Origin of the sequence: Kitasatospora sp. NPDC056076, from assembly GCF_042266305.1 — a bacterium.
GTDB lineage: Bacteria > Actinomycetota > Actinomycetes > Streptomycetales > Streptomycetaceae > Kitasatospora.
On record NZ_JBHJWG010000027.1, the window covers coordinates 55,770 to 109,736 of the forward strand.

At 74.0% G+C, this 53,967-nt stretch carries 55 protein-coding genes (1 of these 55 cut by a window edge); 25 read left to right on the plus strand and 30 right to left on the minus strand.

What is annotated here, in order from left to right:
* From ACFC1T_RS22480 to ACFC1T_RS22495, 4 genes are all read right to left on the minus strand, one after another.
* Positions 1–75, minus strand: the beginning of a protein-coding gene (locus ACFC1T_RS22480; RefSeq protein WP_375891202.1) for a DUF6191 domain-containing protein. Its footprint begins 234 nt before the window's first position; the window shows 75 of its 309 coding nt (coding positions 1–75); its start codon is at positions 73–75; its stop codon lies off the left edge, out of view.
* Positions 76–181: 106 nt separating this feature from the next.
* Complete coding sequence (locus tag ACFC1T_RS22485) at positions 182–754, minus strand: dihydrofolate reductase family protein (RefSeq protein ID WP_375891204.1); 573 nt, start codon at positions 752–754, stop codon at positions 182–184.
* Positions 755–863: 109 nt separating this feature from the next.
* The gene (locus ACFC1T_RS22490; RefSeq protein ID WP_375891206.1) at positions 864–1,610 is read right to left on the minus strand and encodes an SRPBCC domain-containing protein; all 747 of its coding nucleotides are present in this window, start codon (positions 1,608–1,610) and stop codon (positions 864–866) included.
* Positions 1,607–2,284 (minus strand): helix-turn-helix domain-containing protein, encoded by a 678-nt coding sequence (locus ACFC1T_RS22495; RefSeq protein ID WP_375891208.1) that lies wholly within the window; start codon positions 2,282–2,284, stop codon positions 1,607–1,609. Before ACFC1T_RS22495 ends, ACFC1T_RS22490 begins: the two co-directional genes overlap by 4 nt.
* 312 nt (positions 2,285–2,596) lie before the next feature.
* Between ACFC1T_RS22495 and ACFC1T_RS22500 the strand changes: the two genes are divergently transcribed.
* From ACFC1T_RS22500 to ACFC1T_RS22510, 3 genes are all read left to right on the plus strand, one after another.
* Positions 2,597–3,292: a hypothetical protein gene (locus ACFC1T_RS22500; RefSeq protein ID WP_375891210.1), complete on the plus strand. Its 696-nt coding sequence runs from the start codon at positions 2,597–2,599 to the stop codon at positions 3,290–3,292.
* Position 3,293: 1 nt separating this feature from the next.
* On the plus strand, positions 3,294–5,099 hold the full coding sequence (locus ACFC1T_RS22505) for a hypothetical protein (RefSeq protein WP_375891212.1): 1,806 nt from the start codon (positions 3,294–3,296) through the stop codon (positions 5,097–5,099).
* A 68-nt stretch (positions 5,100–5,167) separates the two neighbouring features.
* Entirely contained in the window at positions 5,168–8,449 is a 3,282-nt protein-coding gene (locus ACFC1T_RS22510; RefSeq protein ID WP_375891213.1) for an error-prone DNA polymerase, read from the plus strand.
* A 187-nt stretch (positions 8,450–8,636) separates the two neighbouring features.
* Here the strand turns inward: ACFC1T_RS22510 and ACFC1T_RS22515 are convergent, their stop codons facing one another.
* The gene (locus ACFC1T_RS22515; protein ID WP_375891215.1) at positions 8,637–9,488 is read right to left on the minus strand and encodes a TIGR03084 family metal-binding protein; all 852 of its coding nucleotides are present in this window, start codon (positions 9,486–9,488) and stop codon (positions 8,637–8,639) included.
* A 148-nt stretch (positions 9,489–9,636) separates the two neighbouring features.
* On the opposite strand from ACFC1T_RS22515, the gene ACFC1T_RS22520 reads away from it, so the two are divergent.
* Complete coding sequence (locus ACFC1T_RS22520) at positions 9,637–10,476, plus strand: LuxR C-terminal-related transcriptional regulator (protein WP_375891217.1); 840 nt, start codon at positions 9,637–9,639, stop codon at positions 10,474–10,476.
* On the opposite strand, the gene ACFC1T_RS22525 is transcribed toward ACFC1T_RS22520, so the two are convergent.
* The 3 genes from ACFC1T_RS22525 to ACFC1T_RS22535 are packed head-to-tail and all read right to left on the minus strand — an operon-like array spanning position 10,469 to position 13,219.
* Entirely contained in the window at positions 10,469–12,004 is a 1,536-nt protein-coding gene (locus tag ACFC1T_RS22525) for an AMP-binding protein (protein ID WP_375891219.1), read from the minus strand. The two genes, ACFC1T_RS22520 and ACFC1T_RS22525, sit on opposite strands and share 8 nt — an antisense overlap.
* 51 nt (positions 12,005–12,055) lie before the next feature.
* Positions 12,056–12,421: a MerR family transcriptional regulator gene (locus ACFC1T_RS22530; protein WP_375891221.1), complete on the minus strand. Its 366-nt coding sequence runs from the start codon at positions 12,419–12,421 to the stop codon at positions 12,056–12,058.
* A 30-nt stretch (positions 12,422–12,451) separates the two neighbouring features.
* Positions 12,452–13,219 carry an SDR family NAD(P)-dependent oxidoreductase gene (locus ACFC1T_RS22535; RefSeq protein ID WP_375891223.1) on the minus strand — a complete coding sequence of 256 codons (768 nt, stop codon included), beginning with the start codon at positions 13,217–13,219 and terminating at the stop codon, positions 12,452–12,454.
* A 115-nt stretch (positions 13,220–13,334) separates the two neighbouring features.
* On the opposite strand from ACFC1T_RS22535, the gene ACFC1T_RS22540 reads away from it, so the two are divergent.
* The 3 genes from ACFC1T_RS22540 (at position 13,335) to ACFC1T_RS22550 (ending at position 15,100) form a co-directional block, all read left to right on the plus strand.
* On the plus strand, positions 13,335–13,910 hold the full coding sequence (locus ACFC1T_RS22540; protein ID WP_375891225.1) for a GNAT family N-acetyltransferase: 576 nt from the start codon (positions 13,335–13,337) through the stop codon (positions 13,908–13,910).
* A gap of 4 nt (positions 13,911–13,914) precedes the next feature.
* Positions 13,915–14,301: a VOC family protein gene (locus ACFC1T_RS22545; protein ID WP_375891226.1), complete on the plus strand. Its 387-nt coding sequence runs from the start codon at positions 13,915–13,917 to the stop codon at positions 14,299–14,301.
* 148 nt (positions 14,302–14,449) lie between these two features.
* Complete coding sequence (locus ACFC1T_RS22550; RefSeq protein ID WP_375891228.1) at positions 14,450–15,100, plus strand: NAD(P)-dependent oxidoreductase; 651 nt, start codon at positions 14,450–14,452, stop codon at positions 15,098–15,100.
* An 18-nt stretch (positions 15,101–15,118) separates the two neighbouring features.
* Here ACFC1T_RS22550 and ACFC1T_RS22555 read toward each other — a convergent pair whose 3' ends face one another.
* Positions 15,119–15,901: a dioxygenase gene (locus ACFC1T_RS22555; RefSeq protein ID WP_375891230.1), complete on the minus strand. Its 783-nt coding sequence runs from the start codon at positions 15,899–15,901 to the stop codon at positions 15,119–15,121.
* Positions 15,902–16,014: 113 nt separating this feature from the next.
* On the opposite strand from ACFC1T_RS22555, the gene ACFC1T_RS22560 reads away from it, so the two are divergent.
* Positions 16,015–16,482 carry a MarR family transcriptional regulator gene (locus tag ACFC1T_RS22560; RefSeq protein ID WP_360237449.1) on the plus strand — a complete coding sequence of 156 codons (468 nt, stop codon included), beginning with the start codon at positions 16,015–16,017 and terminating at the stop codon, positions 16,480–16,482.
* On the opposite strand, the gene ACFC1T_RS22565 is transcribed toward ACFC1T_RS22560, so the two are convergent.
* From ACFC1T_RS22565 to ACFC1T_RS22575, 3 genes are all read right to left on the minus strand, one after another.
* Positions 16,483–17,724 (minus strand): RNA polymerase sigma factor, encoded by a 1,242-nt coding sequence (locus ACFC1T_RS22565; RefSeq protein ID WP_375891232.1) that lies wholly within the window; start codon positions 17,722–17,724, stop codon positions 16,483–16,485. It abuts the gene before it with no gap.
* A 78-nt stretch (positions 17,725–17,802) separates the two neighbouring features.
* Positions 17,803–18,174, minus strand: coding sequence for a YciI family protein (locus tag ACFC1T_RS22570; protein WP_375891234.1), 372 nt, complete (start codon positions 18,172–18,174; stop codon positions 17,803–17,805).
* Positions 18,175–18,340: 166 nt separating this feature from the next.
* On the minus strand, positions 18,341–19,840 hold the full coding sequence (locus tag ACFC1T_RS22575) for a PucR family transcriptional regulator (RefSeq protein ID WP_375891235.1): 1,500 nt from the start codon (positions 19,838–19,840) through the stop codon (positions 18,341–18,343).
* A 413-nt stretch (positions 19,841–20,253) separates the two neighbouring features.
* On the opposite strand from ACFC1T_RS22575, the gene ACFC1T_RS22580 reads away from it, so the two are divergent.
* The 3 genes from ACFC1T_RS22580 to ACFC1T_RS22590 all read left to right on the plus strand — a co-directional run bounded on the left by ACFC1T_RS22580 (position 20,254) and on the right by ACFC1T_RS22590 (position 22,627).
* On the plus strand, positions 20,254–20,739 hold the full coding sequence (locus tag ACFC1T_RS22580) for a molybdopterin-dependent oxidoreductase (protein ID WP_375891237.1): 486 nt from the start codon (positions 20,254–20,256) through the stop codon (positions 20,737–20,739).
* Positions 20,740–20,839: 100 nt separating this feature from the next.
* Positions 20,840–21,358: a GNAT family N-acetyltransferase gene (locus ACFC1T_RS22585; protein ID WP_375891239.1), complete on the plus strand. Its 519-nt coding sequence runs from the start codon at positions 20,840–20,842 to the stop codon at positions 21,356–21,358.
* Between the two features lie 231 nt (positions 21,359–21,589).
* Positions 21,590–22,627 (plus strand): sphingomyelin phosphodiesterase, encoded by a 1,038-nt coding sequence (locus ACFC1T_RS22590; RefSeq protein WP_375891241.1) that lies wholly within the window; start codon positions 21,590–21,592, stop codon positions 22,625–22,627.
* An 8-nt stretch (positions 22,628–22,635) separates the two neighbouring features.
* On the opposite strand, the gene ACFC1T_RS22595 is transcribed toward ACFC1T_RS22590, so the two are convergent.
* Positions 22,636–23,670 (minus strand): LacI family DNA-binding transcriptional regulator, encoded by a 1,035-nt coding sequence (locus ACFC1T_RS22595; RefSeq protein WP_375891243.1) that lies wholly within the window; start codon positions 23,668–23,670, stop codon positions 22,636–22,638.
* Positions 23,671–23,829: 159 nt separating this feature from the next.
* Between ACFC1T_RS22595 and ACFC1T_RS22600 the strand changes: the two genes are divergently transcribed.
* Positions 23,830–24,783 carry a DUF4436 family protein gene (locus tag ACFC1T_RS22600; RefSeq protein WP_375891245.1) on the plus strand — a complete coding sequence of 318 codons (954 nt, stop codon included), beginning with the start codon at positions 23,830–23,832 and terminating at the stop codon, positions 24,781–24,783.
* An 18-nt stretch (positions 24,784–24,801) separates the two neighbouring features.
* Here ACFC1T_RS22600 and ACFC1T_RS22605 read toward each other — a convergent pair whose 3' ends face one another.
* A complete protein-coding gene (locus ACFC1T_RS22605) occupies positions 24,802–25,674 on the minus strand; it encodes a MurR/RpiR family transcriptional regulator (RefSeq protein ID WP_375891247.1) in 873 nt (290 codons plus the stop codon).
* A 74-nt stretch (positions 25,675–25,748) separates the two neighbouring features.
* Here ACFC1T_RS22605 and ACFC1T_RS22610 point away from each other — a divergent pair, with 74 nt between their 5' ends.
* A complete protein-coding gene (locus tag ACFC1T_RS22610; RefSeq protein ID WP_375891249.1) occupies positions 25,749–26,606 on the plus strand; it encodes an EamA family transporter in 858 nt (285 codons plus the stop codon).
* Positions 26,607–26,695: 89 nt separating this feature from the next.
* Here the strand turns inward: ACFC1T_RS22610 and ACFC1T_RS22615 are convergent, their stop codons facing one another.
* The 5 genes from ACFC1T_RS22615 to ACFC1T_RS22635 all read right to left on the minus strand — a co-directional run bounded on the left by ACFC1T_RS22615 (position 26,696) and on the right by ACFC1T_RS22635 (position 31,708).
* Positions 26,696–27,451 (minus strand): GNAT family N-acetyltransferase, encoded by a 756-nt coding sequence (locus ACFC1T_RS22615; protein WP_375891251.1) that lies wholly within the window; start codon positions 27,449–27,451, stop codon positions 26,696–26,698.
* 146 nt (positions 27,452–27,597) lie between these two features.
* On the minus strand, positions 27,598–28,692 hold the full coding sequence (locus tag ACFC1T_RS22620; protein ID WP_375891253.1) for a WD40/YVTN/BNR-like repeat-containing protein: 1,095 nt from the start codon (positions 28,690–28,692) through the stop codon (positions 27,598–27,600).
* A gap of 169 nt (positions 28,693–28,861) precedes the next feature.
* Positions 28,862–30,307 (minus strand): dihydrolipoyl dehydrogenase family protein, encoded by a 1,446-nt coding sequence (locus ACFC1T_RS22625; protein ID WP_375891255.1) that lies wholly within the window; start codon positions 30,305–30,307, stop codon positions 28,862–28,864.
* A 109-nt stretch (positions 30,308–30,416) separates the two neighbouring features.
* On the minus strand, positions 30,417–31,151 hold the full coding sequence (locus ACFC1T_RS22630) for an alpha/beta fold hydrolase (protein ID WP_375891257.1): 735 nt from the start codon (positions 31,149–31,151) through the stop codon (positions 30,417–30,419).
* Positions 31,152–31,318: 167 nt separating this feature from the next.
* On the minus strand, positions 31,319–31,708 hold the full coding sequence (locus ACFC1T_RS22635; protein ID WP_375891259.1) for a thioredoxin family protein: 390 nt from the start codon (positions 31,706–31,708) through the stop codon (positions 31,319–31,321).
* Positions 31,709–31,869: 161 nt separating this feature from the next.
* On the opposite strand from ACFC1T_RS22635, the gene ACFC1T_RS22640 reads away from it, so the two are divergent.
* From ACFC1T_RS22640 to ACFC1T_RS22650, 3 genes are read left to right on the plus strand one after another with little or no spacing between them, the layout of a single operon-like run.
* Positions 31,870–32,481, plus strand: coding sequence for a hypothetical protein (locus tag ACFC1T_RS22640; RefSeq protein ID WP_375891261.1), 612 nt, complete (start codon positions 31,870–31,872; stop codon positions 32,479–32,481).
* A gap of 47 nt (positions 32,482–32,528) precedes the next feature.
* Complete coding sequence (locus ACFC1T_RS22645; RefSeq protein WP_375891263.1) at positions 32,529–33,089, plus strand: sigma-70 family RNA polymerase sigma factor; 561 nt, start codon at positions 32,529–32,531, stop codon at positions 33,087–33,089.
* A complete protein-coding gene (locus tag ACFC1T_RS22650; protein WP_375891265.1) occupies positions 33,086–33,826 on the plus strand; it encodes a zf-HC2 domain-containing protein in 741 nt (246 codons plus the stop codon). Before ACFC1T_RS22645 ends, ACFC1T_RS22650 begins: the two co-directional genes overlap by 4 nt.
* Positions 33,827–33,909: 83 nt before the next feature.
* Here the strand turns inward: ACFC1T_RS22650 and ACFC1T_RS22655 are convergent, their stop codons facing one another.
* From ACFC1T_RS22655 to ACFC1T_RS22665, 3 genes are all read right to left on the minus strand, one after another.
* A complete protein-coding gene (locus tag ACFC1T_RS22655; RefSeq protein ID WP_375891267.1) occupies positions 33,910–34,614 on the minus strand; it encodes a hypothetical protein in 705 nt (234 codons plus the stop codon).
* Positions 34,615–34,751: 137 nt separating this feature from the next.
* The gene (locus ACFC1T_RS22660; protein ID WP_375891268.1) at positions 34,752–35,321 is read right to left on the minus strand and encodes a DUF1990 family protein; all 570 of its coding nucleotides are present in this window, start codon (positions 35,319–35,321) and stop codon (positions 34,752–34,754) included.
* Positions 35,318–36,160, minus strand: coding sequence for a YndJ family protein (locus tag ACFC1T_RS22665; RefSeq protein WP_375891270.1), 843 nt, complete (start codon positions 36,158–36,160; stop codon positions 35,318–35,320). Before ACFC1T_RS22665 ends, ACFC1T_RS22660 begins: the two co-directional genes overlap by 4 nt.
* A gap of 157 nt (positions 36,161–36,317) precedes the next feature.
* Between ACFC1T_RS22665 and ACFC1T_RS22670 the strand changes: the two genes are divergently transcribed.
* Together ACFC1T_RS22670 and ACFC1T_RS22675 are read left to right on the plus strand one after the other, a co-directional pair.
* Complete coding sequence (locus ACFC1T_RS22670) at positions 36,318–36,587, plus strand: DUF1876 domain-containing protein (protein ID WP_375891271.1); 270 nt, start codon at positions 36,318–36,320, stop codon at positions 36,585–36,587.
* Positions 36,584–36,793 carry a hypothetical protein gene (locus tag ACFC1T_RS22675; RefSeq protein WP_375891273.1) on the plus strand — a complete coding sequence of 70 codons (210 nt, stop codon included), beginning with the start codon at positions 36,584–36,586 and terminating at the stop codon, positions 36,791–36,793. Before ACFC1T_RS22670 ends, ACFC1T_RS22675 begins: the two co-directional genes overlap by 4 nt.
* Before the next feature lie 154 nt (positions 36,794–36,947).
* On the opposite strand, the gene ACFC1T_RS22680 is transcribed toward ACFC1T_RS22675, so the two are convergent.
* From ACFC1T_RS22680 to ACFC1T_RS22695, 4 genes are all read right to left on the minus strand, one after another.
* Positions 36,948–37,388 (minus strand): PPOX class F420-dependent oxidoreductase, encoded by a 441-nt coding sequence (locus tag ACFC1T_RS22680; protein WP_375891275.1) that lies wholly within the window; start codon positions 37,386–37,388, stop codon positions 36,948–36,950.
* Positions 37,389–37,417: 29 nt separating this feature from the next.
* A complete protein-coding gene (locus ACFC1T_RS22685; protein ID WP_375891277.1) occupies positions 37,418–39,064 on the minus strand; it encodes a cytochrome bc complex cytochrome b subunit in 1,647 nt (548 codons plus the stop codon).
* Positions 39,065–39,354: 290 nt separating this feature from the next.
* On the minus strand, positions 39,355–40,896 hold the full coding sequence (locus tag ACFC1T_RS22690) for an MFS transporter (protein ID WP_375891279.1): 1,542 nt from the start codon (positions 40,894–40,896) through the stop codon (positions 39,355–39,357).
* Between the two features lie 184 nt (positions 40,897–41,080).
* Complete coding sequence (locus tag ACFC1T_RS22695; protein WP_375891281.1) at positions 41,081–41,761, minus strand: TetR/AcrR family transcriptional regulator; 681 nt, start codon at positions 41,759–41,761, stop codon at positions 41,081–41,083.
* Between the two features lie 290 nt (positions 41,762–42,051).
* Between ACFC1T_RS22695 and ACFC1T_RS22700 the strand changes: the two genes are divergently transcribed.
* Both ACFC1T_RS22700 and ACFC1T_RS22705 read left to right on the plus strand, forming a co-directional pair.
* On the plus strand, positions 42,052–42,519 hold the full coding sequence (locus tag ACFC1T_RS22700) for a Uma2 family endonuclease (RefSeq protein WP_375891283.1): 468 nt from the start codon (positions 42,052–42,054) through the stop codon (positions 42,517–42,519).
* Positions 42,520–42,658: 139 nt separating this feature from the next.
* Positions 42,659–43,447 carry a VOC family protein gene (locus tag ACFC1T_RS22705; protein WP_375891285.1) on the plus strand — a complete coding sequence of 263 codons (789 nt, stop codon included), beginning with the start codon at positions 42,659–42,661 and terminating at the stop codon, positions 43,445–43,447.
* 6 nt (positions 43,448–43,453) lie between these two features.
* Here ACFC1T_RS22705 and ACFC1T_RS22710 read toward each other — a convergent pair whose 3' ends face one another.
* Positions 43,454–44,017, minus strand: coding sequence for a hemerythrin domain-containing protein (locus tag ACFC1T_RS22710; protein ID WP_375891287.1), 564 nt, complete (start codon positions 44,015–44,017; stop codon positions 43,454–43,456).
* Positions 44,018–44,139: 122 nt separating this feature from the next.
* Positions 44,140–44,736: a TIGR03086 family metal-binding protein gene (locus ACFC1T_RS22715; RefSeq protein WP_375891288.1), complete on the minus strand. Its 597-nt coding sequence runs from the start codon at positions 44,734–44,736 to the stop codon at positions 44,140–44,142.
* 192 nt (positions 44,737–44,928) lie between these two features.
* Between ACFC1T_RS22715 and ACFC1T_RS22720 the strand changes: the two genes are divergently transcribed.
* Positions 44,929–45,510 carry a DoxX family protein gene (locus tag ACFC1T_RS22720; protein ID WP_375891290.1) on the plus strand — a complete coding sequence of 194 codons (582 nt, stop codon included), beginning with the start codon at positions 44,929–44,931 and terminating at the stop codon, positions 45,508–45,510.
* Between the two features lie 121 nt (positions 45,511–45,631).
* Here ACFC1T_RS22720 and ACFC1T_RS22725 read toward each other — a convergent pair whose 3' ends face one another.
* Positions 45,632–46,498 (minus strand): PP2C family protein-serine/threonine phosphatase, encoded by an 867-nt coding sequence (locus tag ACFC1T_RS22725; RefSeq protein ID WP_375891292.1) that lies wholly within the window; start codon positions 46,496–46,498, stop codon positions 45,632–45,634.
* A 145-nt stretch (positions 46,499–46,643) separates the two neighbouring features.
* Here ACFC1T_RS22725 and ACFC1T_RS22730 point away from each other — a divergent pair, with 145 nt between their 5' ends.
* The 4 genes from ACFC1T_RS22730 (at position 46,644) to ACFC1T_RS22745 (ending at position 50,502) form a co-directional block, all read left to right on the plus strand.
* A complete protein-coding gene (locus ACFC1T_RS22730) occupies positions 46,644–47,741 on the plus strand; it encodes an LLM class flavin-dependent oxidoreductase (RefSeq protein WP_375891294.1) in 1,098 nt (365 codons plus the stop codon).
* Entirely contained in the window at positions 47,738–48,367 is a 630-nt protein-coding gene (locus ACFC1T_RS22735) for an FMN reductase (protein ID WP_375891296.1), read from the plus strand. The genes ACFC1T_RS22730 and ACFC1T_RS22735 overlap by 4 nt, the downstream gene beginning before the upstream one ends.
* Before the next feature lie 230 nt (positions 48,368–48,597).
* Entirely contained in the window at positions 48,598–49,626 is a 1,029-nt protein-coding gene (locus tag ACFC1T_RS22740) for a Dyp-type peroxidase (protein WP_375891298.1), read from the plus strand.
* 78 nt (positions 49,627–49,704) lie between these two features.
* Positions 49,705–50,502, plus strand: a complete 798-nt coding sequence (locus ACFC1T_RS22745; RefSeq protein ID WP_375891300.1) for a family 1 encapsulin nanocompartment shell protein — start codon at positions 49,705–49,707, stop codon at positions 50,500–50,502.
* 168 nt (positions 50,503–50,670) lie between these two features.
* On the opposite strand, the gene ACFC1T_RS22750 is transcribed toward ACFC1T_RS22745, so the two are convergent.
* Positions 50,671–53,706, minus strand: coding sequence for a BTAD domain-containing putative transcriptional regulator (locus tag ACFC1T_RS22750; protein ID WP_375891302.1), 3,036 nt, complete (start codon positions 53,704–53,706; stop codon positions 50,671–50,673).
* Positions 53,707–53,967: the final 261 nt, after the last annotated feature.

The window sequence follows — 53,967 nt, forward strand, 5'->3', positions numbered from 1 at the left end:
CAACTGGTCGACCAGGGCCAGCACGGTGAGCAGCACCACCAGCCCGGGCAGGGTGACGAAGACGAGGAGTCCCATGGGTCGAGTATCCGTGTCCCCGGCGGTCCGCAACAGGCCCGGGCGCCGGGAACGCATGCCGGGAACGCACGCCGGGAACGCCGGGAACGCGCGGCGGGAACGCCGGTCAGCGTACGACGTCGAAGATCTGCTTCTGCAGGCCGTTGCCGTAGACCTGGTGCTCGACCAGCTCCAGCTTCTGGGCGTCCTTGTCCGTGGCGCTGAACAGGCGCTTGCCCGCGCCGAGCAGCAGTGGGTAGACGAGCAGGTGGTAGCGGTCGATCAGGCCGGCGTCCGAGAGGCTGTGGTTGAGGGCGGCGCTGCCGTGCAGGATGATCGGCCCGCCCTCGGTCTCCTTGAGGGCCGCGACCTGGTCGACCGAGCGCAGGATGGTGGTCTCGCCCCAGTTCGACACCAGGTCGTCCTCGGTGAGGGTGGTGGAGACGACGTACTTCGGCAGCGTCTTGTAGCGGGCGAACTCCGGCATGTCCGGCCACACCGGGCTGAACGCCTGGTAGCTGACCCGGCCCAGCAGCATCGCGGTGGCCTCCTCCTGCTCCTGTCCCTTGATCTCGTAGGCCTCGGGGACGAACTCGACGTCCTTGAAGGTCCATCCGGAGTTCCGGTAGCCGGGTTCGCCGCCGGGGGCCTCGACGACGCCGTCGAGCGAGACGAAGGCGGTGCTGATCAGGGTGCGCATGGGTGGTTCCTCGGTTCTCGTGGCTCTGCGGTTCTTGTGGGACTGCGGCTCTCGGGACTGCGGTTCTCGTGGCTCTGCGCACGTCGGACGGGCGATGCGTGCGCGTCGGTCAGGCGAGGAGCCCGGCCAGCCATCGCTGCCAGGCGGCTTCGGCCCCGTCCGTCGCGGGCCCGAAGAGGTGGTGGAACATCAGCACCGTCCCCGCGCCGTGGTGGAAGGTGTAGAGCCCGTCGGCGGTGCGGAGTTCGAAGCGTTCGTCGTCCGCCCAGACCACCTCCCCGTCCAGTGCGGGCGGTTCGGCCGGTTCGGCCGGTTCGGCGTGGGCCCGGGCACCCACGGTGACCGGGAGCGGCAGTGACAGGGCGTCGGCGAGCAGGCCGCGGACCTCCGGGTCCGGGCGTCCGCCTCCGGGCGCCGCGGCGAAGACCGGGGTGCCGGTGCGGCCGGGGAAGTGGGTGAGGTACTCGCGGAGCGTGTGCAGGTGGAACGGCCAGCCGCGGCGCAGCGCGTCGTACTCGTCCTGCCAGTCGTCGCCGAGCAGGCCGCTGTGGACGACGCGGAGCACGGTGCTGCCGCCGTCCCGGCCCTCGATCAGGTACTCGAAGGCCATGAACCGGCCGTCCTCGGCGGTGGCGGTGCGGGTGGCCAGGCGCTTGCCGGGCTCGTGGGCGGTGACCACCGCCTCCGTGCGGTGGCCGCCGATCTCCATGCCGGCGGTTCCGCCCTCGCGCGGATCGAGTTCGTTGCGGCCCATGAACCAGGAGTCGAGGCCCGGTCCGGTGGCGATGGCCTCCCAGACCTGTTCCGGGCTCGCCGGGAGGGTCGTCTCCAGTTCGATCTCGAAGGGGTGGGTCATGTCCGGTTCTCCTGGTCGGCCTCGGGCCGCGGTCGGGTGTCCGTGGGCTGCGGTCGGGTGTCCGCGGGTTGCGGTCGGTCGTCCTCGGGTTGCGGTGCCGAGGGGATCTGGTGGAGTCCGACGACCACCCGGTGGCTGCGGCCCCCGGGGGCGGACTCGTCGTGGTAGCGGCTGACCAGGGTGGCCACGGCCAGGGACAGTTCCTCGGCGAAGGCCGTCCGGTCGGCGGCGGAGGCGAACCGCACCTGGGCGTCGATGCCGAAGGAGGCGACCCGGCGCCCGGCGCGGGAGGCGCCGGTGAGCAGGGCCCCGACCTCCTGCACCAGCCGGGAGCCCAGGGCGAGCAGCCAGCGGGCGGAGAGCTGGTCGGGGGAGCGGGAGGGGTCGGGGCTCACGGCGGCCAGGACGCTGGGGGAGATCACGTAGGAGGCGGCGGTGGCGCGGTACACCCGTTCGGTGACGTTGCCCTTGCGTCGTTCCTCGGCGAGTTCGACGAGTCCGTGCCGTTCCAGTTCTTTCAGGTGGTAGTTGACCTTCTGCCGGGGCAGTTCCAGCCGGATGGCCAGCATGGCGGCCGAGCCGGGCTCGGCGAGGGCGGCGAGGATCCGGGACCGGATCGGGTCCAGGGAGGCCTCGGCCGCGGCGGGTTCTTCGATCACAGCGACGTCCAGCACCCCTCCAGCATCCGACCGACAAAAAAATTTGTCAAGGAAAAAAGGGTTGTCGGTCACCTGAAAGAGCCAAGGGGGCTCCGGCATTCGGCGCATCCGACACGGAGCGTGACGAATGGGGGTGGTGGGGTGGACTTGAATCTTTGCGAACGGATGTTCGATCCTGGGGCTGTGCCCGTTTTCGAACCTTCTTTCGAATCCACCGTCGAACAGCAGCCCGCACGCCCCGTGCTGCGGCCGGTGGCGCTCCCGGCTGCCGTGCCCGCGTCCGAGAGCGTGCGGACGGACGGGTTGACGGACGGGTTGACGGACGGGTTGACGGCTGGGCAGACGGCCGGGCGCGGACTGGTGCCCGTGGTGCCCGCCCTGCGCGAGGTACTGCCGGACGGCGGACTGCGGCGCGGGACGGCGGTGTCGGTGGCGGGCGGGGACGCCGGACTGCTGCTCGCGCTGGCCGCCGGGGTCCGGGAGACCGGGGGCGGCTGGGCGGCCGCGGTCGGGCTGCCGGAGCTGGGCCTCGCCGCCGCCGAGGGGTACGGCCTGGACCTGCGCCGCCTGCTGGTCGCCGACGACCCGGGGCGGCACTGGCCCGAGGTGGTGTCGGTGCTGGCCGGCGCGGTCGAACTGATCATGCTGCGCCCGGACGGGCCGGTGCCCCCGAAGCTGGCCGCCCGTCTGGCCGCCGTGCTGCGGCGCACCGGCTGCGTGCTGCTGGTGGCCGGGCCGTGGCCGGGGGCGGTGCTGCGGCTGGGGGTGCGGTCCGGGCGCTGGTTCGGGCTGGGGGACGGCCACGGGCAGCTCGCCGGGCGTCAGGTGGAGGTGGTGGCCGAGGGGCGCGGTTCGGCGGTGCGCGGCCGGACGGCCCGGCTCTGGCTGCCGGACGAGCACGGCGCGGTGCGCCCGGTCCGGGAGCAGCCGCAGCCCCTCGCCGTTCCCCCGGGCCCCGCGGCCGTCCCCGCCGTCGTCCCTGCCGTTTCCGTGGCGGCTCCGCTCGTGGCGGCGGTGGTGTGACATGCCGACGACGCCCGACGGCGACCGGACCCCCAGGGTCCTGGTGGTCTGGTGCCCGGACTGGCCGGTGGTGGCCGTCACCGGTGACGACCCGGTGGCCGTGACCGAGGCCGGCCGGATCCTCGCCTGCTCCGCGGGCGCCCGGGCTGCCGGGGTGCGGCAGGGGCAGCGGCTCAAGCTGGCCCAGCGGCTCTGCCCGGAACTGGAGCTGCGCGACCGCGACCCGGAGGCGGAGACCCGCCGCTTCGAGCCGGTGGTCGCGGCGGTGGAGGCGTTCACGCCCCGGGTGGAGGTGATCCGCCCGGGTCTGTGCGCCATTCCGGTGAAGGGCCCGGGCCGCTACTTCGGCGGCGAGGAGGCGCTCGCGGCCCTGGTCGGCGCGGCGGTGGCGGACGCCCTCGGGCGACCGCCCGTCCCGGACGCCGTCCCCGGCGCGGTGGCAGTGCCCACCGCGCCCGCCACCCCAGGCCCGCCCGCCATACCTGTCACCGGACCCACCGCCGGACCCACCGCCGGACCCACCGCCGTACCCACCGCCGTACCCACCGCCGCACCTGTCACCGGACCCACCGCCGTACCCACCGCCGAACCCACCGCCCCCCACGCCCGGATCGGCGTGGCCGACGGCCTGTTCGCCGCCGTGCTCGCTGCCCGCGCCGGGGTGCTGGTGCCCGCCGGTCGTACGGCGGAGTTCCTCGCCCCCTACCCGGTGGCCACGCTGGGTGACGAGACGCTGGCCGAGCTGCTGGGGCGGCTCGGCCTGCCCACCGTCGGGGCCTTCGCCGCGCTGCCGCCCGAGGCGGTCGCGGACCGCTTCGGCCCGACCGGGACGGTCGCGCACCGGCTGGCCCGCGGCCTGCAGCCGCGCCCGCTGGTGCCGCGCGGCGAGGAGCCGGACCTCGCCGTCGAGCAGCGCTTCGACCCGCCGGAGCCGTCGACCGAGCCGCTGGTGTTCGTCGCCCGCACGCTGGCCGAGCAGCTGCACCGGCGGCTGGCCGGAGCCGGGCTGACCTGCCGCCGGGTGGCGGTCGAGGTGGCCTGCGCGGACGGCCGGACGGTCTCCCGACTGTGGCGGCACGAGGGCCGGCTGTCGGCGACGGCCCTGGCCGAACGGGTCCGCTGGCAGCTCCAGGCCTGGCAGGGCATGGGCACCTTCACCAGCGGCCCCGGCAGTATCGGCAACACCGACGGCCAGGGCAGCCCCGACGGCCCCGGCAGCCCCGGGGGCGAGGAGGGCTTCGCCCTGCTCCGCCTCGCCCCCGACGGCCTCTCCCCGGACCAGGGCCGCCAGCTCGCCCTGTGGGGTCAGGCCGTCGCGGACGACCGGGTGGAGCGCGCGGTGGCCCGGGTGCAGGCGGTGCTCGGGCACGCCGGGTTGCGCCGGATCGAGCCGTCGGGCGGGCGTGGTCCGGGCGAGCAGCAGGTCCGGGTGCCGTGGGGCGAGCCGTACGAGGCGGCGGCCGCGGCGGACGCGCCCTGGCCGGGGCGGCTGGCGGAGCGGTCGGCGGACCTCTGGCCGGCCGTGGTGCTGCGCGAGCCGGCGCCGGTCCGGGTGCTGGACGAGGCCGGCCGACCGGTCACGGTGGACGGCCGGGCGGGGGTGTCGGGCCGCCCGGCCCTGGTCGTGGCCCGGGGCCGGGAGGAGCGGGTGGCGGCCTGGACCGGGCCCTGGCCGGCGGTCGAGTACTGGTGGGACCAGTCGCTCGCCCGCCGCCGGGCGCGGTTCCAGGTGGTGGTGGACGGCGGCCGGGCGCTGCTGCTCACCGTGGAGGGGGGTGCGTGGTACCTGGAGGCCGGCTACGACTAGCGGCCCGAAGGCCCGCGGCAAGGGGGCAGGGGGGCAGGACCAGAACGAGAACGACGAAGGCAACCCCGATGGGCTTCACCAGTCACCCCACCGTCCCCTGGAGCGAACTGCACCGCCGGCTGGCCGGCGCCGCGCCGGACCGCACGGTCGTCCCGCTGCGCCGCCCCACCGAGGAAGCCCCCACCTCGGAGACCCCCACCGAAGAGACCCCCACCGAGGAAGCTCCCACCGAACCCCCCACCGAGGAACCCCCTGCCGAACCCTGGGCCGAACTGCACGTCCACTCCGCCTTCAGCTTCCTGGACGGCGCCAGCGACCCGGAGGACCTGGTCGCCGAGGCGGCCCGGCTGGGCGTGGAGACCCTGGCGATCACCGACCACGACGGCCTGTACGGAGCGGTCCGGCTCGCCGAGGCGGCCCGGGGGACGGGCGTGGCCACCGTCTTCGGCGCCGAACTGACGATCCGTCACGACGCGAGGGGTGCGGGTGCCGAGGACGTCGAGCACCTGCTCGTCCTGGCCCGCGACCCGGCCGGCTACCGCCGTCTCTCCGCCGCGATCGCCGCCGCCCAGCTGGCCGGCGGTGCCAAGGGCCGTCCGGCGTACGACTTCGCCGCGCTCGCCGAGGCGCACGACGGCCACTGGGCGGTGCTCACCGGCTGCCGCCTCGGCCGGGTCCCGGCGGCCCTCGCGACCGGCGGGGCGGAGCAGCGACTGCGCACCCTCACCGAGGCGTTCGGCCGCGAGAACGTGTACGTCGAGCTGATCGACCAGTGGCTGCCCGGCGACGACCGGCGCAACGACGCCCTCGCCGCGCTCGCCGGAGAACTGCGACTGCCCGTCGTCGCCTCCACCAACGCCCACCATGCCGGCCCCGCCCAGGGCCGGCTCGCCCAGAGCCTGGCGGCCCTGCACGGGCGCCGCACCCTCCAGGAGGCGGCCGGCTGGACGAGGGCCTCCGGCACCGCGCACCTGCGCTCGGGCCGGGAGATGGCGGCCCGGCTGGCCCGCTTCCCCGGCGTGCGGCGGGCCACCGCCGAACTCGGCCGGGCCTGCGCCTTCGACTTCGCCAAGCTGGACCCGGAGCTGCCCGGCTACCCCGTCCCCGAGGGGGAGACCGAGATCGGCCACCTGCGCGCCCTGGTCGCGGCCGGCGGCCCGGCCCGCTTCGGTCCCGGCAACGCCGCCGCCCGCCGCCAGCTCGCCAAGGAGCTGGACGTGATCGAGGACCTCGACCTGGCCGGCTACTTCCTGATCGTCCACGACATCGTGGACTTCTGCCGGAGCCAGGACATCTGGTGCCAGGGCCGCGGTTCGGCCGCCAACTCGGCGGTCTGCTACGCCCTCGGGATCACCGCCGTCGACCCGGTCCACTACAAGCTGCTGTTCGAGCGCTTCCTGTCCACCGCCCGGGACGGCCCGCCCGACATCGACCTGGACATCGAGAACCGCCGCCGCGAGGAGGTCATCCAGTACGTCTACCGCCGCTACGGGCGCGAGCACGCCGCCCAGGTCGCCAACGTGATCACCTACCGCCCCCGGCTGGCGATCCGCGACGCCGCCCGGGTGCTCGGCTACCCGCAGGGGCAGGTGGACGCCTTCAGCCGGCAGACCGACTTCCGTTCCGCCCCCGGCGCGGACGCCGTCATCCCCGCCGACGTGCTCTCGCTCGCCGCCCAACTCCACGGCCTGCCGCGCCACCTGGGCATCCACTCGGGCGGCATGGTGCTCACCAGGGAGCCGATCGGGGAGATCTGCCCGACCGAGTGGGCCCGGATGCCCGGGCGCTCCGTCCTCCAGTGGGACAAGGAGTCCACCGCGGGCGCCGGGCTGGTGAAGATCGACCTGCTCGGCCTCGGCATGCTCGCCGCGCTGCACGACGCCTGCGACCTGATCGCGCTCCACCACGGCCTGCGCTACGACCTGGCCGGCATCCCGGGCGACGACGAGGGCGTGTACGCGATGCTGCGCCGCGCCGACACCGTGGGCGTCTTCCAGGTCGAGTCCCGGGCGCAGATGGCCACCCTGCCCCGGCTCAAGCCGGACCACTTCTACGACCTGGTGGTCGAGGTCGCGCTGATCCGCCCCGGCCCGATCCAGGGCGGCTCCGTCCACCCGTACCTGCGCCGCCGCGCCGGGGCGGAGCCGCCCGGCTGCCCGCACCCGCTGATGGAGAACGCCCTCGGCAAGACCCTCGGGGTGCCGCTGTTCCAGGAGCAGATGATGCAACTCGCCATCGACTGCGCCGGGTTCACGCCCGCCGAGGCCGACCGGCTGCGCCAGGCGATGGGCGCCAAGCGCTCGTACGAGCGGGTCGCCCGGCTGCGCGACCGGCTGCTCACCGGGATGGCCGAGCGCGGCATCCCGGCCGAGGTCGCCGAGGACGTCTACGGCAAGATCGAGGCCTTCTCCAACTACGGCTTCCCGGAGTCGCACGCGATCAGCTTCGCCTACCTGGTGTACGCCAGCGCCTGGCTCAAGCACCACTTCCCGGCGGCCTTCACCTGCGCCCTGCTGGCCAACCAGCCGATGGGCTTCTACTCGCCGCTCAGCCTGGTCGCGGACGTCCGCCGGCACGGCGTACGGGTGCGCGGGGTGGACGTCAACGCCAGCGGGCCGCGCCCCACCCTGGAGCCGTACCGGGGCCCGACCCCCGCGCCGCCGCTGACCGCCGGCCGGCCCCAACCGGCCATCCGGCTCGGCCTGGAGACGGTGCGCGGCATCGGCACCCCGCAGGCCGAGCTGATCGCGGCCGGGCAGCCGTACGCCGACCTGGAGGACTTCGCCCGCCGCACCGGTCTGCCCGCGCCCGCCCTGGAGGCGCTGGCGACGGCCGGGGCCTTCGACTGCTTCGGCCTGACGAGACGTCAGGCACTGTGGGCAGCAGGCGCGTTCGCGGGGATCTCGGCCGAACTGCTCCCCGGCACCACGCCCGGCACCGAGGCGCCGGAACTGCCCGGGATGAGCCCGGTCGAGGAGACCATCGCCGACCTGTGGGCCACCGGCACCTCCGCCACCAGCCACCCGCTCCAGCACCTGCGTGCCCACCTGGACCGCGGTGGCGCGCTCAGCGCCGCCCAACTCCCGGACGTGCCACCGGGAACGGCCGTGGTGGTCGGCGGCCTGGTCACCCACCGCCAGCGCCCGCCGACGGCCGGCGGGGTGCTCTTCCTCAGCCTGGAGGACGAGACCGGCCTGATCAACGTGATCTGCAACCGCCCGGTCTGGGAGTCCCAGCGCCGCACCGCCCTGGACCGGGCCGGCCTCCTGGTGCACGGCCACATCGAACGCGACCGCGGCGCCACCAACCTGATCGCCACCCGCCTCACCCCACTCCGGATCGGCCTCTGAGGCCCCGGTCCGCCCGGTCGTGCTCAGCCCGGTCGCGCTCAGTCCGGGTAACGCACCAGCCCGCTCAGCTCCAGCTCGAAGTCGAACGGCTCGGGAACGCGCATGCTGTCCCCGAACTTCCGGTCGTGCCGCACGTGGTAGCGGTCGCGGTCCGGTGCAGTCTGTGCGCGGACCCGCTCCGGGCCGGTCAGGCTCCGGCGCCGGGCTGCCGGCCCTTGCCGGGAGGGCCGGCGAAGGTCTGGGCGATCGGCAGCCAGATGGTGGCGATCGGGCCGGTGGCGGTCAGGGCGAGGTCGTCGCGGTGGCGGCGCTGGGTGACCAGGAGGCAGAAGTCCAGGGCCGGGCCGGTCACCACGTCCATCGCGTCGGTCGGGCCGAAGGCCCAGGAACCCCCGTCGGGTGCGGTCAGTTCGAGGCGCACCGGGCGCTGCGGCGCGGGCAGGCCGTGTGCCGCGAAGGCGAAGCCGAGGGTGCGCAGGCCCAGGTGGGCGATGTGCCGCAGCCGGTCGGTGGGTTCCCGGGTCGTGCCCAGCGCGTCCGCCACGTCCTGGCCGTGCGCCCAGGTCTCCATCAGTCGGGCGGTGGCCATCGAGGCGGGCTTCATCGGCGGGCCGAACCAGGGCAGCCGGACGTCGGCGGGGGCGGCGGCGAGGGCGGCCTGTACCTGCGACCGCCCGGCCCGCCAGCGGGCGAGCAGGGCGGCGGGTTCGGCGGCCGCACCCTCCCGGGCGCCGTCCTCGACCGGGTCGGCGCCGGCGGCCAGCAGCTGGGTGAAGCGGCCGCCGAGCGAGGCGGTGAAGCTCTCCGGGTCGCGGGTGGCCAGTGCCGTCCAGTCGTCGGTCCAGGCCAGGTGGGCGATCTGGTGCGCGACCGTCCAGCCCTCGGCCGGGGTGGGCGCGGCCCAGTCCGCGGCCGACAGTCCGGCTACCAGCCCGTCCAGGACGGCGCTCTCGGCCCGCAGGTCGGCCAGCAGGCCGTGCAGGACGTGGCCCGGGGCGCCCGGCGTGCCCGGGGTGTCGGGGGTGTCGGGGTCGGTCATCGGCTCTTCCCTCCGCTCGGCGCGGTTGCTACTCGTCGGTAGCCCGCGGCCGCACCCTACGCCCCGACCGGCGCCGACGCCCGCCACTCCACGGAACACGCACGTCAGGACTCTCGCCTCCGGTCGCACCGCGTGTGACAATTCCGCGATGACCAGGGCTGCGGACCCCCTCACTGCCGTGCCGTTCGGCGCCCCCGAGCGCCCGGACCACCCCGAGCGCCCCCACCACTCCCACCACTCCCACCACCCCGCCGACTCCGACGACTCCGACGACCCCGAACTCGCTGCCCGCGCCGCCGAGCTGGTGCGCCGCGCGGTGCTCGGAGACCTCGCCCGCCGGGTGGTGGCCGAGTGCGGCGCCGACGTCGGGCTGGTCGGCGTGCCCGAGCCGCTGCCCGGCCGCCGCCCCGGCAGCGAGGGCATGGTGCTGCGCCACTGGGCCGGCACCCGGGCGGACCTGCTGCACGACGTGCCCGTCCCGGCCGGCCTCGGCCTCGGCGGCCGGGCGCTCGCCGAGCGCGCGCCCACCTGGGTGCCCGACTACCGTGCGGCCACGACCATTTCGCACCAGTACGACGCGGCCGTGGCCGCCGACGACCTGTACGCGATGCTCACCGTCCCGCTGCTGGACGGCGACACCGTGCACGGCGTGGTGTACGCCGCGCTGCGCACCGTCGTCCCGTTCGGGGACGTCCGGATCTCCGCCGTCGGCCGGCTGGCGGCGACGGCCGCCCGGGCGCTCGCCGGGGCGGCGGCCTGGAGCCGCACGAAGCCCGAACCGGTGCCGCCCGCACGGCCGTTGACCCGGCGCGAGCACGAGGTGCTGCGCTGGGCGGCGACCGGCCGGACCAATCCGGAGATCGCCGCCCACCTGGGCCTGACCTGCAACACCGTGACCGGCTACCTCAAGTCCGCGATGCACAAGCTCGGTGTCCGCAACCGGACCGAACTCGCCCTGGCGGCCAGAGCGACCGGACTCGTCAGTTGACCTGGCGCTCCCGCCCGCTCCAGTACGGCTCGCGCAGCCGGAACTTCTGCAGCTTCCCGGTGGCCGTGCGCGGCAGTTCGGCGCGGAACTCCACCGAGGTGGGCGACTTGTAGCCGGCCAGCCGCTGCTTGCAGTGCGCGATCAACTCCGCCTCGGTGACGGCCGCCCGGTCCTCCCGGAGCACCACCAGGGCCTTGACCGTCTCGCCCCACTTCTCGTGCGGCACCCCGATCACCGCGACCTCGGCCACCGCCGGGTGGCCGTACAGGCAGTCCTCCACCTCGATCGAGGAGACGTTCTCCCCGCCGCTGATGATGACGTCCTTCTTCCGGTCCGAGATGGACAGTTGGCCGTCGGTGAGGGTGCCGCCGTCGCCGGTGTGGAACCACTCGCCCCGCAGTGCCTCGGCGCTCGCCTCCGGCTGCTGCCAGTACCCGTCCAGCACGGTGTTGGAGCGCACCAGCACCTCGCCCTGGGCGTCGACCCGCAGCTGGGTGCCGAGCGCGGGCGCGCCGGCCTGCACCAGCTTCTCGGCCCGTTCGGCGGCCGGCAGGGCGTCCCACTCGGCGCGCGAGCGGTTGACGGTGACGATCGGCGCGGTCTCGGTCAGGCCGTAGAGCTGCATGAACTCCCAGCCCAGCTGCTCCTCGACCTGCTGCACCACGGAGGTCGGCGGCGGGGCGCCGGCCACGATCATCCGCACCCTGTCCCGGCCGGGCACGGGGCCGTCCCAGTCGGCGGCCGCGTCCAGCACCATCTGCACCACGGCGGGCGCGCCGGACAGGAAGGTCACCCCGTGCCGCTCGACCCGGCGCAGGATCTCGGCGCCGTCCACCTTGCGCAGCACGATGTGCCGGGCGCCGAGTCCGGTGAGCGAGAACGGCAGGCCCCAGCCGTTGGCGTGGAACATCGGCAGGGTGTGCAGGTACACGTCCCGGTCGTTCGCGCCGTAGTGCAGGCCCATCAGCGTCGCGTTCAGCCAGACGTTGCGGTGGGTGAGCTGAACCCCCTTGGGGCGGGCGGTGGTTCCGCTGGTGTAGTTGATGGTCGCGGTGTCGTTCTCGGAGATCGCGTACCGGCGGGGCGCGTGGTCGAAGTCGTACAGCAGCGCGTCGCTGTCCGCGCCGAGCACGAACTTGTGCTTGGCCACCACCCCGTGCAGCGCGTCGGCGAGTTCGGGGTCGACCAGCAGCACGGAGGCACCGCTCTGTTCGACGATGTACGCGACCTCCTCGGCCCGCAGCCGGAAGTTGACCGGTACCAGCACCCGGCCGTACCCGCTCACCCCGAAGAAGGCGGTGAGCAGCCGGGCCGAGTTGTGCGAGACGATCGCGACCCGCTCGCCCGGACCGACGCCGAGCCGGTCCAGCCCGGCGGCCTGGGCCCGGGCGAGCCCGGCGATCCGCCGGTAGCTCAGCTCGCCCCAGGATTCGGCCGGTTGCACCGGCTCGTCGACGATGCCGACCCGGTCGCCGTAGACCAGCTCGGCCCGGTCGAGGAAGTCCAGCACGGAGAGTGGAATCTGCATGCGCCCACTGTCCTATCCCGCGCGCCCGCTGCACACCCCCGATCGGGGGTGTCACCCGTTCGAACGCAGCCGCTCGGCCGTCGTCAGCGCCGCCAGCAGCCGGTCCCGGGCCTCGGTCTGGGCGGCGATCCGGCGTTCGAGCGCCGCCAGCCGCTCCCGGACGACCCCCAGTACCCGCTCGGACGGCGGCCGGGCGAGGACGTCCCCGTCCAGGCAGGTGAGCATCGGCCGGAGGTCCTCCATGGTGAGCCCGGCGGCGACCAGGGCGCGGATGTTGCGGACCCGCGGGACGGCCGAATCCCGGTACTCCCGGTAGCCGTTGGCCGCCCGCTCGGAGTCGATCAGCCCGGCCTGCTCGTAGTGCCGCAGGGCCCGGGCCGTACTGCCCGTCCGCCGCGCCAGTTCACCGATCCGCACCGCCGCCCCGCCCGTCCGTCCGTCGGTTCCTCAGGCCACCAGCGCGCCCCCGTCCACGGACAACACTACGCCGGTCACGAACGAGGCCTGCGGCGAGGCGAGTTGGGTGATCGCCCAGGCCACCTCGGCGGGCCGCCCGATCCGGCCCAGCGGGGTGAGCCCCAACTGCCACTCCAGGATCGCCGCCGACAGCTCGGGGCTGAAACCGGAGTGCTCGCCGATCGGGGTGTCGATCGCCCCGGGCGCCACCGCGACCACCCGGATGCCGCGCGGCGCCAGCTCGACCGCCCAGCTGCGGGTGATCGTCTCCAGCGCCGCCTTGCCGGCCGCGTACACCGAGTTGGTCGGCCAGCCGCGCTGTCCGACGGCGGTGCTGACGTTGACCACCACGCCCCGGCTCTCGGCCAGTGCGGGCAGCGCGGCCTGCCCGAGCAGCACCGGGGCGACCAGGTTGGTGGCCAGCAGCGTCTCGATCCCGGCCCGGTGGAAGTCGCCGAGGCGCTGGGTGTTCTGCACGATGCCGGCGTTGTTCACCAGTACGTCGAGCCGCCCGTACCGCTCCAGGGCCGTTCCGACGATCCGCTCCGGGGCGTCCGGGCCGGTGACGTCCGCGACCAGCGGCTCGATCAGCCCCGGGTGCGCGGCCGCCGTCTCCGCCAGCGGCCCGGGGCGCCGCCCGACCGCCACCACCCGGGCGCCCTCGGCCGCGAAGGCCCGCGCGGTCTCCCGCCCGATCCCCGTCCCGGCCCCGGTGACCACCACGACCCGACCCGTCCCCGCTTCGTTCTGTTCGCTCATGGGAGCACTCTCCGACCCTGCCGCCAGCGTCAAGGTCAAGCCGCAACCGTCGAGCGGTGGCCGGCCGTCCGTCAGGGAGATCGTGCAGCGGTTCCGAACCCAGGGGGAGAGCACCATGAACCACCACCGACCCGACCCGGCCCTGACCACCTTCCCGACGGCGGACGGCCTGCTGCTGCGCCCCTTCGAGGACGCCGACGCCCCGGCCCTGATCGAGGCCTACCGGGACGGGACGCTGCGCCGCTACACCCGGACCTACCCGGACGGCCCGGAGCGTGCCGCGCACTGGCTGGCCGTGCAGTACGAGGGCCGGGCGAACGGCACCCGGTACGCCTTCGCCGTCCTCGAAGCCGGCGAGCTGGTCGGCAACGTGGTGCTCAAGCGCGGTACCCCGGGCGGCGAGCGGGCCGAGGTCGGCTACTGGACGGCGGCCGCGGCACGCGGCCGGGGCGTCGCCCCGCGCGCGGTGGAGGCGCTCACCGTCTGGGCCTTCGAGGCCTTCGCCGCGGACGGCCTGGTCCGGATCGAGCTGCTGCACGAGGGCGACAACGACGCCTCCTGCCGGGTCGCGGAGAAGAGCGGCTACGCGTTCGCGGAGGTCGTCCCGGCCTTCCCGCCGTCGTACCCGCTGGACGGGCACCGGCACTGCCGGAAAAGGCTGGACACGACCGAACGGCACCGGCCAGAGTGAGCCCATGGCTTCTCTGGTACGTCATGTGACGATCGACTGCGCGGACCCGTTCGCCCTCGCGGACTTCTGGGCGAAGGTGCTGGACGGCACCCTCGCCGAGGACGACAACCCGGGTGACCCGGAGGCGGTGGTGATCTCCGCCGGTGCCGATCTGCTGTTCATCCGGGTGCCCGAGGGCAAGACGGTGAAGAACCGGGTCCACCTGGACCTCCAGCCGCAGGACCGCAGCCGTGACGAGGAGGTCGAGCGCCTGCTCGCCCTGGGCGCCACGGTGGTGTCGGACCAGCGCCGCCCGGACGGCACCGGCTGGGTCACCATGGCCGACCCGGAGGGCAACGAGCTGTGCGTCGAGCGCAGCCAGGCCGAGCGCACCGCCACCGGCGCGTCCTGAACCACCGGCGCGCCCGCAGTACGGCCGCCCGCCGAGGTCCGTTCCACCGGGGCCTGCGCGGGCGGCCGTTCGCGCTTCCGTCCGATAATCGAGCTGTCTGAGGCCAGTGAGAAGCGAGGCCACCCTCCGAGCACCGGGCAGGTACCCCATGGCCAAAATCGCCGTGATCGGCGCCAATGGCGGCATCGGCAGCGCCGTCGTCGCGGAGGCGGCGGCCCGCGGGCACGAGGTCACCGCCGTGGTCCGCGAGCCGGAGCGCTACCGGGGCGCGTCGGCCCGGGTGGAGCGCGGCGACGTACTGGACCCGGCCGACGTGGCCCGGGTGGCGGCCGGCCGGGACGTCCTGGTGAGCGCCGTCGGCGGCGGCGACGGCCCGGGCCACCTGGCGCTGATCGAGCCCGCCGCCCGTTCGCTGGTCGAGGGCCTGCGGGCGGTCGCCGACGGCGCCGCGCCCCGCCTGATCGCGGTCGGCGGCGCGGGCAGCCTGGAGACCGCCCCGGGCGTGCGGGTCTGGGACACCCCGGGCCTGCCGGAGCCGATCCTGCAGATCATGCACGCCCACGGCGAGGCGCTGGACTACTACCGGACCGTCTCCGACGTCCGCTGGACGGTACTCAGCCCGGCCGCGGAGATCGGCCCGGGGGAGCGGACCGGCCGTTACCGGACCGGCCTGGAGCAACTGCTCACGGACGCCGGGGGCCACAGCCGGATCTCGGTGCCGGACTACGCGGTCGCCCTGGTGGACGAGATCGAGCAGCCCGAGCACATCGGCGAGCGCTTCACCTGCTGCTCGCTGTAGCGCGCCGGGCTCACCCGTTCAGCCCAGCTGGATCGACCGCTTGGCCAGCCCCATCCAGAACCCGTCGATCACGCTGCGCTGGCTGCCGAGGTCGGCCTCGCCGGCGCCGAGGGTCACGAACAGCGGCGCGAAGTGCTCGGTGCGCGGGTGGGCGAGCCGCCCGGCCGGGGCCTTGTGCTCGAAGTCGAGCAGCGCGTCCAGGTCCTGGGCGTCCAGGGCGCGCCTGCCCCAGTCGTCGAACTCGGCCATCACCGAGCTGGTCCGGCCGTCGCTGTTGAGCGCCCGCAGGTTGTGGGTGAAGAAGCCGCTGCCGATGATCAGCACGCCCTCGTCGCGCAGCGGTGCGAGCCGGCGGCCGATCTCCAGCAGGCGCTGCGGGTCCAGGGTGGGGAGGGAGATCTGCAGCACCGGGACGTCGGCCTCCGGGAACATCTCCACCAGCGGGACGTACGCGCCGTGGTCGAGCCCGCGGTCGGGGATGTCCTGGACGGGCGTGCCGGGGGCGCGCAGCAGCTTGCGCACGCGCTCGGCCAGCTCGGGGGCGCCGGGGGCGGCGTACCGGACGGCGTAGTAGTGCTCGGGGAAGCCCCAGAAGTCGTAGACCAGCGGGACGGTGGTGACGGCGCCGACGGCCAGCGGGGCCTCCTCCCAGTGGGCGGAGACCATCAGGACGGCCTTGGGCCGGGGCAGGTCGGCGGACCAGGCGGCCAGCTGGCCCGGCCAGATCGGGTCGTCGGCGAGCGGCGGCGCGCCGTGCGAGAGGTACAGGGCGGGCATGCGCTCGGGGGCCGCGGTGCTCAAGGTGTCCTCCTCAAGGGGAACGAGTGGGTAGTTCAAATTTGAACCTCTACTCCGGGACGGTACACCTTCGTTCGAATTTGAACAACAGGAGTAGGCTTCACCCCATGTCCTCACTGAACGAACCCCGCTGGCTCGACCAGGACGAGATGGCCGCCTGGCGGGGCTTCGTCGTCGCGAGCAACCTGCTCAACCGGCGGCTGGAGCGCCAGCTCAAGGACGACTCCGGCCTCTCGCACCAGCAGTACGAGATCCTGGTGCACCTGTCCGCCGCCCCCGGCGACTCGCTGCGGATGACCGAACTCGCCGACAAGCTGGTCACCTCCAAGAGCGGCCTGACCTACCAGGTCACCCAACTGGAGCGGATGGGCCTGGTCGGCCGCCGCTCCTGCCCCAGCGACGTGCGCGGCGTCATCGCCGAACTCACCGACCAGGGGCGGGAGACGCTCCGCCAGGCCGCCCCCGGCCACGTCGCCCTGGTGCGCGAGCTGCTGATCGACGTGCTCACCCGCGAGCAGCTCGCCGTCCTCGCCGAAGGCCTCGGCGCGGTCAGCGCCCGCCTGCGCCAGGACGACACCCCCTAGCTAGGGCCTGTCGCCCAGTGCGGCCGCCTGCTCCCGCAGCAGCTCCCGCTCCCGCTCGTTGCGGGTCAGCTCCGCCGCCCGCTCGAACTCCGCCCGGGCCTGGGCCGTCCGCCCCAGCCGGGCCAGCAGGTCGCCCCGCACGCTCGGCAGCAGGTGGTAGTCGCGCAGCGCCGGCTCCGCCGCCAGGGCGTCCACCAGCTCCAGGGCGGCGGCCGGGCCCCGGGCCATCGAGACGGCCACCGCCCGGTTCAGCGCCACCACCGGTGAGGGCGTCAGCACCAGCAGCCGCTCGTACAGCGCGGCGATCGTCGCCCAGTCGGTGTCCTCGTACCGCCGCGCCCTGGCATGGCAGGCGGCGATCGCGGCCTGCACCGAGTACGGCCCGCTGCCCGCCCGCCCGAACGCCTCGAAGCCGCGCCGGATCAGCAGCCCGTCCCAGCGCGCCCGGTTCTGCTCGGCCAGCAGCACCGGCCGCCCGTCGGGGCCGGTGCGGGCGGCCGTCCGGGAGGCCTGGAACTCCAGCAGCGCGGCCAGCCCGTGCGCCTCCGGCTCCCCGGGCACCAGCGCGGCCAGCACCCGGGCCAGCCGCAGGGCGTCCTCGCACAGCTGCGGGCGCAGCAGGTCGTCCCCGGCGGTGGCCGAGTAGCCCTCGTTGAAGACCAGGTAGACGACCTCCAGCACCGAGGACAGCCGCTGCGCCCGGTCCTCGCCGTACGGCACCTCGAACGGCACGCCCGCCTTCGCCAGCGTCCGCTTCGCCCGGACGATCCGCTGGGCCACCGTCGCCTCCGGCACCAGGAAGGCGCGGGCGATCTCCGGGGTGGTCAGCCCGCCCAGCAGCCGCAGGGTGAGCGCGATCCGCGCCTGCGCCGACAGCACCGGGTGGCAGGCGGTGAAGATCAGCCGCAGCAGGTCGTCGTCGATGTCGTCCGGGCCGGACGGCTCCGGTGGCTCCGGCGCGTCCTCCAGCGACCGCCCCACCTCGGCGAGTTTGCGGGCGTAGACCTCCCGGCGGCGCACCAGGTCGACCGCCCGCCGCTTGGCGGTGGCCGTCAGCCAGGCGCCCGGGTTGTCCGGCACGCCGTCGCGAGGCCACTGCTCCAGCGCGGCCACCAGCGCGTCCTGTGCCAACTCCTCGGCCAGGCCGACGTCCCGGACGATCCGCGCGGCCGCGGCGATGATCCGCGCGGACTCGATCCGGTACGCCGCCTCGACGACCGCCGTCGCCTCCCTCTCCGTCACGGCCACCCATCAGAGCAGCCGGCGGAGCGGGAGGCAACGTGCGCCACGGTCGCTACGGCCCTTACTGCCCTACCGCCCTTACTGCGGGGGCCGCGGCGCCTCGTCGAGCTGCCGGACCTCCGCCTCAACCTGCCAGTGCGCCGGGTGAGTCTGCAGGAAGCGCCTGGTCCACTCCAGCGCCTCCGCCTTGTCCTTGCACTGCATGATCGCGTAGCCGCCGATGACCTCCTTGGTCTCGGTGAACGGCCCGTCGGTGTAGCCGACCTTCCCGTCGGCCCAGGTCACCCGGGTGCCCTGGGCGGTCGGGGTCAGCCCGGCGGTGTCCAGCATCACCCCGGCCCTGGTGATCTCCTCGAACAGGGCCCCCATCCGCTGCTCGAACCCCGGGTCGGGCTCCCAGTCGCCCCGGGCGCTCTCGTCGATCCGGATCAGTGACATGAAGCGCGGCATGGTGACTCCTCGGTCCTGCGGGCGGGGCCGGTCCCCGCCGCTCACCCCTGCGTCGATCGGGCCGGCGCCGGATCGACATCGGCCGGGAAGAATCTTTTTCCTACCTGTCGTCCGTCCAGGCCCTGCTCGCCGACCGGGCGGTCACCGGGCGGCGGTCACCGGGCGGTCACCGGACGGCCGCCGCCGGCGCGCACAGCAGTGCCGCCCGCAGGTCGGTCCGGTCGCGGAGGCGGGCCAGGTTGCGGCCGGTCAGCTCCTCGATCCGGCGGATCCGGTAGTGGACGGTGTTGACGTGGATGTGGAGCTGCTCGGCCGTCCGCGCCCAGGAGCCGTCATGGTCGAGGAACACCGCCAGGGTGCCGAGCAGCGAGACGCCGTTCTCGGCGTCGTGGGCGGTCAGCGGGGCCAGCAGCCGGGCGTGGAAGGCGGCCGTCACCTCGGGCGGGATGCCGCGCAACAGCCCGTCCAGGGAGTCCAGTTCGGCGGTGCTGCCGACCGGGCCGGGGGCGCCCGCCAGCACGTACCGGGCCTGCACCAGGGCCGCCCGCAGCGCCTGGGGGGTGGCCGGGGCGGCCGGGCCGACGCCGATCCGCAGGGTGCGCCGGCCGGTCAGCCGGGCCTGGAGGGCGGGCCGGGCCCGGCGCAGCCGTTCGGCGACCCGCTCGGCGGGTGCGGCCACCAGTGCGGCGGTGAGCCCGGTGCGGTCGGTGCCGGCCGCGTACGGGGCGTCCAGGGGGTGCAGGGCCTCGGCCAGCGCGTGCGCCGCCCAGTCGACCGGCGCCTCGTCGCCGGCCCGGCCGGGCTCGATCCGCGCGGTGACCGCCACCAGCGGGCCGGTCTCGGCCAGCCCGCAGGCGGCGAGCGGTTCGGTGAGTCCGGCGTCGTCGGCCAACGCGTCCAGCAGCCGTCCGGCGGCCCGCCGCCGGGTGCCGGCCGCGGCCCGGGCGCGGGCGGCGAGCGGGGCGAGCAGGTCGGCGAGGCCCTGGAGCGCCGGTTCCACGGCGGGGGTGTGCGGGTGGGCCCGCAGCCGCCAGCCGTCGAACGGGGAGCCGTCCTGCGGGCCGACCGGCAGCCCGGGTCCGCCGCGACCGGCGGCCGGTGCGGGCTGGGGCGGGCCGGCCACCGGGCGGCCGCCGGCGGTGGTGATCGAGCACTCGGGCAGCCCGAGCCGGCCGACCGCGCGGGCCAGCACCTGGCCGGGCGCGGCCTCGGTGCGGACCAGGTCGAGCAGTTCGCTGCGGACGGTCTCCGGGATCGCCGCGGTGTCCTGCGCCCCCGCCCGCAGGTCGCCCCAGAGCCGCAGGTAGACCCGGTCGGTGACGGCCCGGAAGCTCACCCCGGCGGGCACCGCGAGCAGCGGGATGGCGTGGGTGCGGCAGGCCTCGGCCAGGCCGTCCGGGATGCTGCCGTGGGTGCCCTCGCCGGCCAGCAGGGCGGCCACCCCGGCGCTGCGCAGCGCGGTGGCGAAGCGCAGCGCGCCGGAGGCGTCGGCGGGCTGCCACCAGACCAGGCCGGTGAGCACGAGTTCGCCGGGCTGGAGGTAGCGGGCCGGGTCCTGGAGGTCGGTGGAGCTGACGCCGGTGACCGGGCGGTCGAGCAGGTCGGGGGTGCCCCAGGCCAGCCGGATGGACAGGTCGTCGAGGTGCAGCAGGTCGCCGACGATCATCTTTCGCTCGCTCTCGCCAGGGGTGTCGCTCTGGTGCGCCGCGTCGCTTCCTCTCGCAGATGAGAGGAATGTCGACGCATGTGCATCGTAAATGCCAGTTGAACAACCGCGAATCTTCTTGTCGGATCATCCAGCCGAGGGCCCCGTGACCGGTGTGCGGAACCAGTGGTCCGCCCGATTGCCGGGTTGCTTGAATCGGTGTGCGGGGCGCGCCGGTCCTTCTCCTCCGGCGGGCGCCGCGGCCTCCGGCGTGCACCGCGACCGGTCTCGCACTTGCGAGCTGAACCGTCGCCCGGTCATCTCAGCTGCCGCTGAATGAGGGCATTCAGCGCCGCAACCGCGAATGTCGGAGCTGCCCCTCGGGTAGTCCTCCTCCCGGGCCGCAGTGGCGCGGCCCGGGAGGAAGGAGCGCCATGATCCGGACCGGCCCAGGCGTGACCCCGGCACCACCCACCGTCCGGCTGCACGGCCACCTCGACGAGCCGGCCGAGCTGACCGTCGAGCAGCTGCGCACCCTTCCCGCGCACCGGGTCGAGGTCAGCTTCGACTGCCTGACCGAGGGCGAGCAGCGGCACGGCTACGAGGGCCCGGCCCTGCTGGACGTCCTGCTCGCCGCCCGGCCCCGGATCGACTTCTCCGGCCGCAAGCAGCGGCTGCGCTTCCTGCTCAACGTGGTCGGTGCGGACGGCCACCGGGCGGTGGTCTCCTGGGCCGAGATCGACCCGGACTTCGGCGGCCGCCGGATCCTGCTCGCCACCAGCATGGACGGCGCCCCGCTGGACGCGGACGGCCCGCAGCTGGTCGTCCCGGACGACCACTGCGGCGCCCGCTACGTCAGTGCCGTCACCGCCGTCTGGCTGGGCCCGCTCGGCGACCAGGAGCGGCCCGCCGCGGGCTGACCGCCCGGCTCGCGGCCCCGGCCCGCCCCGTGCCGCGGCGCCGGGCGAGGCCCTGGAAAACCGCTGGCCAGGGGCGGCTTTCCGTGCCAACATGCCCCATATGGGGACGATTCTGCACGGCACCCTGGTCACCCTCCGCCCGGCCACCGCCGACGACATCCCGGCACTGGTGGCGATCCGCAGCACGCCCGAGGTGTTCGCCCGCTGGCGGGGCGGTGACGACCTGGTCGACGAGGTCGCCCGGGACTTGGACGCCCCCGAGACCGAGACCTTCGCGATCGACGTGGGCGGCCGGGTGGTCGGCGCCGTGCAGTGGTACGCCGAGAACGACGACGAGTACCGGCACGCCGGGATGGACATCTTCCTCGACCCCTCGGTGCACGGTCTGGGCCTGGGGACGGACGCCGTGCGCACCCTGGCCCGGCACCTGGTGCACGACCACCACTACCACCGGCTGGTGATCGACCCGGCCGCGGACAACCTGGCCGCCATCCGCTGCTACACCAAGGTGGGCTTCCGCCCGGTCGGCACCATGCGCCAGTACGAGCGCGGCTCGGACGGCACCTGGCACGACAACCTGCTGATGGACCTGCTCGCGGACGAACTGTCGGACGGCTGACGGCCGTTCACCGGCCGGCCGGCGGCGGGTACCAGGGTGTACAGACATCTTGTCAGCCGACGGCCCTGAGCTGTACAGACATCTCAGCGCCACAGGAGCGATCGCAACTGATCGCCTGGCGTTCTTCCCGACGTACCGAGCAGTAGCTAGCGTTCCCCCGCCAATCACCGGCGGCCGGTCACCCCGGCCCGCCCGGATCCCACCGGTTGACGGACCCCCAGGAGAACGCCCATGCTCTCGCGCCGCACGGCCACCGCCCTCACCTCGGCGGCCGCCGCCGCACTGCTGCTCGGCGGCACCGCCCCGAGCGCCTCCGCCACCACCGCGGCGAGCCCCACCGCGCTGTCCGTCCTCGCCTTCAACGTCGACCTCGGCACCGCGATCGTCGACAGTACCCAGAACGAGCAGGCCGCCCGCCGCACCCCGGTGATCGAGCAGATCGTCCGGCAGCACAACGCCGACGTGGTCGTCCTGGACGAGCAGTTCAACAACAGCTCGACCGCCGACATCAACGCCAAGCTCGCCGACCTCTACCCGTACCGCACCCCGGTGGTCGGCGGGACCTGCTCGGGCGGCGGCTGGACGGGCGTCAGCGGCAACTGCTCCAGCTCGTGGTTCGTCATCAACGGCGGCACGATGATCCTCTCCAAGTACCCGATCACCGCCCAGTACGCCCACGTGTTCAGCAACTCCACCTACGGCACCTGGGACTACCACGCCAACAAGGGCGCGGCGCTGGTGCAGGTGAAGAAGAACGGCAGCACCGCGTGGGTGGTCGGCACCCACCTCCAGGCGGACGAGGCCGACACCTCCACCGACACCACCCAGTCCACCCGGCTCGGCCAGCTCGCCGAGATCCGCGCCTGGGTCGACGGCATCGTGGGCAGCGGCGCGCCGGTGCTGATCGGCGGCGACCTCAACGTCGAGTACTTCCACGGCCAGGCCCGCGGCGACTACGCCAACGCCCAGAACGCGGTCAACGGCGTGCTCGGCACCCCGGCCACCGTCCCGAACCAGACCCGCACCACCATGGACTGCCCGGTCTCCTCCTGGTGCCAGTACATGGCGGGCGTGGAGACCTTCCCGACCGACTACCGGGACGACCTGGACTACCTCGGCTACCTCAACGCCCCGGGCCGCCCGGTGCCGAGCTCGATGTCCGACGTGAAGGTCGACTTCGACCCCCAGGCCGGCTGGGTGCCGGGGCAGCCGGACACCAACGCGCCCAGCGACCACTACCCGGTCGAGGCCACCTTCCAGCTCAACTGACCTGTGGTCTAGGGCTGTTGCCCGGCATCGCCGGCCGGGCAGCCGCAGGAGCGCCGCACCACCAGCCGGGCCGGGAAGGTCCGGGCCCCGGCGGCGCGGCGCTCCGGGCCGCCGAGCACCAGGTCCACCGCGGCCCGGGCCATCTCGTCCTGCGCGGTGGTGACGGTGGTCAGCGCCGGTCCGGCGATCACCGCCTCCGCGATGTCGTCGAACCCGGCCACCGCGAGCTCCTCGGGCACCCGGATGCCCAGGTCGTCGGCGGCCCGCAGCAGGCCGATCGCCTGGTCGTCCGTCGCGCAGAAGACGGCGGACGGCCGGTCGGGCCGGCTCAGCAGGGTGAGCGCCTCGGCGTGCGCCCGGACCCGGTCGAAGGGCGCCGGGGTGAGCCGGCCGTCGGTGGACAGCCCGGCCTCGGCCAGCGCCTCGGCCCAGCCGGCCGTCCGCCCGGTGACCGGGTCGAGCGGGCTGAGCGCCAGGGTGCCGCCGAAGCAGTGCACCTCGGCGTGGCCGTGGTCGAGCAGGTGGCGGACCACCTCGCGGGCGCCGCCCTCGTCGTCGGCCACCACGGCCACGCCGTCGACGCTCTCGGTGCGGTGGTGCAGCAGCACGACCGGGGTGCCGTCGGCCGAGTCGAAGCCGCTCAGCCCGGGGGCGGCCGGGTCCTGGGTGACCAGGATCAGCCCGTCCACCTGCATCCCCAGGAAGGCCCGGATGTAGTGCGCCTCGCGCTCGTCCGCGTAGTCGGAGTTGCCGATCAGTAGCAGCCGGCCGTGCTCGGTGGCGGCCTGCTCCACGGCGTGGGCGAGCCCGGCGAAGAAGGGCTGCCGGGCGTCCGGCACGACCATGCCGAGCAGGTCGGTCCGGCGGCGGGCCATCGCCTGGGCGACCCGGTTGGGCCGGTAGCCGAGCTCCTCCACCGCCGCGAGCACCCGCGCCCGGGTGGCCGGTGCCACCGGACGCGGTCCGTCGTTGATCACATAACTCACGACCGCCGTGGACGTCCCCGCCACCCGCGCCACATCGTCCCGTGTCACCCTCGCCATGACGGATGAGCCTACACAGCGGCTCCGACCAGCGTGTTTTCCGCGTCCGCGGGGAGGCCCCGGGCGGCCCGCCCCGGTTGCGGAGCAGGTGGTAGCGTGCCGACGCTGGCGGGACGGGCGGCAGCAGGTGCCGCCGCCGCCGACCGTGGGAGCAGGTCGATGAGCACGCCGCCGCACCGCAGGGCCGTCCGGCCCCTGCGTCCGACCGCCCGGCCCAAGGTCCGCATCGACGCCCGGGTGCGCGCCACGAGCGCCACCCGGCCGAAGGTCCGCCCCTGGCGGGCGTACGCCGTGCTGGTGGCGATCGTGCTGTTCGTGGCCGCCGGCCTGGTGCTCTACTCCGACGAGCGCTCCACCCGCGGTCGGGCCCAGGAGGTGGGCGTCGACCACCCGTCGGACTTCCTGGAGGTCGACGTGGTGCTCCAGCGGGTCGACGCGGCCGCCCAGACCGTCGCCGCCAAGATCCTGGTGGTGCCGCACGGCGCCCTGGGGACGTCCGGCATCCAGCAGATCCCGGCGCAGGACGTGGCGCTGGAGACCACCTCGCTGGAGCAGACCGTGCTCAAGTACCCGGCCGGCCAGCCGATCCCCTCCAGCCCGGTGTCGTTCAGCCTCGCCGAGGGGCGGGTCACCGACTACCCCTTCGACGGCTACCGCGCACAGGTCGGCTTCCGGGCCACCGTCGGGGGGCGGCCGGTCCCGGTGACGATCGGGATCCAGGAGGCCGACCCGTTCTTCGCCTTCACCCAGGGGGAGAAGGAGACCGACGGCCTCGGCATCGCCGTCACCGAGCAGATCAGCCGCTCGCGCAGCACCTACATCCTGGCCTGGTTCATGATGGCGGCGATGTGGGCGCTGGCGCTGTCCGTCCTGGTGGCGGCCTGGCTGATCGTCCGGCAGCGGCGCGGGATCGTCTGGCCGGCCCTGAGCTGGATGGCGGCCACCCTGTTCGCGCTGGTCGGCATGCGCAACGCCGCGCCCGGCAGCCCGCCGATCGGCTCGCTGCTGGACTACGCGGCGTTCTTCTGGGCGGAGCTGCTGGTCGCGGTGGGCCTGACCATGGTCGTGGTGCGCGGCGCCCGGATCGAGGGCGCCCACCGGCCCAGCACGTAGCCGTCCTGATCGCCGGGGTCAGTACACGTAGTCCGCGCAGACGTCGGCGGCGAGCCGCAGGGCCTGCTCCGCGCGGGGCCCGCGCAGCGCCAGCAGGGTCTGGGCGAGCGCGTCCACGGCGGCCAGGTGGGCCAGCCGGCTGGCGGTGGTCTCCAGGCCGAAGACCAGGTCCTGCCCGCCCGCGACCAGGACGCAGGTCGCCGTCTCGGTGAGCGGCGAGCGGGCGTAGCTGGTGAGCGCCAGCACCTCGGCCCCGGACGCCCGGGCGGCCCGGGCGGCGGCCACCACGCTGTGGGTGGCGCCGGTGTGGCTGACGGCCAGGCAGACGGCGCCCGGCGGCAGCCCGGCGGCGACCAGCTGGGCGGTCATCGAGTCGGCCGGGGCGTCCACCACCAGGCCGAGCGCCCGCAGCCGGTAGGCGATGTCCAGAGCGACGGCGCCGGACAGCCCGGTGCCGACCAGCAGCACCCGGGGGGCGTCGTCCAGCAGTTCGGCGGCGGCCCGCAGGTCGTCCGGGCCGAGCGTGGCGGTGATGCCCTCCAGGGCGGCCCGGGCGGCGCGCAGGGTGTCGGCGAGGGCCCGGGCGGCCGGGTCGTCGGCGTCCGCGGCCGGTTCCGCGGCGGGGGCGGCCGGGGCGTGCAGGGCCGCGGCGATCTTCAACTCCTGGAAGCCGCGGAAGCCGAGCCGCTGGCAGGCCCGGACCACCGAGGAGGGTGCCGTCCCGGCCAGCGCCGCCACGTCGCTGACGCTCAGGTGCACCAGTTCGGCGCCCCGGTCCAGCACCACCCGGGCGACCCGCGCCTCGGTGCCGCGCAGCTCGCCGAGCCTGGCCCGGATCTGCGCGGCCAGCTGGGATTCCAGGGGCGTGAAAAATTCGGAACGTTCTTCCATGGCTCTAGGGTAGCGTGGAATCCAGTTCCAGCGCCGCCGGAAATCCGGCAGGCTGACGGGAGGGGAGCTTCGCCATGTCAGAAATCGGATCGGCCGTGCCGCTGGCCGTGCTCACGGCCGCCGTGCTGCACGCGGTGTGGAACGGGCTGGCGCACCGGATCCCGGACAAGATGGTCGGCTTCGCGCTGATCAACCTGACGTACACCGCCTGCGCGGTGGTGCTGGTGGCGGTCAACCCGCTGCCGGCGGCCGCCGCCTGGCCGTACCTGCTGGCCTCCACGGTGGTCCAGACGGTCTCGACGGTCCTGCTGCTGCGGGCCTACCAGCTGGGCGACTTCGGGCAGATGTACCCGATCGCCCGCGGTTCGGCGCCGCTGCTGGTCGCCCTGCTGTCGGTCACGGTGCTCGGCCAGCACCTGGGCGCGGGCGAGCTGGCGGGCGTGGTGGTGATCTCCTGCGGGCTGATCGGGCTGGCCTTCGCCCAGGGCATACCCGGGCGGGCGCAGCTGCCCGCTCTCACGGCCGCCGCCGGCACCGGGGCGATGATCGCCGGGTACACGGTGCTGGACGGCAGCGGCGTCCGGCACGCCGGCACCGTCGGCGGGTACGTGGCCTGGCTGTTCCTGCTCCAGGGGCCGGCGCTCGTCGCAGTGGTCTGGGCCCGGCGCGGCCGCACCCTGCTCACCGGGATGCGCGGGGTGCTGCCGGTCGGGGTCCTCGGCGGGGTGCTCTCGCTGACGGCGTACGGCCTGGTGGTCTGGGCGCAGTCCCGGGGCAACCTGGCGACGATCGCGGCGCTGCGCGAGACCAGCATCGTGATCGCCGCGCTCATCGCCACCGTGGTGTTCCGCGAGCGCCTCGGGCGGCTGCGGCTGACCGCCGCGTTCACCGTCCTCGGCGGGATCGCCGTCCTGGAGCTTGCCCGGCCCTGAGCCCTGGCGCCCGCGGCTCAGGGGTCAGGACTCAGCGCTCAGGACTCAGCGCTCAGGGCCTTGGGTCAGGGCCTTGGGCCGGGCGGGCCTCAGGCGGCGTCCGGCACGATCACGGTCAGCGAGGTCTCCCGCAGCTCGAAGCCCAGGGCCTCGTAGACCCGGCGGGCCGGGTTGCCCTCGGAGACCACCAGGTGCACGTCGGCCAGCCCGCGCCCGGCGGCGTCCGCGACCGCCCGGCGGAGCAGGTCGGCGCCGAGGCCGCGGTAGCCGCGCCGCGGGTGGCGGAAGACCTCCGCGACCCAGGGCAGGCCGTCGCGGTCGGTCAGCACGGCGGCGCCGACCACCCGGTCCTCGGCGTCCACGGCGAGCAGGCTGGACGGCAGCACCGGGCCGATGGCGCTCCCGGCCAGCAGCGGGCCGATCCGTTCGGCCAGGGCCCGGGCGTCGTCCCCGGGGAAGTGGTCCACGTGCGCCGGGTCGAAGGCGGCCCGCCACGGCTCCAGCAGTTCCTCGGGCGCGCGGTCGCAGGGCACCGCCCGCAGCCCCTCCCGCAGCGGGGCCCCGGCCCAGTCGGCGGGCGGGGGGTCGGCGCGCAGGTCCCGCCGGAAGGTGTGGGCGTGGCGCAGGGCCGTCGCGCCCTGCGCGAGCAGCCGCTGCCCGAGCTCGGGGCTGCCGGAGACCACCCAGCCCGCCAGTTCTGCGCGGACGTACGCCACGGCGTCCGCCGAGTCGTCCAGCACCTCCAGCAGGTCGGCCCAGGGGCGTCCCTCCCGCTCGCCCTGCTGGTACCGCAGCACCGGCGCTCCGGCGCCGTCGTGCCTGATCACCCAGTCCGTTTCGGGCATGGCCCCACCCCACTTCGCGAGAATCACGAGAATCACGAGATCGTTCGTCGGCGGCCCATGCTCACCAGAACCGGAGCGTCCCGGCAACCGGTTTTCGACCGGCCCGGCCGCCGGTCGCTCGGCCCACCGCCCGGCCGCCCGGTCGCTCAGCCCACCACCGCCGCCCGGACGCAGAGCACGTCCGGCAGGTGGGAGACCAGCAGTGACCAGGTCTCGCCCTCGTCGCGGCTGCCGTACACGTCGCCGGTCCGGTTGCCGAAGTAGATCCCGGCCGGGTCGGCGTCGTCGGTGCGCAGGGCGTCGCGCAGCACGATGCCGTAGTGGTCCTCGCCGGGCAGCCCGTCGGCCAACTGCTGCCAGCTGGTGCCGCCGTCGGTGGTGCGGAAGACCCGGCAGCGGCGGCCGGGCGGGATCCGGTCGTCCGAGCCGCCGAGCGGGAAGAGGTAGGCGGTGTCGCCGCGGCGCGGGTGGGCGGCGACCGCGAAGCCGAACTCGGCGGGCAGGCCGTCCGCGATGGAGTGCCAGCTCCCGCCCCGGTCGTCGCTGCGGTAGACCCCGCCGTGGTTCTGCAGGTAGAGCCGGTCGGGGTGGACCGGGTCGGCGGCGATCTTGTGCACGCACTGGCCGAACTCGGGGTACTGGCGCTCCTCCGGGAAGAACTCGGCGCGCAGGCCGGTGTTGGAGGGCTCCCAGCTGTCGCCGCCGTCCTTGCTGCGGTAGACGCCGCCGCTGGAGACCGCGACCAGCAGCCGTTGCGGGTCGCGCGGGTCGGTGAGGACGGTGTGCAGGCCCTGGCCGCCGTAGCCGGCGCCCCACGCGGACCGCTGGGGGTGGTTCCAGAGCGGTTCGACCAGGGTGAAGCTCTCGCCCCCGTCGGTGGAGCGGAACAGCGCGGCGGGTTCGGTGCCCGCGTACACCACCCCGGGGGCCTCCGGCCCGGCGGGCTGGAGCTGCCAGACCCGGGTGAGCGAGGCGCCGGTCGACTCGGGGAAGCGGATCGCCGGCCGGGCCGGCTCGTGCCAGCGGGCGCCGAGGTCGTCGGAGCGCCACACCGAGGGCCCCCAGTGGCTGCTGTCGGCGCCGACCAGCAGTCTGGTGCGGCCCTCGCGGCGGTCGATCGAGACGGAGTAGATCGCGTTCATCGGGAAGTGCGGCCCGCTGAAATCCCAGTCCAGCCGGTCGCGGCTGCGGCCGAGAAAGAGGCCCTTCTCGGTTCCGACGGCCAACAGCACCTCGGTCATGTCTCACACCACCTGATCGCGAGCGGCCCCCCGCGACGACCCCCCGGGGCGCGGCGGACGCGACCCCACCGCCCAGTGTCCCGCCGTCCACCGGCGGTCACACCTCGCCGCGCCGCGCCCCTGAGGGGGAGGGACGCCCCGGGAGGGGGCGTCCGGAGGTGCCGGGGGATCAGCCCCGGCAGCCCTCCAGCAGCCGCAGCCACACCTCGCTGATCGTCGGGTAGGCGGGGACGGCGTGCCAGAGCCGGTCGACCGGCACCTCGCCGACCACCGCGACGGTCGCCGAGTGCAGCAGTTCGGCGACGGCCGGGCCGACCAGGCAGGCGCCGATGATCACCTGCCGGTCCAGGTCGAAGACCACCCGGGCGCGGCCGCGGTAGTCGTCGGCGTAGAGCGAGGCCCCGGCGACGTTGCCGATCTCGTGGTCGACGGCCTTGACCCGCAGGTCGAGCCGCTCGGCCTCGGCCAGGGTCAGGCCGACGGCCGCGACCTCGGGTCGGGTGAACACCACCTGCGGCGCTCCGGCGAGGTCGGCGGACGCGGAGTGCGCGCCCCAGCGCGAGGTGTCCAGTGCGCGCCCTTCGGCCCGGGCGGCGATCGCCCCGCCGGTGATCCGGGCCTGGTACTTGCCCTGGTGGGTGAGCAGCGCCCGGTGGTTGACGTCCCCGGCGGCGTACAGCCACTCGCCGTCCACGCCCAGCACCGTGCAGCTGTCGTCCACGTCCAGCCAGCTGCCCGGCCGCAGTCCGACCTGCTCCAGCCCGATGTCGGCGGTGCGCGGGGCCCGGCCGGTGGCGTACAGCACCTCGTCGACGGTCAGCTGCTCGCCGCCGGAGAGCGTCAGCACCGCCGGCCCGGTGGCGTCGGCGCGCTCCAGGGCCGTCACCTCGGTGCCGAAGCGGAGGTCCACGCCGGCCTCCCACAGCCCCTCGGCCACCAGCTCGCCCGCGAAGGGCTCCATCCGCGGCAACAGGGTGTCGCCGCGCACCAGCAGCACCACCTCGGAGCCGAGCGCCCGCCAGGCGGTGGCCATCTCCACGCCGACCACCCCGCCGCCTACCACCGCGAGCCGCCCGGGGACGGTCGGCGAGCCGGTCGCCTCCCGGTTGGTCCACGGGTGGGCCTCCGCCAGCCCGGGCACGGTGGCGGGCAGCACCGGGCGGCTGCCGGTGCACACGGCGACGGCGTGCCGGGCGGTGAGCACCCGCTCGGTGCCGTCCTCCGCCTCCACCGTGACGGTCCGCACGCCCGCCAGCCGGCCGTGGCCGCGGACCAGCTCGATGCCGGTGTCCCGCAGCCACTGCACCTGGCCGTCGTCCTTCCAGTGCGAGGCGAAGGAGTCCCGGCGGGCCAGCACCGCCGCCGCGTCCAGCCGCCCGTCGCCGACCGCCTCCCGGGCGCCGCCCACCGTGCGGGCGTCGTCCAGCGCGGCGGCCGGGCGCAGCAGCGCCTTGCTCGGCATGCAGGCCCAGTACGAGCACTCGCCGCCGACCAGTTCGGCCTCCACGATCACCGTGCTCAGGCCCGCGGCGACGGTCCGGTCGGCCACGTTCTCGCCGGTCGGCCCGGCGCCCAGGACGATGACGTCGTACTCCCCGGTGGTGCTGCTGGTCATGTCCGGTCCTCCGTGGTCTCGCGGGTCGCCCGGTCCCCGACCGGGTGCGGCGTGCGCCCCATCCTGCGACGCGGACCGGCCGGAGTACGGGCGAACACGCCAACCGTGATCAGATCGCCGCGAGTTCCGCGAGCAGCGCGGCGGTGTCGGCGGGGCGGGAGAACATCGGCCAGTGCCCGGTGGGCAGTTCGCGCAGTTCCCAGTTCGGCCCGTCCAGCCCGACGAACCACGGGTGGCCGGCCGCGATCATCTCCCGTACCCGGTCGAGCGGGAAGGAGCAGGAGACCAGGGCCTGCGGCAGGGCGGCCCCGGCGCCGGTCAGCCGGAGCCGGTCCCGGTACGCCCCGGCCGGGTGCGGGGTGACCCGGGTGCCGATCCGGGCCAGCGCGGCCCCGTCCAGGCCCTCGGTGCTGGCGCCGGAGGCGGCGATCGCGTCCCACGGCGGCATCGGCAGGCGGCCGTCGACCACCGAGGCGTCGGCGGCCTCGCGGTAGTCGGGCTGCCAGAGGTCGTAGAGCGAACCGCCGTCCGCCATCGGCCCGCTGTCCAGGTAGACCACCCGCCGGATCCGCTCCGGCATCCGGTCCGCGACCCCGCCGACCGGGGCGCAGGCGCCGCTGTGGGCGACCAGCACCACGTCCCACAGGTCCTCGCGCACCAGCAGGTCGGCGAGGTCCGCGATGTGCTCCTCCAGCCCGAAGTCGCCCTGCTCACCGGCCCGTTCGGCGAGCCCGGGCAGGCTCACCGGGTGGACCCGGTGCCCGGCCGCGCGCAGCGGCGCGGCCACCTCGTCCCAGGCCCAGGCGCCGAGCCAGAATCCGGGAACCAGTACGAAGGTGCTCATGGTGGACCGTCCTTCCGCGGTGGGGACCCCCGTCACCCGCGACTCTAGGAGCGGATCGGGGCGGAGCCCACCGGATAACCCGGCCCGGGAGGGGCGTCCCCGGCGGAACACCCGGAGAGCCGCAGCTCCCCGGGCCCCCGGACGGCCCAGGACCCAGGGCCCGGAGATCAGGCCTGGCCCTCGGCCGCCTGCTCCTCCGCCACCTTGCGCTTGACCTCGGTCATGTCCAGCTCGCGGGCCTGGCCGATCAGGTCCTCGAACACCGGCTCCGGCAGCGCCCCGGCCTGGGAGAAGATCAGCACGCCCTCGCGGATGATCGCCAGCGTGGGGATCGACTGGATGCCGAACGCGGCGGCCAGCTCCTGCTGGGCCTCGGTGTCGACCTTGGCGAAGACGAGGTCCGAGTGGCGCTCCGCGGCCTTCTCGTACACCGGGGAGAACTGGCGGCACGGCCCGCACCACCCGGCCCAGAAGTCGATCAGGACGAAGTCCTTGCCCTCCGGGCCCGGGACGATGTCGTCGAAGTTCTCCTTGGTCAGCTCGACCGTGTTGCTCATCTCGCGGGTCCTTCCCTTCCGAAGGTGCCGGTACGGATCATGCGCCCGGGACAACGGTGATGCCCGCCGGGGTATTCCGGGCCCGGCCGGTATTGAGCAGCGGGCGGCCACCGTCCGTACTGAGGGGTGTCCAGTCCGTTCACCGACGCGGGAGGCTCCCCATGCGCAGCACCCCACCCCGCACCCGCCGGGCCGTCGTGCTCGCCGCCTCCGGCCTCGCCACGGCGGCCCTGGTCGCCGGCTGTGGGTCCTCCGGATCGAGCAAGTCGAGTGCGCCGAGCCCGTCGAGCCCGTCGAGCAGCTCCAGCGCCCCGGCCGCCGCCACCCTCCGGACCGCCGACGACCCCGAGCTCGGCACCATCGTCACCGACAGCGCGGGCTTCACGCTCTACCGCTTCGACCAGGACCAGAGCAACCCCTCGGACTCGTACTGCAACGGTAACTGCGCCACCCTGTGGCCGCCCGAGCACGCCAACGGCGACATCACGGCCAAGGGCATCGACAGCAAGCTGGTCGGCAGCTTCACCCGCGACGACGGCACCAAGCAGGTCACCGTCAACGGCTGGCCCGTCTACCGCTACTCGCCGGACGCCAAGCCCGGCGACACCAAGGGCGAGGGCGTGGCCGGCCAGTGGTTCGCGGTGACCCCGACCGGCGGCAAGGCGATGCCGAGCGGCACCCCGGCACCCGCCACCCCGGCACCGAGCACCCCCACCCCCACCCCCACCCCCACCCCCACACCGACGCCCACCCCGCCGTCGTCGGGCTACTGACCGACCGCTGACCACCGCTGACCATCGCCCTCGACCGGGAGGCCCGGGTGCGCAACCATGAAGTGGTGACCGAGGAGCACCCCGCCGCACACGGCCAGGGGGCCGCGGACGAGGAGCTGATGCGGGCCCTGTACCGCGAGCATGCCGGACCGCTGTTCGGCTTCGTGCTCCACCTGGTCGCCGGGGACCGGCAGCGCGCCGAGGACGTCGTCCAGGAGACCCTGGTCCGGGCCTGGCGCAACATCCACCGGCTCGACCCGCAGGCCGGCTCGCTGCGCCCCTGGCTGGTCACCGTGGCCCGCCGGATCGTGATCGACGGCCACCGCAGCGCCGGCGCCCGCCCGCGCGAGGTGGAGGCGGCGGCCCTGGAGCAGCTGCCCGCCGAGGACGAGATCGACCGGGCGCTGCGGATGATGACCGTCGCCGACGCGCTCGCCGACCTCTCGCCCGCCCACCGGGAGATCATCGTCGAGACCTACCTCAAGGGCCGCACCGCCAAGGAGGCGGCCGCCGTCCTCGGCATCCCGGCCGGAACCGTCCGGTCGAGGGTGTTCTACGCACTGCGCTCGCTCCGGCTCGCGCTGGAGGAACGGGGAGTGACATCGTGACCGAGCGGCCCGACCTCCGCCCCGGCCCGTCCGGTGGCCCCGAGCACCTGGACGTCGCGTCGTACGTCCTCGGCCTGCTGGAGCCCGCCGAGCGCGCGGCCTTCGAGCGGCACCTGGCGGACTGCCCGCAGTGCACCGGGCAGGTCGGCGAACTGGGCTTCGTGGAGCCGATGCTGGGCGCGTACGTGGCGTCGGCACGGGCCGCCGGGCTGGACCCGGCCGACTTCGCGCCGGCACCGGACGGGCGGCTCCTGGACCGGCTGGTCGCCGAGGTCGCGGCCGGCCGTCGGCGTGGCCGGGTGCGGCGGCTGGTGCTCGCCCTGGCCGCGACCGCGATGGTCGCGGCCGGCCCGGCCGTCACGGCCGCGGTGCTCACCGCGGAGACCACGCCCGCCGTGGTCGCCGTCGCCGAGCAGTTCAGCGCCAGCGACCCGGCCACCGGGGCCAAGGCCACCGTCGGCGTCGACGGCACCACCTGGGGCAGCCGGGTCAGCCTGCAACTCTCCGGCGTACAGGGTCCGTTGACCTGCCGCCTGGTCGCCGTCTCGCACGGCGGCGAGCACCAGACCGTCACCACCTGGTACGTCCCGGCGGACGGTTACGGCGAACCCGACGCCCCGGGCGTGCTGCGCACCACCGGCGGGGCGGCCATGCAGCCGGGCGCCATCGACCACTTCGAGGTGCGGGTCCAGAACTCCGACGCCCTGCTGGTCTCCGTCCCCGCGCACCGATCGTGACCGCGCACCCGGGGTAGCCGCGCACCGATCGTGACCGCGCACCCGGGGTGGCCGCGCACCGATCGTGACCGGGCGGGACCGGTTCAGCCCGGAAGGTGCAGCACGACGTACCCCATCAGCCGCCGCACCCGGGCCGCGCCCAGGTGGGCGGGCCAGTACGGGTTGGGCTCGCCGCCACCGGTCATGTGCTCCCGCCGCCAGGTCCGGCCCCAGCCGACCCGCAGCTCCTGCTGGAAGCTGTGCCACCGGCCGCACGGGCACGGCACCAGCACCCGGGCGCAGGTGCGGCACAGTTCGGCCCGGTCGTGGCCGGTCGACACCTCCACCGCGGGCCCTTCCTCCCCGCAGGCCGGGCAGCCGGGCAGTTCGGCCCCGTCCAGCAGCGCGTTCTGCCGTCGGACGTAGTCGGGCAGGCGCAACGCCGGGTGCAGGAAGGGGTCGTGGCGCCAGGCGTCGTTCGGTGAGGTCCACCAGGGCTGGTTCCACCACACCGGCGTCGCCGCCCGGCGGCCGTCCCGCTTCTCGGCCCGCCGCTGCGCCGCGTACTGCTCCGCCCGGGCCAGCCACAGCTGCCGCGCCTCGTGCAGTTCCTCCACCGCCCGCACCAGGGACTCCGGGTCGGCCTCCAGGTGCCGGGGCATCCGGGCGCTGAGCGTCAGGTGGTGGTAGGTCGCCCGCAGGCCGTACGGGGCGAAGCCGGTCAGGCAGGTGCGCAGGGCGCTGTGGCGCCGGTGGACGGGCAGCGCGGCGTCGAGGACCAGGGCCCGGTGGGTGTGGAAGCTGGTCACGGCGCCGGCTCCTCGCCGTCCTCGGGGGTGACCGCCCCTGGAGCCGGAACCGGCACCGGGGGCGGCGGTGTCATCCGGCGATCATGCCGCAGACCCGGGCCGGGCGGCGAGCGGATTCACGCCGCCGCCGGGCGGGGTCAGCGCGGTCCGCCCCGGGCGGCGTCCGCCGCGATCGCCGCCAGCACCCGCCCGCAGCGCCGGACGAAGGCGTGCTGGAGGAGCGGGAACAGCGGGCCGACCAGCCGGGCCCACCAGGCGACCGGCCGGCTGAACGCGGTGACGCCGAACCAGACCGTCCCGTCGGGCGCCAGCTCGACCAGGAAGGTCTCCTCGCCCCGGCCGAGGTGTCCGGGCCTGGTCCCGTAGGTGAAGCCGTACCGGTCCGGGCCGTCGACGGCGGCCAGCACCCGGTTGGGCGCGCCCGCCCGCAGCGGACCGACGCCGATCGCGCAGCGGACGGCGACGCCCGGGGCCGCCCGGTCGGCCTCCGCGTCGATCCGGACGCCGGCCAGCCGGTGCATCCGCCAGCCGAGCAGCGCGGCCCCGGCGACCTCCAGGGCGGCGCGTCCGTGGCCGATCGGGGCCCGGTGCCGCAGGTGGTGGTAGCCGGCGGGCAGCTCGCCGGTGCGGCTGGCGCCCTGCTCGGGGTAGCTGTAGTCGGCTCCGGGGTGACCGGGGTCGGTCCCGAGGTGGCTGCGGTCGTTCATCGGGCGTCCTCCGCGGTGGTGATCCGGCGCCAGGCGAGGAGCGCGCAGAGCGCGAAGCCGAGCGCGTTGCCGAGGCCGTGGGTGGCGGCCATCCAGGCCAGGGTGGGGTGGGGGAGCCCGGCGGCCCGGCCGAGCGCCCACCACAGGGCGAGCAGCATGGTGAGCGCCAGCACGCCCGAGGAGACGGTGAGCAGTCCGGCGGTGACCGGGTCGGCCGCGCGGGGGCGCAGGTCGCGCCAGCTGACCAGGCCGACCAGCCACATCCCGGTGCTGAGGACGACCGCCCCGGCGAACTGCCACCAGTTGCCGAGGAAGTACCCGGCGAGCACCAGCAGGGTGCCGGCCGGGACGCTGAGCGCCGCGCAGCGGGCCGCCGCGGAGCCGGGCGCCGAGGCGCGGCAGACCAGTCCGGCGACCAGCGCGGCGGTGAATCCGGCGTAGTGGAAGTGCGGGACGGTCAGTGCCAGGGTGTGCGGTTCGAAGCCGAACAGCGGGTAGCCGGAGCGTTCGGCGACCAGCGCGACCCCGGCCACCGAGGGCGCGGCGAGTGCGGTGAGCACGGCGATCTCGGCGGGGGCGAGCGAGCGGGTGCGGGCCAGTCGCCGGGGCGCGTGCAGGGCGACGGCCAGGGTGCCGAGGGCGTAGAGGACGGCGGTGGCGGTGGCGAGGCCGCCGCGGGGCAGCCAGAGCGACAGCGCCCCGGGGACGGCGGCGAGCGGCCAGAGCCGGCGGATCCGGGCCAGCCCGGGTTCGTCGACCAGGGCCAGGCCGAGCGGCAGGACGGCGCCCATGCCGAGCAGGACCAGCAGGTCGACCAGTTCGGTCGTGCCCTTGTCCATGGCGGGCACACCCCCTCTTGAACGCGTTCAAATACCCTTCGTCCGCGACTCTACGTCGCCGAGTTGAACATGTTCAACCTGACTCCGGACCGGCTGGCCTGGTGATCACGCTGGGTGCGGCGCACTCTGGAGGAGTAACCGATGGAGGTGATCCGCCATGCAGACTCTGGTCGGTTGGCACATCGAGATGGAGTTCCGCGAGGAGGGCGCGCGGACGACCGCCGCCGCCCTGCTGCGGCTCGGCGACGGGACGGAGGTGCGGGCCCACGGCTACAGCAGCCGCCACCCCTCCGACCCGGAACAGCTGCGGGTGGGCGAGGAGATCGCGGGCGCCCGCGCGCTCAACGACCTGGCCTCGCAGCTGCTCACCAAGGCCCACGGCGAGATCCAGGACGTCAGCCCGGTCCCGACCCACCCGCTCTCGTGACCGCCCCGCACCCGGACGGCGGCCAAGGCCAGGCCGGACGGGACCCGAACCGGCCGCGCATCCCGCTGATCTGCCCGCGCTGCGGCCACGAGCAGCGGGTCGTCCCCGGCGGCCCCGAGCGGGCGGTCAGGGTCGTGCACCTGGGGACCGGCCGGGAGGCCTGCGAACCGGGGGACCTGGCCCGGGCCCCGGACGACGGGGCCTGACCGGCGACGCCCCGGACGCCCGCGTCGGAAACGCCGAGCGCCGGAAGGGCCGACACCGGAAACGCCGAGCACCGGAAACGCCGAGCGCCGGGCCCGTTCCCACGGATCCCGGCACTCGACGCGCCCCGGGGTGCCCGAAGCCCTTCCGCGCCGCTCAGTTGACGCAGTACGTCCCCGGCGGGCGCCACTCCGGCCCGACCAGCCGCTGCTCCAGCTCGTTCGGCGTGATCCGGATCCCGACCGTCCCGGACAGCCCGACCCGGAACCGACTCCGGGCCAGCGTGAGCAGGGCCGTCAGGCCGTACTTGTTGATCAGTGAGGTGCGGTAGCGCGCGGTCGCGTCGGCGTCGCAGAGCCGGGCGCGGGCCGGGAGCCGGCGGCCGGTGGGCCGCCCGTGGGCGTCGCAGGGGCCGATCAGCACCCGGGGGTGGCGGCGGATCCGTTCGGCCTCACCGGAGTGGGCCGGGGTCCAGACGCCGAGCGCCCGGCCGTCCGCGACCACCCACAGCTGGGTGTCCAGTCGGCTGCCGTCGTCGCCGAAGGTGGTCAGCAGGAGGTACTTGCTGTCGGCGAGCCGGTCGGTGGGGTCGTGCATGATCTCCTCCCTCGCACAGGGGGGCGGGGTCAGTGGTGACCGTGGCCCTCGCCCTCGGTGATCTCGCGGTGCTCGCGGTGGTCGTGGTGCTCGCGGTACTCCTCGGCGGTGGGCTTCCCGATCCGCGCGTGCTCGCCGTGGAACCCGCGGGACAGCCGCACGCGGGTGCGGGTGAGCGCGCCCGCCGGCCGGGTCACTCCATTCTCGTCGACCGCGGGCGGCAGTTCGAGGGGGCGGGGCTGCTCGTGTGCGGTGAGCCGGTGCAGTTCGGCGGGCGCGAGCCCGGCGTGCACCTCGGTGAACTCGCCGTGCGGCAGCCGCTTGACGACGCCGGTCTCCCGGCCGTGCAGCACCTTGTCGCGGTCCCGCCGTTGCAGGCCCAGGCACCAGCGCTTGGTGACCACGAAGACGGCCACCGGGACGACGAAGAAGCCGATCCGCACGGCGTAGGTGATGGCGTTGAGCGACAGGTGCAGATGGGTGGCGATGAGGTCGTTGCCGCCGCCCGCGAGCATCACCAGGTAGACGCTGATCCAGGCCGCGCCGAGGGCGGTGCGGACCGGCGCGTTGCGCGGCCGGTCGAGCAGGTGGTGCTCCCGGGCGTCGTTCGTCACCCAGCCCTCGACGAACGGGTAGACCGCGATCGCGCCGAGGATCACCGGGAACAGCGTGAACGGGATCAGCACCCCGAGGTTGAGGGTGTGCCCCCACAGGCCGACCTCCCAGCCCGGCATCACCCGGATCAGGCCCTCGGCGAAGCCCATGTACCAGTCGGGCTGGGCGTCGGTGGAGACCTGGTCCGGACGGTAGGGGCCGTACGCCCAGATCGGGTTGATCGTGGCGATCGCCGACATCAGGGCGACGATCCCGAAGACCAGGAAGAAGAAGCCGCCGGCCTTCGCCATGTAGACCGGCATCAGCGGCATGCCGACGACGTTCTTCTCGGTCCTGCCGGGGCCCGCCCACTGGGTGTGCTTGTGGTAGAAGACCAGGATCAGGTGCGCCACCAGCAGCCCGAGCATGATGCCGGGCACGAGCAGCACGTGGACGGTGAAGAACCTCGGGATGATGTCGTGCCCGGGGAACTCCCCGCCGAACAGGAACATCTGGATGTAGGTGCCGACCAGCGGCACGGCCAGCACCACGCCCTCGATGAACCGGATGCCGGTGCCGGAGAGCAGGTCGTCCGGGAGCGAGTAGCCGAAGAAGCCGTCCAGCATGCCGAGGAACAGCAGCAGGAAGCCGAAGACCCAGTTGACCTCGCGCGGCTTGCGGAACGCTCCGGTGAAGAACACCCGCATCATGTGCACGAACATCGCCGCGACGAAGACGATCGCCGCCCAGTGGTGGATCTGGCGGATCAGCAGTCCGCCGCGGACCTCGAAGCTGATGTCCACGGTGGAGGCGTAGGCCTCGGACATCCGGATGCCCTTGAGCGGGACGTACGAGCCGCTGTAGACCACCTCGCCCATGCTCGGCTTGAAGAACAGGGTCAGCCAGACGCCGGTCAGGATGATGATCAGGAAGGTGTAGAGGCAGATCTCGCCCAGCATGAAGGACCAGTGGTCCGGGAAGATCTTGCGCAGGTTGGCCCTGGCGAGGGAGTGGATCCCCAGTCGGCCGTCCGCCCAGTCGGCGGCCCGCTGCCCCCGCCCTGGGTTCTGATTCCGGGTCATGTGCACGCACCTCGGTCCGAAGGAAACGGGGACCAGTCCCCGCTTCGTACGGACGCCACCATAATCGGGGACTGATCCCCACTTCTACCCGGGGCCCCTTCCGCCGCGGCTCGCCGCTCCCGGACGGCCCGTTCGGAAACGGCGAACGGCGCGTCCCGGAAACGGCCAACGGCCCCTCCGGAAACGGTGAACGGCCCGCCCCGGAAACGGCGAACGGCCCGCCCGGTGTCGTGGAAGACACCGGACGGGCCGCATGCGCACCCGAGTCACCCCGTGGGGCCCCGCGAGGGTCAGTGCACCAGCACCGGCACCTCGTCGCTCTTCGCCGCACCCGAGCCGGCACCCGTGGTGTCGGGGCGACCGGCGTTGATGAAGGTGAAGGCGACGGCGGCGGCCGCTACCAGGATCCCGAAGGACACCCAGATCGCGGTCGAGAAGCCGTGCACCATGCCCTGGAACTGCACGAGCTTGGCGGCCTCCGGGCTGGCCGCGGTGGCCAGCGAGGTGGCGTGCGAGGTCAGCCAGCTGGTGGTGGCGCTGGCCGCGATGGTGTTCAGCAGCGCGGTGCCGATGGCGCCGCCGACCTGCTGCGAGGTGTTGACCATGGCCGAGGCCACGCCCGCGTCACGCGGCTGGACGCCGTAGGTCGCGAGGCTCATGGCCGGCATGAAGGCGGTGCCCATGCCGAGGCCCATCAGGACCAGACCGGGCAGGATCAGCGCCGGGTACGAGGTGTCCAGGCCGATGTGGGTCAGCAGGAACATGCCGACCGAGGCGGTCAGGAAGCCGGGCGCCATCAGGTAGCGCGCCGGGACGCGGGTCATCAGCCGGGCGCCGATCTGGGTCGAGCCCGTGATCATGCCCGCCACCATCGGCAGGAAGGCGACGCCGGTCAGCACCGGGCTGTAGCCGCGCACGACCTGGAGGTAGTAGGTCAGGAAGAGGAACAGACCGAACATGCCGATCACGGCCATGCCCAGCGACAGGTAGACCCCACCCCGGTTGCGGTTGAGCACCACGCGCAGCGGCAGCAGCGGGGCGGCGACCGCGCGCTCCACGATCACGAAGGCGGTCAGCAGCACGACGGCCGCGGCGAACAGCGCCAGGGTGCTGCCGGCGGTCCAGCCGCTGGACTCGGCGCGGGTGAAGCCGTACACCAGCGAGACCAGGCCGGTGGTCACCAGCACCACACCGGGGATGTCCAGCTTGTTGCGGTTGCGGCCCCCGACGGGCTCGCTGATCACCAGGACGGCGCCGGCGATGGCCGCGATGGCGAACGGGATGTTGACGTAGAAGGTCCAGCGCCAGTTCAGGTACTCGGTCAGCGCACCGCCGAGGATCAGGCCGATGGCGCCACCGCCACCGGCGATCGCCCCGTAGATGCCGAAGGCCTTGGCGCGCTCCTTGGCCTCGGTGAAGGTCACGGCGAGCAGCGACAGCGCGGCCGGCGCGAGCAGTGCGCCGAACACGCCCTGGAGGGCGCGGGCGCCGAGCAGCATCGCGGTGTTGACCGCCATGCCGCCGAGCGCGGAGGCGAGGGCGAAGCCGGTCAGACCGACGATGAAGGTCCGCTTGCGGCCCCAGAGGTCCGCGATCCGGCCGCCGAACAGCAGCAGGCCGCCGAAGGCCAGCGCGTAGGCGGTGATCACCCACTGGCGGTTGCCGTCGGATATGCCCAGGTCGGTCTGGGCGGACGGCAGGGCGATGTTCACGATGGTGGCGTCGAGGACGACCATCAGCTGGGCCAGGCCGATGAAGATCAGCGCCTTCCAGCGCCTGGGATCGGGGATCGTCGCCGGAGCGGCGTCGGTCTGAGACATGGGGGTACCCATTTCACGGTGCGTGGTGTGCGAGAACGGTCAACTGCCGTACGGGAACGGCAGGTTGCCGTACGGGTGCGAGGGCGCGCGGACGCGCCCGGAGGCGACTCCGGTCAGTCGCGCGGAAGGTGGGGTGCGAGGGGGGTCGGATCGGCTCGGATCAGGATCGGATCAGTGGTTGGGTCCAGGTGGTCGGTCAGTGCCGAGGGCGGAAGTCCTCGAAGGTCGCGGCCCGGCCGGGCAGCGCCGAGCGGGCCGGCGCGCGCAGGCCGTCCAGGAACAGCTGCAGGTGGCGGTGGACGAAGTCGTCGAGCAGTTGGCAGGAGGTGCCCGGCAGCGGCCGGGTCAGCTGGCTCATTGCGACGAACAGGTCCCCGTGGTCGACGTCCGGCCGGAGCTCGCCGGTGGCCCGGGCGCGCTCCATCAGTCCGCTCACGGCGGACCGCAGGCGCTCCCGCGTCTCGGTCAACTCCGGGTCGTCCGGATCGACGGTGCTGGTGAAGACGGCGCAGAGCCCGCCGACCTTCTCCGCCACGGTCGCGTGCACGAACCGCTGCAGAGCGTCGAACGGACCGCCGCCCACTCCCGCGTCCGCCTCGGCCGTCGCCGTCTCGGCGAGGGCCAGGATGCGGTTCTTGACGAGCAGCGCCACTTCCTGGATCAGCGCCGCGCGGTCCGGGAAGTTCCGGTACAGCGTGGCATTGCCGACCCCCGCCCGCTTCGCGATCTCGTCCAGCGGCACCTCGGCACCGTGCTCGACGAACGCGTCCCGGGCCGCCAGTACGATCCGCTCCCGGTTTCGGCTCGCGTCCGCACGCAACTTCGGCGTGCGCACACTCCCCGTGGAACGGGCCGGCTCTGCGGCGACGGTGGTCATGGCGACGTGCTCCTCCAGAATACCGGGGAAGTTCTCCCCGCTTTCTCCAACGTACTCGCAAACGGGGAATCTGTCCCCGCAATTTCCTCCCATGCTGTGACCTGCGTCACGTTTGCGGTTCCCGCCTGCCGATCTCCTCGTTGTCCGATCGGACAACCAGGCGGCGGAGGAGGACCCGTGAGCGTGATCTCTGGACGCCCGCAGATGGTGCCCGAGGAGTTCGAGGAGCTCGCGCGTCTCGCCCCCGGGCGGTCGAAGGAATCCGGCTGGAGTTCCTCGGCGGGCGGCTGGTGGTCCAGCCCCGACCCGACGGCAACCACGGACGGGTGGTCGAGTGGCTGGTGCGCAGGTGTCTGCACGTGCGGCCGGAGCAGTTCCTGCACAGCCACGGCCTGAAGGTGCAGGCGCTCCGGGACGGGCGGGCGCACCCTGACGGCGTCCTGGCGCCCTCGGAGGCCTTCGCCGGCCTCGGTGCGTGGGCGGACGTCGAGGAGGTGCTGATGGTCTTCGAGGTCACTGACGACGATGCGGACGCCGACCACCGGGCCTGCGTCGAGAAGCCGCGTGCCTACGCCGAGGCCGGCATCCCCGTCTACCTGCTGATCGATCGCGACTCCGCCGAAGTCGTCGTCCACAGCCGGCCGGACGGCGTTCGCTACGAAACCGTCCGGACCTTCGCCTTCGGCAAGAGCGTCCGCCTCCCCGACCCGGTCGGCATCGTCCTCGACACCGAGCCGCTCAAGAACTGGGTGCGCTGAGCCCGGCCGTGCCTTCCCGGGTGGGCTGCTCCGCCCGCCCTAGGCTGTGGGCGTCCCGGGCGTCCCGGGCGTCCCGGGCGGCCGGTGGGCCGCGGGAGTCGGGAGGGGCCCGGCGGCCGGGTGGGCGAGGAGGTCCGCGATGGGCAGCGAGGAGACGACCGCCAAGGTGCGCTGCGTGGCGGCCGTTCCGTGCTGGGTGAGCCTGATGGCCCGGGACCTGGAGAGCGCCACGGGGTTCTACGGTCCGCTGCTGGGTTGGGAGTTCGAGCCCGGCCCGGAGCGCTTCGGCCCGTACGTGCACGCGGTGACCGGCGGGGAGGCGGTGGCCGGGTTGGGGGTGGCGGGCCTGGGGGCGGTACCGCTCGCCTGGACCAGTTACTTCGGGACGGAGAGCGCCGACGCCGCCGCCGACGCCGTGCGCGAGCGCGGCGCGACCCTGGCGGTCGGCCCGCTGGCCTTCGACGCCGGGCGGGTGGCCTTCGCGGCGGACCCGGCCGGGGCGGTGTTCGGCATCTGGGAGGGCCCGCCGGGCCGGGCCCGGCGGCTGGACGTGCCGGGAGCGCCGGTCTGGATCGAGCTGCGCACCCCGGACCCGTTCGCGGCGGCGCTGTTCTACGGCGAGGTGTTCCGCTGGGACGGCCGGGACCCGGAGCGCTTCGAGGTCCGCTGGGAGCACGACCGGGTGGTGCTGCGCGCGGAGGGGCACAGCGTCGCGGCGCTGGCCAAGGAGCAGGCGGGCGGACCGGCGGGCCCGCCGCCGCACTGGGAGGTCTCCTTCGCCGTCCCGGACACCGACCGGGCGGTGGCGCGGGCGGTTGAGCTGGGCGGGGCGGGGATCGGACCGGTCTTCGACTCCCCGTACGGCCGGGTGGCCCGGCTGCGGGACCGTGACGGCGCCCGCTTCGCGGTGATCAGCCCGAAGAGCTGACCGGCCTCAGCCCGCGGGGCCGCTGCCCGCCGGTTCGGCGCCCGCCGGTTCGGTGCCCGCCGGTTCGGTGCCCGCTGGTTCGGCGCCTCTCGCTTCGGTGCCCGCAGGATCGCTGCCCGTCGGCTCGGTGTCCGCCCGCTGGGCCCGGAGCCGTTCGCCGAGTTCCGCGCGGGTCGTTGCGGGCAGGGCCTTGCGGGCGGCCGGGAAGACCGTCTTCTCCTCGCCGGTGAGGTGCCGCCGGAGGGTGTCGCCGAGGCCGTGCAGGAGGGTGTCGAAGGCCGGGTCGTCCGGGCCGAGTCCTTGCAGGTCGGCGAGGTACTGCCCGATCGCGAGGTGGTCGTGGATGCTGCTGAACACCAGGGCCCCGCCCTCGGGCACGTCGTGCTGGACGAGCGGGAAGAGGTGCTCCTCCTCGGCGGCGCAGTGGCTGAACAGCAGGTCGGTCAGCCTGCTGACCAGCTCGCCGCGCTCGGCCGAGCCGGCCGGCGCCGCCTCGGCGCGGTCGAGCAGGTCGGTGGCCGCCTTGTGGTCGGCGGTGAACTCGCCGAGGATGTCCGGCCTGCGGCTCATGGCGTGCCCGCCTCTCGTCCGGGATCAGGACTTGCCCCCCGTACTGTCCAGTATCCGGCGCCGCCGCGCGGAACCCCGGTCCGGGCCGCTGCTGGGTGCGGGTTCCGCGGCGAAATCCCTGCTCAGCCGCCGTCCCGCCGCCCGGTGAGGGCCAGCAGCCGGGTCTGCGGGGCGGCGTCCGAGGGGACCGGCAGCGGCGGGTCGAAGAGTCCGCTGCCGGAGAGGTCGCCGTAGCCGCCGATCTCGCCGAGCGCGAAGTCCACCAGGCTGGCCGGGAGCCGGGTGCGGGTGCCGATGCCCTCGGCGAGGTCCCAGGCGTGGACGACCAGGTCGGTGGTGAGCTGGTCCAGGTAGTACTGCCCGGAGACGTCCGCGAAGGAGAGGTGGACGGTGAGTTCGGTGGCGCCGGGCACGTCCCAGGCCTGCCGGGCGGCTTCGGCGGCGGAGTTCCAGGCGGCGACCGGGTCGTCGCCGAGCACGTCGCCGTCGTAGCGGCCGCCGACCTCGGCGATGGTGGCGCCCATCAGCAGGTCGGGGACCCAGAGCTGCTCGCCGGTGAGGTGGTTGACCAGGTCCCGCACCGTCCAGTCGGCGCACGGGGTGGGGGAGTCCCAATGGCCGGGGGCGATCAGCCGGACCCGTTCGTCGAAGGCGGCGAGCGCCTCGGGGTAGGGCGTGCCGGGCCGGTCGGCCGGCGGGCGTTGCCTGCGGTGAGCCATGTCTCCACCCTGCCCCTGCCCAGGTGGGGTGCGCGAGTCGTCCATGCACCGTCAGTTGTTCAAATTCGAACTCCACGGTACGGTCGAGGAGTGGCCGGTTCAAATTTGAACAAAAGGCGCGGCGTGTCCCACCCCGCCCGGCCGCATCACCACACACACCCCTACGACCGACCCCGATCGATGGAGACGCGCATGCCGAGCAGCAGCCCGAGCACGACCGCCGCCACCAGTCCCACCAGCCCCGCCGCCCGCTCCGCACGGGGCGGCTCCGGGTCCGCGACGACCTCCCCGCACGCCTACGACGCCGGACTCCTGCTCCTGCGCCTGGTGCTCGGCCTGACCATGGCCGCGCACGGCAGTCAGAAGCTGTTCGGCTGGTTCGGGGGCGGCGGGATCGACGGCACCGGTCAGTTCTTCACCATGAGCGGTTACCCGGCCGGCAACGCCATGGCCGTGGTGGCCGGCCTGACCGAGGTCCTGGGCGGACTCGGCCTCGCCGTCGGCCTGTTGACCCCGCTGGCGGGCGCCGCGATCGTCGGCACGATGGTCAACGCGATCGCCGTCACCTGGGGCGGCGGCTTCTTCGCCCCGAAGGGCAGCGAGTACGAGCTGCTGCTGACGGCGGGCGCCGCCGCCCTGGCGCTGACCGGCCCGGGCCGCTACGCGGTGGACCGCTTCCTGCCGGTGTTGAAGGCGCACCGCCTGGCGTACGGCGCGGCCGCCGTGCTGGTCGGCCTGGTGACGGCCGGAGTGATCCTGCTGCTGCGCAAGTAGCCGCCCGGCAGTGGCCCAACTCGCTTTTTCGGAAGCCGTGCTGACGAACCGTCGGCACGGCTTCCGGCGTCCCGGTGTCCGGCGTCCCGGTGTTCGGCGTTTCCGGGGGCATCGCGCGCGGCTACTCGCCGATCCGCACCAGCGCCAGGGTGATGTTGTCCGGGCCGCCCGCTTCGACGGCCGCCCTCCACAGCTCGAAGGCGGCCCTGCCGTCGGCCCGGTCGGAGGGCCCGTCCGCGCGGGCGAGCAGTCCGGCGAGCTCCTCCTCGGGTACCGGGTCGGTCAGGCCGTCGCTGCACACCAGGTAGCGGTCGCCGGCGGCGAGCGGCGCGACCCGTACGTGCGGTTCGACGAAGGTGAGTCCGAGCGAGCCGCCCAGGGTCTGGGTGACCAGCGGGGTGGTGCGCTGTCCGGGCGGCAGCGGCGGGCTGTCGTCCACGCTCACCCGCTCCAGGCTCACCCGCTCCAGGCTCACCCGCTCCGGGGCCTCCCGCCCCGGGGCCTCCCGTGCCGAGGTCCCCCGCTCCGGGCTCGACCGCTCCGGGGGCGACGGCTCCGGCCCGCCACTGCTGATCCGGTAGACCCGGCTGTCGCCGACGTTGAAGACCACGGCCCGGTCGGGCAGCAGCACCAGCCCGGCGACCGTCGTCCCCATCGCGGCCAGCTCCGGCTCCCCGGCGGCGGCCGCGTAGACCGCCCGGTTGCACTCCTGGAGCTCCGCCCGGACGGCCTCCTCGCCGTCCAGTCCGCCTCCGGCGGCGGCGAGCCGGCGGGCGACCAGGGCGCTGGCGACCTCGCCGCCGGGGTGGCCGCCGAGGCCGTCGGTCACGGCGACCACGCAGGGCGGGCCGAGCGGGAAGAGCAGGGTCTGCGGGTTGGTGGTCACGGTGGCGCAGAGCGTCCACGGGCCGATCGTGAGGCTGTCCTCGTTGTGCTCCCGCACCAGGCCCTCGTGGCTCAGTGCGCTCACCGCGATGTACGGCGCCATCGGTTCGCCGTCCTTCCGCGGGCTCCGGCGGTTGCCGGGCCCGCCTTCCATTGTCGGCGGGAAGCGCGGGAATAACGATCCGCGCCTGCGTGCTAGGGTGGTTGAAAGTTGAACGACTTGGACCTCCTGGAGTGTGGTGAGCAGCATGCAGTTCGGAATCTTCACCGTCGGCGACGTCACCCCCGACCCGACCACCGGACGCACCCCGAGCGAGCACGAGCGGATCAAGGCGATGGTGGCCATCGCGCGCAAGGCCGAGGAAGTGGGCCTGGACGTCTTCGCGACCGGCGAGCACCACAACCCGCCGTTCGTCCCGTCCTCGCCGACGACCATGCTCGGCTACATCGCCGCGCAGACGGACCGGATCATCCTCTCGACCTCGACCACGCTGATCACCACCAACGACCCGGTGAAGATCGCCGAGGACTTCGCGATGCTCCAGCACCTCGCCGACGGCCGGGTGGACCTCATGATGGGCCGCGGCAACACCGGCCCGGTCTACCCGTGGTTCGGCAAGGACATCCGCCAGGGCATCCCGCTCGCGGTCGAGAACTACGCGCTGCTGCACCAGCTGTGGCGCGAGGAGGTCGTCGACTGGCAGGGCCGCTTCCGCACCCCGCTGCAGTCCTTCACCTCCACCCCGCGCCCGCTGGACGACGTCCCGCCGTTCGTCTGGCACGGCTCGATCCGTAGCCCGGAGATCGCCGAACAGGCCGCCTACTACGGGGACGGCTTCTTCGCGAACAACATCTTCTGGCCCAAGGAGCACTTCCAGAAGCTGGTCGACCTCTACCGCGAGCGCTACGCCCACTACGGGCACGGCACCCCCGAGCAGGCGGTCGTCGGCCTCGGCGGCCAGCTGTTCATGCGGAAGAACTCCCAGGACGCGGTGCGCGAGTTCCGCCCGTACTTCGACAACGCGCCGGTGTACGGGCACGGGCCCTCGCTGGAGGAGTTCACCGAGCAGACCCCGCTGACCGTCGGCAGCCCGCAGGAGGTCATCGAGAAGACGCTGACCTTCCGCGAGACCTTCGGCGACTACCAGCGCCAGCTGTTCCTGATGGACCACGCCGGCCTGCCGCTCAAGACCGTGCTGGAGCAGCTGGACCTGCTGGGCGAGGAGGTCGTGCCGGTGCTGCGCGAGGAGTTCGCCAAGGGCCGTCCGGCCGAGGTCCCGGACGGGCCGACCCACGCCGCGCTGGTCGCGGCCCGTGACAAGGAGACCGTGGAGGTGGCCGAGTGACCGCGTTCAAGCTGGCCGTGGTGAGCGCCGGCCTCAGCAAGCCGTCCTCGACGCGGCTGCTGGCCGACCGGCTCGCCGAGTCGACCGTGCGCCGGCTCGCCCTGGAGGGGCGGGAGGTCGAGGTCACCGTGGTCGAGCTGCGCGACCTCGCCGTGGACATCGCCAACAACTTCGTCACCGGCTTCCCGGCCGCCGCGCTGCGCGGGGCGATCGGGACGGTGACGGGGGCGGACGCGGTGATCGCGGTGACGCCGATCTTCACGGCCTCCTACAACGGCCTGTTCAAGTCCTTCTTCGACCTGGTCGACCACGACGCGCTCACCGGCAAGCCGGTGCTGATCGCCGCCACCGGCGGCACGCCACGGCACTCGCTCGCCCTGGAGCACGCCGTCCGGCCGCTGTTCAGCTACCTGCGCGCGGTGGTGCTGCCGACCGCCGTGTACGCGGCCACCGACGACTGGGGCACGGCGGGCGACGCGCTCACCGACGGCCTGCCGGGCCGGATCGACCGCGCGGCGGGCGAGCTGGCGGCCCTGCTGGCGGGGCGGGCCCCGGCGGCGGAGGCGGCGGCGGTGCCGGAGCAGGTGGTCCCGTTCGCCGAGCAGCTGGCGGCGTTGCGGGTCTGAGGGCCGGACCTGAGGGGCGGGTGCGCGACGGTGCGCCCCGCCCCTTCCGCCTGTCCGCCCCTCCGCAGGTCCGCCCCTTCCGCACGTCCACCCCTCCGCAGGTCCGCGCCCGGCCGCCCGCCGTGCGAGGTCCTCATCGGCATGATCAGATTGGTGCCGATCCGTCGCGATCCGTTCACACCCCGTGAGAGAGCGCTCCGCGAGCCGCCTCCCGAGGAGGACCCCCCGCCGTGCAGCCCGAACCCCAAGCCGTGCTCTCCCCGCTGACCAGTGCGGCGGTCTTCCTGGTCCTCACCGTGGAACCCGGCGGCGAGCCCACCGTCCGCGACCTGCTGCCCGACCTCGCCGGACTGCGCCGGGCCGTCGGCTTCCGGGCCCCCGAGGGCGGCCTCACCTGCGTCACCGGCATCGGCTCCGACCTCTGGGACCGGCTCTTCACCGGCCCCCGTCCCGCCGGACTCCACCCTTTCCAGGAGGTGGTCGGCCCCCGCCACCGCGCCCCGGCCACCCCCGGTGACCTGCTGCTGCACCTGCGGGCCGAACGGATGGACCTCTGCTTCGAACTCGCCACCCGCCTGGTCGACCGGCTTGCCGGGGCGGCCACCGTGGTCGACTCCGTCCAGGGCTTCAAGTACTTCGACGACCGCGACCTGCTCGGCTTCGTCGACGGGACCGAGAACCCCGAGGGCCGTGCGGCCGAGACCGCCGCCGTGGTGGGGGAGGAGGACCCGGGCTTCGCCGGTGGCAGCTACGTCATCGTCCAGAAGTACCTGCACGACCTCGACACGTGGAACGCCCTCGCCGTCGAGCAGCAGGAGGGGGCCGTCGGCCGCACCAAGCTCACCGACATCGAGCTGGACGACGACGTCAAACCCGCCGACTCGCACGTCGCCCTCACCGTGATCACCGGCCCGGACGGCGCCGAGCGGAAGATCCTCCGGTTCAACATGCCCTTCGGTTCCTTCGACCGCAGCGGCGAGTTCGGCACCTACTTCATCGGCTACGCGCGCGACCCCGGGGTCACCGAGGAGATGCTGCGCAACATGTTCCTCGGCCGCCCGCCCGGCACCACCGACCGGCTGCTCGACTTCTCCACCGCCGTCACCGGTTCGCTGTTCTTCGTTCCGACCGCCGACCTCCTGGACACCCCGCCCCCGGCCGCCCCGGCCCCGGGCCCGACCCCGACCTCGGCCCCGGCTGCGCCCGCAGCCCGCCCGGACGGCTCACTCGGCATCGGCAGCCTCAGACCGACCTCCTGAACCGCAGACCTCCTGAACGGCAGACCTCCTGAACGGCCGACCTCCTGAACGGCCGACCTCCTGAACAGGACCCGCACCATGAGCAACCTGCACCGAGAACTCGCCCCCGTCTCCGCCGCCGCCTGGGAGGAGATCGAGGAGGAGGCCCGGCAGACCTTCAAACTCCACGTCGCCGGCCGCCGCGTGGTCGACCTCGACGGTCCCGACGGCCCCACCCTCGCCGCCGTCGGCACCGGCCACCTCACCACCATCGACCCACCCCTCGACGGCGTCCAGGCCCACGCCCGCACCAGCCGCCCGGTGGTCGAACTGCGCGTCCCCTTCACCGTCAGCCGCTCCGCCGTCGACGACGTCGAACGCGGCTCCCGCGACTCCGACTGGCAACCCGTCAAGGACGCCGCCCGCACCCTCGCCCGCGCCGAGGACCGCACCGTCTTCGCCGGCTACCCCGCCGCCCGCATCGAGGGCATCCGCGCCGACTCCACCAACCCGCCGGTCCAACTCCCGCCCGACGTCCGCGAATACCCCGAAGCCGTCAGCCAGGCCCTCACCGCTCTCCGCCTCGCCGGCGTCGGCGGCCCCTACGCCCTCCTCCTCGGCGCCGACGCCTACACCGCCGTCAACGAGACCTCCGACCACGGCTACCCCGTCGCCAGCCACATCGCCCGCCTCCTCGACGGGGACATCATCTGGGCCCCCGCCATCGAGGGCGCCTTCCTGCTCTCCACCCGCGGCGGCGACTTCGAACTCCACCTGGGCCAGGACGTTTCCGTCGGCTACCTCTCCCACGACGGTGACTCGGTACGGCTCTATCTGCAGGAGTCGTTGACCTTCAGCGTCTACACGGGAGAGGCAGCCGTCGCCCTACACGCCTAGCACCACAGCGGCATGGAAGCGGCGATCATGAATATGTGCATGAACATGTTCATTGTGCTTCGTGGCTCTCTGCCTGGAATCCGGACGGCGCAAGATCGCCGGTCGGGCAGATGATAGGGCAGGCGCCATTGCTCGTGTCAAACGGTTGGCCGATGCGCGAACGAAGTTTCAGTGGTGGAGATTGTATGAAGACTTTGGCTTGAGGTCGGCGAGTGCCGAGCGGGCGAGTGCCGCCTCGTCCGCGATGTCGACCTGCTCGGCCAGATGAATGGCGGCGGTCAGATGTGCGCGGGCGGCAGCCGTATTCCCGAGTTCCGCCTCGCAGCGGCCCAGGCCGCGCAGGGCTGCCGCTTCCTCGCGGGCGGCGCCGATGGAGCGGGCCAGCCGGAGGGCCGTTGCGTGCTGGTCCAGGGCTTCCTTGTGCCGGCGCGCGCTCGACAGGGTCTGGCCGAGGCTGTTCAGGCCGTCCGACTCGTAGCGGACGCTGCCGACCTCGCGGAATGTGCTCAAGGCTGCCTGGTGGAGTGAAAGGGCGCGGTCGAGTTCGGCGGGGATTCTCAGTGTTCCGGCGAGGTTGACGCGTACCACGGAAAGGTCCACCGGCGGCATGAGGCCGTCCCCGATTTCCAGGATTCGCTCGAAGGTGCTGCGCGCCTCCGAATGTCTCCCGGAGGAGGAGTGGAGCTCTCCGAGATTGTTGAGTATGCGGAGTTCGAGAACCCGGTCATTGAAATCACGGGCACAGGGGAGGGCGCTTTCATAGGCGGTCTGCGCTGCTTCCGAATTCCCCACGGAGCGGTGCAGGATTCCGATGTTGGCCAGGCAGCGGGCGGCGTTCAGCTGGTCCTCCTGCTCGACCCGGATGGCGAGCACCTCCTCCTGCAGCGCGAGCGCCTCGTGGAGTCGGCTCTGGTTCCATCTCAGTCGCCCGAGCAGGCCCAGTGCGTTCGCCGTGGCGTCCGGGTCGCCCTCGCGGCGGGCGAGGGCCAAGCTGCGCTCGAGGGCCTCGACCGCGTGCTCGTACTGGGAGGCGTTCGCGAGTGTCGCCCCCAGGTCGCTCAGCGCCCATGCCTCCTGGAGGTCGTTCGCCTCCGACCGCCACAGGGCGGCCGCGGTGCGGTGCATGTCCTGGGCTTCGCTCCAGTACGCCTCGGCGTCCAGGTGGCCGGCCAGTACGTGGGCGAGCCGGGCGCCGGTCTCGGCGTGGCCGGCGCGATGCGCGTGTGCGGCGAGGGCGATGAGCGTGGCGATCTCGGCCTCCAGCCAGGTCCTGGCCGATTCGGCCGAATCCATCGCCAAATCCGCCAGGAGGGCTTCCGGATCGTGAAGTTGATGACCAATCAGAAGTTCCGCCCTCGACCTGCGCGGATAGAGCAGGTGATCCGCCTGGTCGGCCGCACTCAGAGCGAAGCGGAGCAGCCGGTCGACCGACGATTCCCGGAGGTCCTCCTCGACTCCCAGGGCCACTGCGAAATCCCGCAGAAGGTCGTGAAGTTGGTACCTTTCGGGCGAGATCTCGATGAGGAGGTGGCAGTTCAGCAATGCCTCCAACACCTGGTCGGTTTCGTCCACCGTCCGCCCGAGCAGTGCCGCCGCCGCGTGCACGCCGAAATCCGGTCCCGGATACAGCCCGAGCAACCGGAAGGCCGACCGCTGGTTCGCCGGAAGGTACTGGTAGGAGACCTCGAAGGCGCGCGCGATGCTGTCCGAGCCGCTGCGGATCTCGGCGAGGCGGCCCCTGCGGGAGAGGCGGCGGGCGAGGTGGTCGAGGGTCCAGGAGGGGCGGGCCCGGAGGCGGCTGGCGGCGAGCTCGATGGCGAGCGGGAGGAGGCCGCAGCGGTTGACGATCTCGACCACGCGGTCGCGGTCCGCCGAGCGCTCGGGGCCGACCAGGTCGGTGAACAGGGCGACGGCGTCGTCGACCGGCAGGACGTCCAGGAAGACCGGTCGGGAGCCGGGGAGTTCGGCGAGTCGCTGGCGGCTGGTGACGATGACCAGAGCGGCCGGTGCGGGGGGCAGCAGCGGGCGGATCTGGGAGGCGTTCGCGGCGTCGTCCAGGACGAGGACGGCCCGGCGGGTGGAGAGGGTCTCGACGCAGAGGGCGAAGACCTCGTCGGCGTCGAGCGGGATGGTGGTGGCGGGCACGCCGAGGCGTCTCAGCAGCAGGGCGCCGGTGGCCTCCGGGGTGAGTGGCGGCTGGTTGCCGACGTGGGCGCGCAGGTTGAGGTGGACGTACCCCTCGGGGAAGTGCTCGCGCATCAGGTCGGCGGCGTGCAGGGCGAGGGTGGTCTTGCCGACGCCGGGCATGCCGAGGATCGCGGAGACGGTGACGACGCCTCCCCGGGCGGCGGCGCCGGGCAGGACTCGGCGCAGGTCGTCGCGTCTGCCGATCATCCGGTGTCGCCCGGGGGCACCGGAGGCGGGCGCGGCGGCCTCGGCAGGGGAGTCGGCGGCCCGGACGAGTTCCACCCGTCCGGGTGTGCCGGGCAGCGGTTCGCCGTTGAGCATGAGCCTGTGCAGCCGGGTGAGTTCCTCGCCGGGGTCGGTGCCGAGGTGGGCGCGCAGCAGTCGGACGACGGCGGGGTAGACGGCCAGGGCGTCGGCCTGGCGGCCGGCCGCGTGGAGTGCGGTCATCAGGTGGCCGGCCAGGCGTTCGTCGGTGGGGCGGTCCTCGCGCAGGGCGGCGAGTTCGGGGATCAGCTCGTGGTGGCGGCCGATCCGCAGGTCGAGCTCGATCCGTTGCAGGGTGGTGGCGAAGCGCTGGTCCGCCATGGTGGCGCGGGTGGTGCGGGCCCAGTCGCCGGGCAGGCCGGCGAGGGGTTCGCCGCCCCAGAGTTCCTCGGCGCGGCTGAGGACGGTTCTGGCCTGGTGGTCCTGTCCGTTACCGGCGAGCAGTCCGGCTCGTTGGGACAGGTCCAGATATCGCTGCCAGTCGATGAGTTGGGGGTCCGCCCGCAGGGTGTACGTGTGCGATCGGGTGTCGATCGTGGGTACTTCCCCGGGACTTTCCGTCCCGGCGGCGCGGCCGGCGCGTCTCAGGAGCGCGCGGAGGTGGGAAACGTGGCTGTACAGGCTGGTCAGTGCGCTGGGCGGTGGTTCTTCGTCCCACAGTCGGTGTACGAGCGACGTATGGGAGAGAGGCCTTCCGAGTTCCACGGCGAGTGCGGCCAGCAGTTGCCGCCGTTTGTCGGAGTGGAGTGCCAACGGCTCTCCGTTCACCGACAGTTCAACTGAACCCAGGAGATGGATCCGCATGCGACGCCCCCCGCCGGTTGGCCACCAGCTTGCCGTGTCGCGGGTGAGCATGGCACGCGTTCGGGGCGATCGGCTATACCACGATGGGGTTCGGGAGATGGTCCTTTGGGAATGTTCTCGACTTGACGACATGTCATCTGCTAGTGCGAAAGGGTCAATTCGTCGAAGGCGGGGGGAGCCAGTGACAAATCCGGCCGTGGTGGGGTGCTG

Bases quoted from the DNA above. Each gene is read 5' to 3' on its own strand.
- ACFC1T_RS22485 (WP_375891204.1), bottom strand. From the start codon at position 754: ATGCGCACCCTGATCAGCACCGCCTTCGTCTCGCTCGACGGCGTCGTC.
- ACFC1T_RS22490 (WP_375891206.1), bottom strand. From the start codon at position 1,610: ATGACCCACCCCTTCGAGATCGAACTGGAGACGACCCTCCCGGCGAGC.
- ACFC1T_RS22505 (WP_375891212.1), top strand. From the start codon at position 3,294: ATGCCGACGACGCCCGACGGCGACCGGACCCCCAGGGTCCTGGTGGTC.
- ACFC1T_RS22510 (WP_375891213.1), top strand. From the start codon at position 5,168: ATGGGCTTCACCAGTCACCCCACCGTCCCCTGGAGCGAACTGCACCGC.
- ACFC1T_RS22515 (WP_375891215.1), bottom strand. From the start codon at position 9,488: ATGACCGACCCCGACACCCCCGACACCCCGGGCACGCCGGGCGCCCCG.
- ACFC1T_RS22520 (WP_375891217.1), top strand. From the start codon at position 9,637: ATGACCAGGGCTGCGGACCCCCTCACTGCCGTGCCGTTCGGCGCCCCC.
- ACFC1T_RS22525 (WP_375891219.1), bottom strand. From the start codon at position 12,004: ATGCAGATTCCACTCTCCGTGCTGGACTTCCTCGACCGGGCCGAGCTG.
- ACFC1T_RS22535 (WP_375891223.1), bottom strand. From the start codon at position 13,219: ATGAGCGAACAGAACGAAGCGGGGACGGGTCGGGTCGTGGTGGTCACC.
- ACFC1T_RS22540 (WP_375891225.1), top strand. From the start codon at position 13,335: ATGAACCACCACCGACCCGACCCGGCCCTGACCACCTTCCCGACGGCG.
- ACFC1T_RS22545 (WP_375891226.1), top strand. From the start codon at position 13,915: ATGGCTTCTCTGGTACGTCATGTGACGATCGACTGCGCGGACCCGTTC.
- ACFC1T_RS22550 (WP_375891228.1), top strand. From the start codon at position 14,450: ATGGCCAAAATCGCCGTGATCGGCGCCAATGGCGGCATCGGCAGCGCC.
- ACFC1T_RS22570 (WP_375891234.1), bottom strand. From the start codon at position 18,174: ATGCCGCGCTTCATGTCACTGATCCGGATCGACGAGAGCGCCCGGGGC.
- ACFC1T_RS22575 (WP_375891235.1), bottom strand. From the start codon at position 19,840: ATGATCGTCGGCGACCTGCTGCACCTCGACGACCTGTCCATCCGGCTG.
- ACFC1T_RS22580 (WP_375891237.1), top strand. From the start codon at position 20,254: ATGATCCGGACCGGCCCAGGCGTGACCCCGGCACCACCCACCGTCCGG.
- ACFC1T_RS22585 (WP_375891239.1), top strand. From the start codon at position 20,840: ATGGGGACGATTCTGCACGGCACCCTGGTCACCCTCCGCCCGGCCACC.
- ACFC1T_RS22590 (WP_375891241.1), top strand. From the start codon at position 21,590: ATGCTCTCGCGCCGCACGGCCACCGCCCTCACCTCGGCGGCCGCCGCC.
- ACFC1T_RS22595 (WP_375891243.1), bottom strand. From the start codon at position 23,670: ATGGCGAGGGTGACACGGGACGATGTGGCGCGGGTGGCGGGGACGTCC.
- ACFC1T_RS22600 (WP_375891245.1), top strand. From the start codon at position 23,830: ATGAGCACGCCGCCGCACCGCAGGGCCGTCCGGCCCCTGCGTCCGACC.
- ACFC1T_RS22605 (WP_375891247.1), bottom strand. From the start codon at position 25,674: ATGGAAGAACGTTCCGAATTTTTCACGCCCCTGGAATCCCAGCTGGCC.
- ACFC1T_RS22610 (WP_375891249.1), top strand. From the start codon at position 25,749: ATGTCAGAAATCGGATCGGCCGTGCCGCTGGCCGTGCTCACGGCCGCC.
- ACFC1T_RS22615 (WP_375891251.1), bottom strand. From the start codon at position 27,451: ATGCCCGAAACGGACTGGGTGATCAGGCACGACGGCGCCGGAGCGCCG.
- ACFC1T_RS22620 (WP_375891253.1), bottom strand. From the start codon at position 28,692: ATGACCGAGGTGCTGTTGGCCGTCGGAACCGAGAAGGGCCTCTTTCTC.
- ACFC1T_RS22625 (WP_375891255.1), bottom strand. From the start codon at position 30,307: ATGACCAGCAGCACCACCGGGGAGTACGACGTCATCGTCCTGGGCGCC.
- ACFC1T_RS22630 (WP_375891257.1), bottom strand. From the start codon at position 31,151: ATGAGCACCTTCGTACTGGTTCCCGGATTCTGGCTCGGCGCCTGGGCC.
- ACFC1T_RS22635 (WP_375891259.1), bottom strand. From the start codon at position 31,708: ATGAGCAACACGGTCGAGCTGACCAAGGAGAACTTCGACGACATCGTC.
- ACFC1T_RS22640 (WP_375891261.1), top strand. From the start codon at position 31,870: ATGCGCAGCACCCCACCCCGCACCCGCCGGGCCGTCGTGCTCGCCGCC.
- ACFC1T_RS22660 (WP_375891268.1), bottom strand. From the start codon at position 35,321: ATGAACGACCGCAGCCACCTCGGGACCGACCCCGGTCACCCCGGAGCC.
- ACFC1T_RS22665 (WP_375891270.1), bottom strand. From the start codon at position 36,160: ATGGACAAGGGCACGACCGAACTGGTCGACCTGCTGGTCCTGCTCGGC.
- ACFC1T_RS22670 (WP_375891271.1), top strand. From the start codon at position 36,318: ATGCAGACTCTGGTCGGTTGGCACATCGAGATGGAGTTCCGCGAGGAG.
- ACFC1T_RS22680 (WP_375891275.1), bottom strand. From the start codon at position 37,388: ATGCACGACCCCACCGACCGGCTCGCCGACAGCAAGTACCTCCTGCTG.
- ACFC1T_RS22685 (WP_375891277.1), bottom strand. From the start codon at position 39,064: ATGACCCGGAATCAGAACCCAGGGCGGGGGCAGCGGGCCGCCGACTGG.
- ACFC1T_RS22690 (WP_375891279.1), bottom strand. From the start codon at position 40,896: ATGGGTACCCCCATGTCTCAGACCGACGCCGCTCCGGCGACGATCCCC.
- ACFC1T_RS22695 (WP_375891281.1), bottom strand. From the start codon at position 41,761: ATGACCACCGTCGCCGCAGAGCCGGCCCGTTCCACGGGGAGTGTGCGC.
- ACFC1T_RS22705 (WP_375891285.1), top strand. From the start codon at position 42,659: ATGGGCAGCGAGGAGACGACCGCCAAGGTGCGCTGCGTGGCGGCCGTT.
- ACFC1T_RS22710 (WP_375891287.1), bottom strand. From the start codon at position 44,017: ATGAGCCGCAGGCCGGACATCCTCGGCGAGTTCACCGCCGACCACAAG.
- ACFC1T_RS22715 (WP_375891288.1), bottom strand. From the start codon at position 44,736: ATGGCTCACCGCAGGCAACGCCCGCCGGCCGACCGGCCCGGCACGCCC.
- ACFC1T_RS22720 (WP_375891290.1), top strand. From the start codon at position 44,929: ATGCCGAGCAGCAGCCCGAGCACGACCGCCGCCACCAGTCCCACCAGC.
- ACFC1T_RS22725 (WP_375891292.1), bottom strand. From the start codon at position 46,498: ATGGCGCCGTACATCGCGGTGAGCGCACTGAGCCACGAGGGCCTGGTG.
- ACFC1T_RS22730 (WP_375891294.1), top strand. From the start codon at position 46,644: ATGCAGTTCGGAATCTTCACCGTCGGCGACGTCACCCCCGACCCGACC.
- ACFC1T_RS22745 (WP_375891300.1), top strand. From the start codon at position 49,705: ATGAGCAACCTGCACCGAGAACTCGCCCCCGTCTCCGCCGCCGCCTGG.